The following is a 41,304-nucleotide window of genomic DNA, read 5'->3' on the forward strand; positions in this document are numbered from 1 at the left end:
CCCTGCCGACGTTAAGTATCATGTTTTCATTGCTTACGATTTTCTGTGTGCTAACTTTTGCGAGAAAAATGGATCGATCGATGAAAGTAGAAACAATCATTTTAACCGGAATCATTTTCAGCTCGTTTTTAAGTGCCTTCATCTCATTAATGATTGCGTTGACGGGCGAGGAATTAAGACAAATCATTGGATGGCTGATGGGAAGCGTTTCAATGCGGGGCTGGAATTATATCGCGATTATTTTGCCGTTTTTTATCATTGGTTCGTTGATCTTGGTTATGAATACCCAAGAATTAAATGCGATGACGTTTGGGGAAGATCGTGCAAAGCATTTGGGTGTGAATGTTCAGCGGCGAAAAATGTGGATTCTAATAGCAGGTTCGATATTAACTGGGGCAGCCGTTGCCGTTTCGGGAACGATTGGCTTTGTAGGATTGGTTATTCCTCATTTGGTCCGTAGGATTTGGGGGCCAGATCATAAGCATTTGTTGCCGTTATCTTTGCTCGTAGGAAGCGGATTTTTAATTTTGGCTGACCTTGTAGCAAGGACAATCATTGCACCTTCGGAACTGCCGATTGGTGTAATTACCTCACTTATCGGGGCCCCGGCATTTGCCCTGATTTTATTAAAGAGACGGAGAGAGGGGTAGAATTCATGCTTGAAGTTAAAGAGCTAACAGGTGGATATGGCAATAAAGCTGTTTTGGACTCTGTCTCTTTTGACGTACATAAAGGGGAATTATTTGGGATTCTCGGTCCAAATGGCAGTGGAAAAACGACACTATTAAGTATGCTTAGCGGGGTTCTCGATTATAAGGCAGGAAGTGTACGAATAAGGGGAAGAGACTTGAAGGAGTATTCGGCTAAACAACTTGCACAAGTTATAGCCGTGTTGCCTCAACATTCCTCATTAGCCTTTTCCTATACGGTAAAAGAGACTGTTTCTCTTGGCCGTTATGCTCACCAAACAGGCTGGTTTCATAGTTGGAATTCCGAAGATGAAGTGATTGTCCAACGTGTGATGAAGCAAACAGGAGTCGCAGATTTTCAGGATCTTCATTTTGAACGGTTATCAGGCGGTGAGAGACAGCGGGTCTTACTGGCACAAGCACTTGCCCAAGAACCGGAAATTCTTTTTTTAGATGAACCAACGAACCACTTGGATCTTTCCTATCAAAAGGAGCTTCTTGATTTAATGAGTAAAATGGCCAAGGAGCTGGAGCTAACAGTTATCTCAATCTTCCATGACTTGAATTTGGCCGGCTTGTACTGTGATCGGCTGATGTTGCTTGAAAAGGGACAAATTCAAGTCATTGATGTGCCGAATGAAGTGCTCCAACAGGAACGGATTCAGGAGGTATACCGGACGACGATAGAAAAACATCCGCATCCTGCACTTCCGAAGCCGCAAATGTTCATTGTACCGGAAAAGCATATATGTGATTTCACACCTTTGGAAATTGATGAAACCTATTTAACGGTGGGCACCGAAATAATTCAATTGAATTCGCCAATTCCGCTTAGAACGATGTCTTCAGGTGTGACCGGTTCCGGTACGGGGTGGCATCAACATTTCGTGAATAGGCATGTTCATCGTGATTATAATTGCGAGGATCACTTTGCTGAAATGGCTGGCTTTTTAAAAACACACGGGTTTGAACCGCAAGAAACTGTCGGAATGATGACAGCTGTCTTTCTCGATACAGTGACCTTCAAGTTATTAAGAGATGATGATTTCTCGGTTTTTATCATCGTGACGGCTGGAGTGGGGAATGCCATCGACGCCTCTTTAGCTGAAATGCATTCTTGGATTTCCACTCCAGGAACCATAAATACATGGATCTTTGTAAATGGGCACTTGGCAGAAGAGGCCTTTATCCACAGCATTGTCACCGCGACCGAGGCAAAAGTAAAAGCGCTTCATGATTTGCGCGTTTTGGATAAGGTGACAAATACATTGGCGACAGGAACATCGACAGACAGTATTTTGATTGCAGCGTCCCAAAGAGGGAAGGCGCTTCAATATGCAGGCACCATTACTCCGCTAGGGAAATTGATCAGTCGCGGTGTATATGATTGTACCGTAGAAGCAATAAAGAAAAATCGGAAACGGATTGAGGAACTATGATTTACCATCACCTTTTTGCTGTTACACTAGCTTTTTTCTTTGATCTATTAATAGGTGATCCACCAAATTGGCCACATCCCGTTAAATGGATAGGAACGTTGATAAGCAAGTTTGATCATGCATTCAATAGAGGTACACATAAAAAACGAAATGGCCTCTTCATGCTGGGAATTGTTTTAACATTGGTGTTATTGACAACAGGTCTAACCGTCTATTTAGCTTATCTTATACATCCGCTTGCGGGAATCTTATGGGAAGCTGTTGTTATTTCTACGACGATTGCTCAGAAGGGCTTAAAGCAGGCAGGAATGGATGTGTGTCATCCACTGAATGAACAAGCTTTTCCTGAAGCGAGGTTAAAGCTTTCCTATATTGTCGGTCGTGATACTGCTGATCTTGATGAATCTGAAATAGTCAGGGGCACTGTAGAAACCGTGGCTGAAAATACTAGTGATGGAGTTACGGCTCCACTGTTTTGGGCAGCAATTGGCGGTGCTCCGCTCGCGATGATGTACAGGGCAATTAATACGTGCGATTCAATGGTTGGTTACAAAAATGATAAATATGGACAATTTGGCTGGGCTTCAGCTAAGCTCGATGATATTGTGAACTGGGTTCCCAGTCGCCTTACTGGTTACTTGATGCTACTAAGCTCTAAATCTAGCTATCATAGCTTGGGAGTTAGATGGAAGATCTTGTTCAATGATGCGAAAAAACACCCAAGCCCGAATAGTGGGTGGTGTGAAGCGGGCGTTGCTGCAATTTTGGGAGTACAGCTTGGCGGCCGGAATATGTACAAAGGAGTAGTTTCTGACCGTGCCAGGATGGGCGTTCCGCTTGTGCCGTTAGAAGCAATACATATACAAAAAACGATTACCATCATGCATCGGACATCTTTTATATTTTTACTGATGCTTTGGTTAGGGGGGCTTACTCTTGGCATTACCTTCTCATGGCTCTAATCCGCATTATCTTTACGAAGCGCTGGAAATCGAGATGCCTGAATCAGTTCTCGATTTTAGTGCTAATATCAACCCATTGGGTCCTCCTTTACGTATAAAGGAGCGGTGGTCCGAATTCTTCGAAGGAATCTTAGATTACCCAGATCCGCATGCCATTGAACTGACAAAATTAATTGCAAAAAAAGAAGCGCTTCCTGAGCAATCCGTTTTGGTAGGTAACGGTGGTGCGGAAATAATAATGTTGGTAGCGAACAGGTTAGCCAATAAAAAGGTCTTAATCATTCAGCCTGCATTTGCGGAATATGCAGAAGCTTGTTTAGCAGCCGAATGCGAGGTAGACTTTCTTCAGCTCGAAGCACCGGAGTGGGAACTCAATCTTGATCGATTGCTCCCTCTTTTACCTGAATATAATGCAGTCTTTTTATGTACGCCTAATAATCCGACAGGGATTTCTTTTAAGCAAGAAGCAGTAAGGGAATTAATCAAAGAATGCGGTAAAGCAAATTGTCTGGTTGTTTTGGATGAGGCTTTTTATGATTTTACGGAAAACGCCTTTACTTATGCTTCTTTAATTATGCAATTCCCCCATTTACTGATTCTACGATCAATGACGAAAATTTTTGCAATTCCAGGCTTGAGGTTAGGCTATTTACTGGCGGCACCAGACATCATAAATCAGGCAAAAACCTACAAACCGCATTGGAGCGTCAATCATGTGGCATTAGAAGTAGGGAAAATCTGCCTTTATGAAGAAGAATATACAGAAAAAACGAGAGCGTATATTCAATTGCAAAAGCAGAAACTTTTCCGGTTTTATGAAGAGCAGGAGTTGATTGTTTCCAATAGCGCGGTCAATTTTTATTTAGTGAGAGATGAATCCTTATCCCTTTTGCCTTTTTTATTAAAAAGGGGCATCGTACCACGTCATACTTATAATTTTCCAGGGCTAGACGGAAAGTGGCTCCGGTTCGCAGTGAAGAGTGAACGTGATAATGCCACGCTGATGGAGGGGGTAAGACAGTGGAGAAATCTAGGCTCTGTTTTATAACCGGTGGTGTCCGGAGCGGTAAAAGCCGTTTTGCAGAAAAAAAGGCAATAGAATATGCAATCCAATTGAGTGGGAACTTGCATTACCTCGCTTGTGGCCGGGTCAGTGATGCAGAAATGGAAGAACGTATCCGCCGGCACCAAAGGGATCGTAAAAGTAGTCCAATTGTTTGGAAGACTTGGGAATACTCGACGAATATTACACGGATAGGGGCAGACCTAAATCAAGATTCAATAATCCTACTCGATTGCCTGACAACCCTACTGGATAATGAATTATTCAGCTCCAATATACCGCTTGAAAAGGAGTTTTTACATAGCGTTTTCACAAAAATAATCAGCGGAATTAATGAGATAAGAAAACAAGTCAGCTGTTTGATAATCGTAAGCAACGAAGTGGTACAGGAGCCGATTTTTCAAAATGAGTTCCTCCATATATACGGAAAAATGCTGGGCCTGCTTCATCAAGCAGTCGTCGAGCAGGCAGATGAGGCCTATCTTGTTGAATCAGGGATTCCATTATTGATGAAAGGGTGCATGCAGGAATGAACGGATGGATTGGATTTTTGATTAACCTGCAGTTCTTTACCGTGTTCCCAATAAAGAAACAGCTCCCGATGGATAAGAAATATATCCACCGTGCCATTCAAACTTTTCCTTTAGTCGGGCTTTTCCTAGGTCTGATATTGGGAGGTGTTTTATACGCGTTAGTAGAGTGGACCCCATTGTCATCCCTTTCGATTGCGTTTGTGGTTTGGTTTTTAACGATGGCATTAACAGGCGGTTTGCACCTCGATGGTTGGATTGATGCAAGTGATGCCTTCTTTTCCTATCAGGATAAAGAGAGGCGTCTAGAAATCATGAAGGATTCCAGGACAGGCGCATTCGGTGTCATCTCCGTCATCGTACTTTTGGCCGCCCGGTTTATATTTATCTATGAAATCGTCGATAGAGTCAATGAGTGGACATACTTTTTAATTATCAGTCTTCCACTTTTAAGTAAATGTGTGATGGGCTATTTACTTAGCCGGATGCCATTGGCAAAAAAAGAGGGACTTGGTGCTTTCTTTCAAAGTGCAGTAAGGAAAAACAGTTTATATATTTATTGGTTGTATTTTATTGTGAGTTTTGCGGTTGCATGGAGCATCGATTTCAAGCTTGTCACTTTATTTTTTATCATGTGTCTGGCTGCTCTGCTCTTCCTGTTGTATATAAAGCGGAAAATCGTCAGTTGGTTCGGTGGGATAACAGGGGATGTATTGGGTGCATCCGTGGAAGGAGTTGAGCTCTGGTTATGGCTGATTCTGTGGCTATTACACTACTTCGCCATGGGCTGACAGAAGCAAATGAGCGAAAATCTTATTTAGGCTGGACAGATTCTCCATTAAGTATCAAAGGAGAAAAGGAAATTCTAGGCTTAAGGGGTTCTTACCCACAGTATGAAAAAATTCACACAAGTGATTTGCCTCGTTGTATTGAAACCGCAAGACTGTTGTTTCCAGATGTTGTTCCGATAAAACACACTGCGTTCCGTGAAATGAACTTCGGCAGTTGGGAAGGGCGAACTTATGAAGAGTTGAAGACTGATGGCGATTATCAAAAATGGCTAGAACGTCCTATGGAGGCAATGGTGCCTGGGGGCGAAAGTTATCTAGAATTTTCCGGACGTGTTCAAAAAGGCTGGAACCAATTGATTTCCGGTGAGGAAAGCCAATATGTTCTAATGACTCATGGGGGAGTAGTACGTGAATTACTTGTCCGCTATGCGCCGGTGGAAAAGTCTTTTTTTGATTGGGGAATTTCCCACGGTATGGGGTATGAGCTGATTTGGGAGGACCGGAACAGCTTAAGGAGGGGTGAACGTTGCACTTTGTTACAGGTGGCGCCTATAATGGGAAAACAAAATGGGTAAAGCATTTTTATGGGTTGGAAAGTGAGATTCTTTGGCTTTCCGGTTATCAAAAAGAACAGCCGACTATGAGGGATTTTCAAGGCAATACCGTGGTATTGCATGGGTTGGATGCATGGATCCAACAAGATGCAGAAAAGATGGATGCAGAGTCGATTCGAAAACGGTGGAAGGAAATCATGGCTGACTGGCGAATATGGGAGAAAGAAAAGGATGCTCACAACTGCATTGTAATTGGATCGGATATTTCCAAAGGAATTGTTCCGATGGAAGCACTTGATCGCAAATGGCGCGATGCCTGCGGCTGGGTCTTTCAAGATGTAGCCTCCTTATCAAACCGTGTGGATATCATTTGGTACGGTATCAATCAGCAAATAAAATAGAGGAGGAAATAGAGATGAAAATTTATACACGTACTGGGGATAAGGGACAAACTAGCGTAATCGGAGGACGTCTGGACAAGGATGACATCCGTGTTGAATCTTACGGAACAGTGGATGAAGTGAACAGCTATATCGGCCTTGCAGTAACTGAATTGGACTCAGCGATTTTTGCGGACGTACTAACGGACTTGGAAAAAATTCAGCATGAGTTATTTGACTGTGGCGGTGATTTGGCGACAGTTTCTGAGAAAGCTCCGCAAAAGCTAACGGATGAAGCAATTACCTATTTAGAAGAACGAATTGATGCCTTTATCGTCGAAGCACCGGAATTAGAAAAGTTTATCCTTCCAGGAGGCTCAAAAGCGTCTGCAACCATTCATATTGCACGGACAGTTACACGCAGGGCGGAGCGGTTGGTTGTTTCTTTGATTAAGTCGGGTGCGGCAGTTTCACCATTATCTCTACAATATTTAAATCGTTTGTCTGATTACTTCTTTGCTGTAGCACGCGTTATTAATTTCCGCCTTGGCGTGAAAGATGTGGAATATATCCGAAGCGCAAATGTATTCCGTGGAGGAAAAAGAAAGGAAAAAGAGTAAATATGAACGTAAGAAAAATTAGTGCAATTGCTATTTTTATTGCTTTATCGGCGGTTGGGGCAATGATTAAAGTCCCTTCCCCAATAGGCAGTATTGCTTTAGACAGTTTTCCGGCCCTTTTGGCGGCTGTCGTACTTGGCCCGGTGTCCGGAGCTATAGTAGCTGGACTTGGTCATATTATTTCAGCTTTCATAGGTGGCATGATACTAGGACCTTTCCATTTTTTGATCATGGTAGAAATGGCAGTCCTCGTTTGGATGTTTGGCGTTTTATATGTACACGGAAAGAAAATAGGCGCGTTTTTCCTCTTCTTTATCGGTAATGCCTTCATCTTAGCCCTACCTTTCGCATTTCTGGTTAGCCCTGAATTCTACACGATGCTGGTTCCGGGGTTAACAGGGGCTACAGCAATAAATGTAGTGTTGGCGGCCCTTTTACTTCCACGTCTAGAACCAGTTTTGAAAAAAGTGATTTTAAAAGATGGATTCGTAGAATGAATGATTCATTGATCTTACCGTTTACGGAGTCACAGTCATTAGTCGTTTCAAGTGATAATAGTGGCGGAATTGGGTTGAAGGAAAAAGATCTCGTTCTAGTCCCATATGAAGTTGTTGGATATTTTTCATTTCGGGTTGCCGTTATGGAGTGCCTGGCTGCCAGCGGAAGTCCTATGACCGTTGTCCTTCATAATTTCTGTGGCGATGAAGCCTGGGATGCCTTGAAAATAGGCGTCATGAAGGGAATGGATGAAATGGGTCTGGACCTCTCTATTACAGGAAGCACCGAAAGTAACATGCCGCTTCTTCAATCCGCACTTGGTCTTATGGTGATTGGAAAACGTAGGAATGAACGTGTAATGAGGCCAATTCTTCAAAGGAAAATGGCCCTTATTGGCAGGCCGCTTGTTGGGGAAGAAGTTATGAAACATCAAGAGTGGATCGCGCCGTTATCTTTATATAAAAGCCTTTGTGAGCTTGAAGAAGTTCAGGTACTTCCTGTCGGCTCAAAAGGAATAGCATATGAATGGAAGCATCTGGACCCAAGCGGGGAAGGTGTTTCTGTACATATAAGTAGTAAAGTGGATACCGAAAAATCCTCAGGACCATCTACTTGCTTTCTTATTATTTATCCTGAAAACATGGAGGATGAAATCAAGCTCCAATCCGGTTCTCTTTTTCTGGGTGAATGATTATTTTATGAATTATTTAGGTATCGAGTTTAGTTCATAATGAACTGGTTCGGTGCAGTTTTTTCCAATGAGTCTACAGTCCTTGGAAAGCCAATTATCGCTCTATTGGTCTCTGTTGTGGCTTCATTCTTTACTCTAGGCTACGCTAGAAGTTTTAATAAAGAAGAACTTAACCAATTTATGTCTGCTTGTCTTGCGCCAACTGATTATCAGAGCTGGTGGTGCATATAAAAATGTATTAATCACGAGTAAAGTGGGGGAAGCTATTGCAAGTTTAGCCACAAAATTTAATTCTCTTAAGCGAGTTAGTTGCGGCTATGATTCGTATAACAACGGGTTCAGCAACTGTCGCTATGACGACAGCTGTAGGTATTGTGCTACCTTCATCGGTACCGGGTGTTAATATTGAATTACTGGTACTTGCAATCATCAATCCTTTCCCACGTGAATGATGCTGGATTTTGGATGATTAAAGAATTCTTTAATTTAACAGTCGCACAAACGTTAAAATCTTGGACCGTTATGGAAACGATAAATTCAGTCGTTTCACTTATCCTAATCTTACTATTGAATTCAATTGTTTAAGAGAAAGGAGTACGATGTAAAAATATGGAATATTTAGGTTATATGATGGGGATCGATATTGGTACGACGAGCACGAAAGTTGTTCTTTTTTCAAAGCGGGGCGAGGTCGTCCATTCATGTTCTAAAGGATATCCGCTTCACAGTCCAACTCCGTCTGTTGCAGAACAAGATCCAGAAGAAATCTATAAAGCGGTTATTATTGCAATCGGTGAAGTGATGATTGCAAGCGGAATAGAAAAGGATGAACTAAGTTTAATTTCGTTTAGTTCAGCGATGCATAGTTTGATTGCCATGGGTAAAGGCGGAAAGCCGCTAACAAATAGTATTACATGGGCAGATAACCGAAGTGTAGCCTATGCGGAGCAATTGAAGGCATCGGAACAGGGGACGCAATTGTATCACAGAACGGGAACACCAATTCACCCTATGTCTCCAATCACGAAAGTTATGTGGCTTAGAAAAGAGCATCCAGAAATCTTTAACAAAACAGATAAATTTTTAGGGATTAAAGAATATATTATCTATAAATTTTTCAAAGAGTTTGTAATGGATTATTCGCTTGCATCTGCAACAGGTATGTTCAACTTGAAAAAATTGGCCTGGGATGAAGAGGCATTGACCATTGCTGGAATTGAATCGGACAAGCTTCCTATGCCCGTGCCAACGACCCATATCCTTTCTGGATTAAGCCAGGAATTGGCAGCAAAAATGAACATTGGTGCTGGTACTCCATTTGTCATTGGTGCAAGTGATGGGGTGCTTGCCAACTTAGGGCAAAATGCTATTAAGCCGGGTGTGATGGCGGTAACAATAGGAACAAGCGGTGCAGTGCGAACCGTCAGTGACCGTCCGCTTACTGATCCGAAGGGGAGGACGTTCTGTTATGCCCTCACTGAGAATCATTGGGTAATTGGCGGGCCAGTCAACAATGGGGGAATCACCTTCCGATGGGCTCGGGATCAATTTGGTCGGGTGGAAATCGAGAGAGCTAAGGCCTCGGGTCAGGATCCATATGAGATACTTACCGAAATGGCCTCAAATATTGCACCTGGCTCGGACGGGTTAATATTCCACCCGTATATGGCAGGGGAACGGGCGCCATTATGGAGTGCCGATGCAAGAGGTTCCTTCTTTGGACTAGCTCTACATCACACTCGCGATCATATGGTCCGGGCTGTTCTTGAAGGCGTGATGTATAACTTAAACAGTGTCCTCCTTGCTGTAAGGGAACTGACCGGCGCTCCGGAGAAAATCCATGCAAGTGGCGGATTTGTCCGCTCAAAGCTATGGCGGCAAATTATGGCTGATGTATTTAATCAGAATGTGACAATCCCAGAAAGCTTTGAAAGCTCGAGTTTAGGTGCAGCCGTTCTAGGATTATATGCTTTAGGTGAAATTGAAAGCCTGGATGCTGTTGAAAGCATGATTGGGCACACAAATGAACTTGTTCCAATCGAGGAGAACGTTAAAGTGTATGAAGAACTAATGTCGATTTATTTATCTGTAAGCCGGCAATTAGAAGGCGACTACAAGCGTATTGCTGATTATCAAAGACGTTATTTAGAATGAATTTGAGTGAAAGCACAGATGCAGAAGCACTGTGCTTTTCTTTTTTTCTACATAAAATGGTAGAATGGTCGAAAAGGATAAGGGGACTTTTGAGATGGGAGCCAGTAAAACAAATGCAATGCGAATTCTTGATAACAAACATATAAAGTATGACATGATGAGCTATGATGTCCACGATGGCAAAATAGACGGTGTTACCGTTGCCAGTAAAATTGGTAAAGCGCCAGAAACCGTTTTTAAAACACTCGTTACCTACAGCGGACCTCAGCAGCTTTATGTATTTGTCATTCCTGTAGACACCGAGTTGGATATGAAAAAAGCCGCGAAAGCAGCAGGTGCAAAAAAAATTGAAATGCTAGCTGTTAAAGACTTGCAAAAATACACAGGGTATATTCGGGGGGGCTGCTCACCAATCGGCATGAAAAAGCAGTATCCGACTTTTATCGATGAAAGTGCAACCAATCTGTGTGAAATCATCGTAAGCGGTGGAAAAATCGGGACACAAATTATCTTGAAACCGTCAGAGTTCCTTGTGGCCGCACAAGCGAAACCTAGAGCCCTTATCAAATAGATAAAGAATACTATTAAACTTTAATCTTTAGGCATTCACCTACCTGGGTTTTCCTGCATAAGCTGTCTTGAAGATTCACATCTGTATGGGTGAAGGAGAGTGTGAAAGTGGCAGGAAAAGAGATGCATTATTTCGCTGGAGGCAATACGGCTAAAGGTTTTTATAGTTTATATGATTCCAATCTAGCTGGTTTGGAGAAATTATTTATTTTAAAAGGCGGACCTGGTTCAGGTAAATCGACTATTATGAAAAAAATTGGCCAGGAATGGCTAGATAAAGACTTTGATATCGAGTTTTTGCATTGTTCGTCGGATAATGGTTCAATTGATGGGGTAATTATTCCCGCCTTGAAAATTGGTCTCGTTGATGGGACTGCTCCACATGTGATTGAACCGAAAGCACCGGGAGCCATTGAGGAATACGTCAACCTAGGGTCTGCCTGGAACTCTCAACAGCTTGCAGCTGAAAGAACGACAATCATACGATTAACTAATGCCAGAAGTAAGAGTTTTGAGAAGGCATATGCTCTTTTCGCTGAAGCATTGGAGATACATGATGAATGGGAAGATATTTATAAGGCAAACATTGATTTCGTTAAATTAAATGGGTTAACCAATAAATTGATAGAAAGCTTTTATAGGGATATTGTTCTCAACAAAAAATCAGATGTTCGTCACCGGTTTTTAGGTGCAGCAACGCCAGAGGGAGCGGTTGATTACATCCCGAGTATTACTAAAGGAGTGCAAAAACGCTACTTTTTAAAGGGCCGACCTGGCTCAGGAAAATCGACGATGCTGAAAAAGATTGCAAAGGCTGCGGAGAAACGGGGCTTCGATGTGGAAGTGTATCATTGCGGTTTTGATCCTGAAAGCTTGGATATGGTAATCGTCCGGGAGGCGGGAATTGCCATTTTTGACAGCACCTCTCCGCATGAATATTTCCCGAGTTGCGAAGGTGATGAAATCATTGATATTTATAAAACAGCCATCCATTCTGGAACAGATGAAATTTATGCCAATCAGATCAAGGATGTTTCCTCAAGGTACCGGGCGAAAATGAATGAAGCAACAGCATGTCTTGTAAAAGCGAAAGAACAGCATGACGAACTTGAAGCCATTTATGTAAAAGCAATGGACTTTACTGCAATTGATGACATTCAAAAGGACATTCAAGAACAAATTACAGAACGATCAAAGACTGTAAATAGTCATACGATATTACATTAAGAAAATAAGCTGCACCTATTCCAAATAGGTGCAGTTTATTTATATACATAGAAGAGACAACTGAAAGATAATCCTATTTTAGATTGGCGTTGAAAAGCTTTCCCGTTTGTTAAAAGTGTTTATCAACTCTCTTTCGGTTAGAATAAGGGTTAATTGAAGAAAAAGGAGCGGGTTGAATTTGATTAAAACGATTGCGATTGATATGGACGGAACATTATTAAACAAGATGCAAAAGGTGAGCGATGAAAATAAAGCCGCTATCCAGAGGGCGCAAAGAGAAGGAGTTGAGGTGATCATTGCTACAGGAAGATCGTACGAGGAAGCAAAGTTTGCTTTAGATGAAACGGGCATTGTGTGTCCGATTATCAGTGTAAATGGGGCTGCCATTTATACGCAGGACGGAAAAATTGCTGCTTCCAATCCGATGTCACCTTCTACTGTACAGCGTATTGCCGAATACCTTGAAGAACAGGATATTTATTTTGAAATTTATACAAGTCAAGGAATCTATTCTAAAGACTATGAAAACGCAATATCTGCCTTGGTTGATGTATTTGTAACTGCTAATCCGGACATTGACCCAGTGGGAATCAGGAAATATGCAGAGGACCGTTTACAGCTTGGACAGGTAAAGTCCGTTTCCAATTACTCTGATATATTCATACACTCTGATCTAGAATATTATAAAATTCTAAGCTTCTCCAAAAATTTAAGTAAATTAGACCAAATTGCTTCACAATTGAAAACTCAGGATGGGGTGACCGTCACCTCTTCAGGACGTGAAAATGTGGAAATCATGAGTGGGCAGGCACAAAAAGGTACTGCACTTGAAAAATATGTGAATAAAAAGTCTGCTTCGATGCAGGAAACTATGGCTATCGGAGATAATTATAATGACGTATCAATGTTTGAAAGGGTAGGTTTATCTGTCGCCATGGGAAATGCTCCGCTTGATATTCAAAAGCTTTGTGATGAAGTAACAGGTATTAATGATGATCACGGTGTTGCTACAGCTATTTTAAAGGTGCTTAAGCAGTCAGCATACTAAACTCGAAGGGAGAAAAGCCTTTGAAAAGATGGTGCTTATATTTTCTCATGGCCACATTAACTTTAACTGGTTGTAACGTTAATAAAGAAGAGAACAGCAAAACACAGCCGAGCTCTGATAAAAAAGTGGCGGAAACTCTAGGAGATGGTCCTGATGTGCTGTTAACGAACCTAAATGCTCCATGGTCGATTCAGAAGAATGGGGATACAATGTATGTGTCAGAGCGGACAGGCACAATCGTTCAATGGGAAAGAAACACGATGACGAGACAAAAGGTTAAGCTTAAAAAGACATTGTCTATCAAAGCCGAAGCTGGATTACTTGGATTTTTGTTAACTCCTGACTTCTCGAATAATAGGCGTGCAATTGCCTATTACACGTATGAAGAAGGCGGGAATTCTATTAATCGAATCGTTACCTTACAAAAGGATAATGATACGTGGCAGGAGTTGGAAACATTAATCGACGGAATACCAAGCGGTGACTTCCATCATGGAGGTCGAATCAAGATTGGTCCGGATGATAAGTTATATGCAACAACAGGTGATGCAAGGAATCCAACAATAGCACAGGATCTTGATTCTTTAGGTGGAAAGGTCCTACGCATGAACCTTGATGGTACCATACCGAAAGATAATCCTATCGAGAGTTCATACGTCTATTCATACGGACACCGCAATCCACAAGGTCTAGCCTGGGATGAGGCGGGACAGATGTATGAAAGTGAACACGGTGAATCTGCTCACGATGAATTAAATAAAATTGCCCCCGGCATGAACTATGGATGGCCAGAAATAGAGGGGGATGAACAAAAGCCGAATATGGTAAATCCATTTGTACATTCCGGTGAAAAAACATGGGCCCCTTCTGGAATTGCTTATTTTGAAGGAAAGCTCTACATTGCAGCCTTAAGGGGAGAATCGCTCAAGAGCTATGATGTACAGAGTGGAAAAATGACTGATATTATCACAGATTCCGGGCGGATACGTGATGTGTTTGTGGATGAAGATTTTCTCTATTTTATTAGCAACAACACGGATGGACGGGGAAACCCTGATGAAAAAGATGATAAGCTGTATCGTGTGCCACTATCCCGGTTAAAAGGAAATATGCCCTGAAGTTATCAATGCACATGAGGTAAAAGTCGGGGACGAGGTGTTTGTGATTCATAATAATCCCCATGTACCAACCGTTTCGAATGATATTGTCCAGCATCGCAAAGATCCAATGCAGTCGCGCTGTTCCTGAAACCATAAAAAATGACATTGTTCTCTTCGGAAGCCTCGCTTTTAATAGCGGGGTCTCTTTTTGTGTATGGCCTTGAAGCATTGACAATTACTAGCATGGCATCAATTTGGCCCATAAAAAGCCCCTTTCGCCCACAATCACGAGTAAGCAGCGCGAAATCATGAGTGTAACGGAATTCACGAGTAAACGTGGGAAATTCACGGGTAAACAGTAAAACTCACGAGTAAACGTGGGAAATTCACGAGTAAAACAGTAAAACTCACGAGTAAACAGCGCGAAATCATGAGTATAGCGGAATTCACGAGTAAACAGCGCGAAATCATGAGTAGCGCCGAAACTCCTGAATAGCGCATTTTTTTATTGTGTCAAAGCAATGGAGATAAAGGAGAAACAGGTTGCATACAAGTGTTTTTCTTCATCCGAAGGCTAGACATTTCTAATAAATAAGCGTATAGTTACCTAGGTAACTATCCAATAGGGGGAATACCTTTGTCCTTTCATAATGGTTTTTTTCATCATAACCTGCAATTTTCAAGATCATTTACTAAAAAGTTAAATGAACAATTGGCTAAGGTTGATCTTTTTCATTCTCAATGGTTGATTGTCTATTATTTGAATCAGTATGGTCGTTCTACGCTAGTCGAAATTAGTAATTATCTAGATGTGGAGAAACCGACAGTAACTCGGACGGTCAATCGATTAGAAGAACGTAAGTTGATTGAACAAATACCTGGAAAAGATAAGCGGGAACGGAGAATACAGTTAACTGAATTAGGCGAAAGAACCTATCAAGAAGCCAAAAAAGTAGTTGATGAATTTGAACTTCAATTAATGAGTGGTTTGGCTGAAGAGGATCGAGAGGTAACTTTGCGAACTTTGCTTTTCTTAAAGGAAAAATTAAAACAATAGGAAGGAAGAAGGATTGAAATGAATCAGAAACCGAAATTGTGGACGAAGGACTTTTTGATTGTTTCGTCTGCGAACTTTTTTCTATTTTTGACTTTTTATGTCTTAATGGTGACATTGACCATTTACACGATGGATAACTTTCATGCATCCCAAGCACAAGCAGGTCTTGCTTCAAGTATTTTCGTCCTAGGAGCTGTACTTGTAAGGCCGATTGCAGGGAAAAAGATTGACCAGATAGGCCGCAGAAAAATGTTACTTGGATCATTGATCTTATTTCTATTATCATCCATCTTCTATTTTTTAGTAGATAGTTTATCTCTTTTGTTAATTGATCGATTAGTTCACGGTATCTCTTTTGGCCTTGCTACTACAGCAACCGGAACGATTGCAGCAGATATCATTCCGAATGAACGACGTGGTGAAGGAACAGGTTACTTTGCCATGAGTACAAACTTGGCAATGGCATTTGGGCCGTTTGTTGGATTATTGATTACACAGCATTTTAGCTATTCCATTATTTTTTATGCTGCATCTTTATTTGCTGCATTCTCTTTAATAGCTTCAACATTTATGCATGTACCAGAAGGGGAAAAAGAACGAGTAGCTCAACAAAAAGGGTTTAAAATTGGCGATTACTTTGAAAAAAGAGCTTTACCTATTTCTATTTTTATTGGATTTGCTGGTTTTACGTATTCGAGCATCTTGTCTTATTTAACATCCTTTGCTAAGGAATTAAATTTAATGGACGCGGCGAGCTTTTTCTTTGTAGTGTTTGCTATATTCCTTTTGGTGTCACGTCCGTTTACAGGGCGCATGTTTGATGTGAAAGGTGAAAATGCAGTTATCTATCCATCGCTCCTACTATTTGCGGTGGGAATGGTCATTCTCAGCCAATCCCATCATGGAATCACCCTCCTAATAGCTGGCGCGTTAATCGGAGTGGGATATGGTACGTTCCAATCAAGCTGTCAGGCGATTTCAATTAAGGAGGCCCCGGCAAACCGAATGGGGTTAGCAACTTCTACGTACTTTACAATGTATGATTTTGGTATTGGTGTAGGTCCATTCCTACTTGGATTCCTTATTCCTTTTACCGGGTTCCAAGGGTTATTTATAGGCATGTCCATTTTGTCATTTGTTCTCATAGCCATTTACTATTTAGCACATGGTAAAAAGGCTTCTGCAAGAAAGAAAATGCAAATTGAAGAGCGGTTTCCTGCTTAATTTCCTGTATTTTTCTGTTTAAAAACAAAAAAAATGGGGATGCTTATATTATGATTGATTTTCCAAGTTATCCCCCTTTTCTCCGCCTGTTATATACAGGCGTTTTTTTATGTTATAACAAAAAAAACCGCCGAATTGGCGGGTTATTAAAATTTATAGGTCCATAATCGTTCTTTGCGGATCCAGTTAAGAAAGTCAGCATCTTGGTTTTCGAATTTTTCTTTCCAGTCGACAACCATCGCCTCCGTTTGCGAACGGTGTGCTGTAAATGTATCTACCTTTTTGTTTTCGACGGCAGAGATATCATGGACGATGTCAGGCTGTCCTAAATCGTCGATGCAGTTATTGGAGAAAGCGACACAGTGAAGTTTAGGTCTTTCTTTTTCTTCGATTCTTTCCACAGCTCGGACCACAGCTCGTGCAGTTGCTTCATGATCCGGGTGAACGCTGTATCCTGGATAAAACGTAATGATTAATGAAGGATTAAGTTCATTAATGGCATCTGTAAATAAAGATGTCAGCTTTTCATCATCTTCAAATTCGATGGTTTTATCACGCAAACCGAGCATGCGTAAATCTTGGATACCGATCGCGTTTGCTGCATCGATTAATTCCTTTTTACGAATTTTAGGAAGCGATTCTCTTGTTGCAAATGGAGGATTTCCTAAATTCCGTCCCATCTCTCCTAGTGTTAAGCATAGGTAGGTAACAGGGGTGCCCGCTTCTCTATGTAAAGCAAGCGTTCCAGAAACCGAGAAGGCTTCATCATCAGGGTGTGGGAAAATAACTAATACATGGCGTTCTTTTTCCAAGGTATATTTCTCCTTCCGTTCTACTTACAGTGAGTATAGTTATCGGCCAATTGGAGCTTACATGGCGGATTTTTGACACCCTGCAGCATGTTGTAATTATTCAAAGGGAGTAGAACTAATTTGCATGGAAACAGCAAGTTTTCCGGTAAAATCAAGCCCTGCCAGTAGCAATCTCCCATGTTCATCAATTTCGAAGTGGTTTACTCCTTCAGCATATACCCAGCCAATATTGAGCTTTAAGCCGATGCGATAGGGTCCGTCCCCAACTATCTTCCCATGTTCATACTGTATAAAAGCATTACGGATATAAGCGCCTGCCGAAAAAAAAGCTTCATCTACATGAGTGGCATAGGCGCCGTTGGTTGTTTCAAGGTGAAGATATACATCTTGTCCTGCAAAAGAATCGATAGCATTCTGCACCTCTGTACGGTCTATAGGTTTCATTCTACAATTTCCTCCTTAACTAGGCGGCTAGATAAGCATTTCCTTCTTTCTATTTTACTAAATATAAACAAAAAAAGCGAAAAAGGCCGCTCAATGATTTTGAGCGGGCCCTTATTTTTAATTAATTATTTTGTTTTTTCAGCAACCCCGTATTTATGGTATGCACCATGATTGACAGGACCTACATAGTCATTCATCTTCCAAGAATGCCGAACAGCTTCGGTTATGAAGTCTTTTGAAACATAAATAGCCTCGCGCGGACTTTTACCTTCAGCCAATTGAGCAGCAATAGCTGCTGAAGATGAACAGCCGGCACCATGTGTATTGGTTGTTTCAATTTTTTCAGATTCAAGAATCTCAAATTCTTTTCCATCATATAAAAGGTCGATAGCTTTGTCATGATCCAGCTTATTTCCACCTTTGATCAAGACATATTTCGCACCAAGTGCATGAATTTTTTCAGCTGCACTCTTCATATCATCAATCGTCTTGATTGGCGCTGTGCCAGCTAATTGAGCAGCTTCGAAAAGGTTCGGTGTAACTACTGTTGCACGTGGAACAAGTAGGTCACGAAGTGCTACAGCTGTTTCTGGATGCAATACTTCGTCTTCACCTTTACAAACCATTACTGGATCAATTACGACTTTGTCTAGTTTCAACTCGTCTATTTTACGAGCAACAAGTTCAATGATTTCGACTGATCCAAGCATTCCCGTTTTCATAGCATCGATACCGATTGATAAAATCGTCTCGATTTGGGCTTCTAAAATCTCAACAGGTGTAGGGAATACGTTATGAGACCAGCCGTTTTTAGGATCCATCGTAACGATAGTCGTTAAAGCGGACATTCCGTAAACACCGAATTCTTGAAATGTCTTTAAATCAGCTTGAAGACCTGCGCCGCCGCTGGAATCTGAACCAGCAACTGTCATAGCTCTTTTCATAGTCATTATGTGACCTCCTCAGGAGAATTGTATCGATATTATCAGCATACCAGGTAATATCCTGTTTTTAGAATATACCAAAATTTCAATTATGTAAAACTTAGTTGTCACCCTAAATGAGTTCCTTTTTGTAAGACATAGAGAGGCTTCGAATAAACCCGTTTTTTTTGAAAAAATATGATAGGAAATTAAGAATCCATGAACGTAATTTAAGAGATTGGATAGTGGGGATTCCTAGTATTAGGGTTTGGTTGTGATAAAAAATATGCTCTATTTTATTTTTTAATAAACAAGCAAAGTTTGTGAGTGTCATTATTTTCAAAGTTGATTTAAAATATGGATACATTGAAAACTTCTTTAAAGGATCCATTCCTTATAGCGTTACCATTAGTTGCAAGGTTAATTCCGATTAGGAAGGGTGAATCAGATGGAATGCACAATGCTGCTTTTAGCAGGTGGGAAATCTAGCCGTATGGGTGTGAATAAAGCTCTGTTGAAGATAGGTGAGGACGTGAACATCTCAAGAGTAGCATCCGAGCTGAAAAAGGTTTCGGAAAACATTTTAGTCATTACGAATACAGCTGAAGATTATCGATTTCTTCACCTTCCGCTAATTCCCGATTTACATAAAGATCAAGGCCCTCTTGGCGGATTGCATGCAGGGATGACCACCTCTAAAACAGAGCTGCAATTCCTTACAGCCTGCGATATGCCCTTTGTGAGTGCAGATGCCATAAATGAAATCATTTCCTTTTATGAACTTGATTTCGATGCCGTCATTCCAGAAATAAATGGAAGGATTCAGCCGCTTTTTGCTGTTTATCATAAAAGGTGTCTCCCTGTACTGACTGATTGTTTATTGAAACAGGAATTGAAAATGAGGCTCTTTTTAGAAAAGATTTCGGTGAAAATTATTAAAGAAACTGACTTTAAGTTATATCACGAGAATCCTGAACATTTTCAGCATCTTTTTTTCAATATGAATACGAGGGAAGATTATCAAGAGGCAGGGTATATTAATCAAACTGAATTATATAGAAAGGATGGTAGACATGAATTATAACATTTCAAAAGAGCCGATTGTCATCCAGAACGTGATTGATAAAGTAGTCAAGCGGAATGCAGGCGCCGTCACGACCTTTATTGGTACAGTGAGAGAAATGACCAAGGGAAAAAAGACACTATTCTTAATTTACGAAGCCTATGAACCGATGGCAATTAAGAAACTAGAGCAAATCGGGTCAGAAATTAAGGAACGTTGGCCTGATGCAGAAACGGCAATAACCCATCGTGTAGGTAAACTTGAAATTACGGATATCGCAGTCGTAATAGCTGTAAGTACGCCGCATCGGAATGATGCATATGAGGCAAATAGGTATGCGATTGAAAGAATTAAAGAAATTGTCCCGATTTGGAAAAAAGAACATTGGGAGGATGGGGAAACATGGGTTGGTAATCAATTGGAAACCGTTCCTTATCCGACAGGGAAACCAGAAGAGGTGGATATAGATGATTAATGTACTCTTATTTGCTCAATTAAAAGATGAGTTAGGAAAAGAAACTCTTTCTATAGAAGGAAATGGAATGAGTGTGGCTCAGCTAAAAGGAAAGATGAAGATGGAATTTCAATTGGAAGGTCTTGAAACCGTGATGACAGCGGTCAATGAGGAATTTGCCGATGATGATACGATTTTATCTGATGGAGATACGGTAGCCTTTATTCCACCTGTTAGTGGAGGCTGAATAGATCAGATAGGAGGGAATCATAGTGAACGAGCGATATTCAAGACAGACCTTATTTTCACCCATTGGTGAAGAAGGACAGATGAAAATTCAACAAAAGCATGTATTACTTCTCGGGGCTGGAGCACTGGGATCTGCTAACGCTGAAGCTTTGACTCGAGCTGGTGTAGGTAAGCTGACTATTGTGGACAGGGATTATGTCGAGACCAGTAATTTACAACGACAACAGCTGTATACTGAACGGGACGTTGAAGAAAAGCTGCCAAAAGCTGAAGCGGCAAAACGCCATTTGCATGCTATCAATCATGAAGTAGAAGTAAAGGCAGTCATTATGGATGCAACTGCGCAGACTCTAGAACCACTGCTTGGTCATGTTGATTTGATAATGGATGCTACTGACAACTTTGAAACACGGATGATTATCAATGATCTGTCTCAAAAGCTTCAAATTCCGTGGATTTATGGGGCCTGTGTAGGCAGTGTTGGAATGACAATGACAATCCTGGCTGGAGAGACTCCTTGTTTGCACTGTTTACTAAAAACCATTCCGATTCAAGGAATGACCTGTGATACTGGTGGGATTATTTCACCAGCTGTAACGATGGTGGTGGCTCATCAAACAGCTGAAGCATTAAAAATTCTCGTTGAAGATTGGGAATCAGTTCGTCCTTCGCTCGTTACTTTTGATTTGTGGCGGAATCAATACCAAACTGTTAAATTAACAAAAGCGAAAAAGAAAGATTGTCTTTCTTGCGGAGATCAGCGGACATACCCTTTTTTAACATTGGAAAACGCGACGAAAACAGCGGTTCTTTGCGGAAGAGATACAGTACAAGTCAGGCCGCCAAAACCATTGAATCTTCAGCTAGAGAAGTTGGCCAAAGACTTGAACGGAAGTGGTTATTTGGTAAAAGTTAATCCATTTCTTCTCTCTTGTGAAAAGAATGGTGAACGGATGGTTGTTTTCCAAGATGGTCGGGCGTTAGTTCACGGTACGAAGGATATGGTCCATGCAAAGGTTATGTACCAAAGTATTTTGGGATAACAAATGTAAAAAGCGAGGCTGCCGGTAGAGGCGCCTCGCTTTTCTATAGAATGCTATATAGGGTAATGTTTAATGATTGATTGAGAATTAGTGAGTAATACCGTCCTTATTATCTTGTTTGGATGCAACGATGACGACTTTTCCTTCATCAAGTACTTCCTCATAACGTTCTGCTTCCATATCACTAAGTCCAAGATTGCTCATTCGATTACGAAGTTCGTCTCCACGTGATTTAAAGAGATTTCCAACTGTATCGAGGAAGCCTTGTTCTTTCATGCTAACATCTTCTGTATTCGTGTTCTCAGTAAGGTGCTTTGAACGATTTTTGTCATGGGCAAACAAATATACATCATCCTTTGTATACCCGAATGTAACTAATTCATCAATTTTTTCCTTTGCTTGCAATCCATTTTCTACAACATGCACTTGATACATATAGACTCCTCCTTGAATTTTAGTGTAAGACTTTCTTAAATTAGGTAAATAGTATCTTGCTTATCTTAGTTGTCGACTAGCTATAGTAGTATATAACCTTATTTGGACATAGATAAACATTTTGCAATGGAATAATGACAATAATATTTAGTATGTGGTGAAGCGGAACACCTTTTGTAATCGGTAGGTTAAATATTTGAAAGCAGGTAGTTTATCCTGATATTCACTATAATCTGCAGTGTACATTCCATCTTGATTTTTCCAAAGTCTTTGAAAATAGTTGTCCACATCCTGGGTGACTTCGGCATCATTCGGAGCGTGGATTTCAACATTGGCTTCGAGGTTATAGTCATCTAGATTGCGTGCAGTGTAATTAGCCGATCCTCCAAGAATAATCGTTTCATCTGCTTTTGAATCATCATCAACTTTGTATGAAACTGTTCTTTATCTGTTTTGTACCAGCGAATCGAGATGTTTTCATCACCCAGCTTTTCGAATTCAGCAGCAACTGGAAGATTAGGGAGCCCGATTTTTTCACTTCCAAATGCATTTTGATTCGGATCTAATATCATTTGAACTTTTACGTTTCGTTTAGCTGCATCTGTTAAGGCCTCGACAACATGGTGATCAGCAATATAAAACATGGCAAGCTGGATTTGGTCGCCTTTCTCCGTTTCCTTAATTGCTTTAAGAACATGTTTATTGATTTTTCCCTCTGTTAGTAACTGTACAGAAATTGGCCCTTTATCGGAAGAGGTCTCTTTGAATTCTGGGAATGTCTTCGGACCTCCTGAGAATTTCGAAGCAGCTCTTTCTGCTTTAACAAAATCGCCGACGATATTTCCATCCATCTGGAAGGCGATATTGGAGTGGAATCCGCTCGCGTCATGAGGGTTTGCCGATGAAATAATAGCCGTTTTTTCCGTAGCGTTCACTTTCCTGTGATTGGCTTTGATATTCATCAATCTTAGATAAGAGCGTACGGTGACCTTTGGAGCGCTTTTGGCCATGGGGTTCACAATCCACCTTTTCCGCTTTCGCCGAACCATTGGAAAAAGGTCCTGTACACACCTGAATAGAGCGGGTTTGGATCCCGCAGCCGATCTAAATTGGTTACAATAACATCAATGTCATTTTGCTTCAGGATTTCCAGTTCCTCTAATTGGTAGGCATTATATGAAGTATTTACTTCATCAGTAATGAACATAACCTGGAGCTTAGGTTTCTTTTTCTTCTGGGCAACGAGTTTATTCGTTAGAGTCTCAGTTAACTTTAGAAAGTTTATCTTTTCATCATAAAAATTATTAAATAAAAACATATCGATTACGATAAAAGAATTAGCCTCTTCGATAGCTTGATTGATGGTTTGGAAGATTCGCTGTTCATGTTGCTGTTTCCCCTGTTTATCGTGATAAGAAAGGTCATAAATAAAATCAATATCCTCGACATGATGAATCTTTCCTTCATAAGAAATGCCATCAGGCAGGGGTTTGTAGCTGTTATAGATAATCACAACAGTAATGACGATCAAAATACTAACAAGCAGATAAAATCGTTTTCTTTTGTACCATTTTTTCATAGGGAATCCTCCAACATGGTTAAATTGCATGCTAACACCTATTTCCCCAATTTGGGGGTATATAGAAACATAAATCGTAATCTATGTGAAAAAGGGTAAGAAAATGAGTTTGGTATAATAGTAAAAAAGAAGAAAGGGGCTATGGCAGATGGAAAAGCAGATATTAACAAATGATTGGTGGCCTCTGTTGGAAGAGGAATTCAAAAAAAATTATTACCAAGAGCTAAGGGAGTTTATAAAACAAGAGTATAGTCAGCATGTCATTCATCCGAATCAGGATGATATTTTCAAGGCACTTCAATTTACTTCATATAAAAAGGTAAAGGTTGTCATTCTTGGTCAGGACCCTTATCATGGACCGGGCCAAGCACATGGCCTTAGTTTTTCCGTGCAGCCTGGGGTACGCATTCCGCCTTCTCTAAGAAATATTTTTAAAGAATTACAAAGTGATCTAGGTTGTGAGGTTCCTGATAATGGTTCCCTTGTTGAATGGGCAGACCAGGGTATACTTCTATTGAATACCGTTTTGACTGTTCGTGAGGGAGAGGCCCATTCACACCGAGGAAAGGGGTGGGAAATCTTTACGAATCAAGTTATCCGCTTGCTAAGTGACCGACAAAAACCGGTTGTTTTTATCTTGTGGGGGAGGCCGGCTCAAACTAAAATCCCTTTAATTGATGAAAGCCGTCATAAGATCATTACGTCCGTCCATCCGAGCCCGTTGTCTGCAACACGTGGTTTCTTTGGTAGCAAGCCGTTTTCTAAAACAAATCAATTGCTGAAGGAAATGGGGGAAGCCCCAATTGATTGGAAAATCTCGAATAGCTGATGTGGAGAAGAAAACTGAGCGGGTAAATTGTATGGCGTGCAGGCACTTTTATGTAACTTGGGATCTTAATTTCCAAAAAGGTTGCCGTGCTTTTCAATTTAAAACGTCAAACCAACCATCTTTTGATGTTTTTCGTTCTTCCGGACAGCTTTGCATGAAATTTGAATCAAAGCCGGTAAAAAAGTAGAGCAGTATGCAAGGATGTTTTCTTCATCTCAAATTTTTGCTATGCTAGGTATGAAAGTTTTGACATGTATGTAGACGAGGTGGTAAAGGTGGATATTTCATCAAAACGAATGTTAGATAAAATGGAAGAGCTTGTCTTGAAAGCGAAACAGGCAAATTCAGAGGATAAGTTGCAGGGGTATGTAATTGCCATTCAGTCTCTATGTGAAGTTATGGTGGATGATAAAGCTGGAAGCATTAGCACTCCAAAGCCAATCACATTGACCCAGCCTGTTATGTCATCTGTATCCAATGTAGAGCCGGTTAAAATGGATGAAGCAAATGGGGCATCCTTATTCGATTTTTAAATTAAAAAAGAGGGGCGAAGAAAAAGTGAAACTGTTTATCATTTTAGGAGCATTGAATGGTTTTATTGCCGTAGCGCTAGGTGCATTCGGTGCGCACGGGCTGGAAGGGAAAATTCCTGATAAATATTTAGCAACATGGCAGACGGCTGTCGATTATCAAATGTTTCATGCAGCGGGTTTATTAGTGCTTGGTTTGTTGGCTGGAAAGATCTCAGGCCCGCTAATTAATTGGTCAGGCTGGCTTATGCTGATAGGAATTATCCTGTTTTCCGGAAGTTTATTCGTTCTTAGTGTTACTCAAATCAAAGTTCTAGGAGCCATTACACCACTTGGTGGAGTGTCATTCTTGGTTGCTTGGGTTCTAATGATTATTGCTGCATATAAATACTTATAAAAAAAAGCTGACCTTTTTCTAGGTCAGCTTTTTTTGCATCACTGATGAAAAATGAATGTTCCAGGTTATTTTCATTTAACATTAAAGCTTTCTTCACCTTGGCGAATACGTGGCAAGCCCAGCGCCTCCAAATGGATATTCATATTCAATCTCTTCGTCAAAAGAAATGTAATCTAAGTATACCATCGGGATTAAGTAACGTTTTCCTGTTTGCGGGTCGCTTATGATTAAATGGTCGCGTCCCGCAGCCTCGATGATTCCTTTGAAGATCTTTGCATTCCACTCCTTGTTGTTTTCAAACGTCGTATAAACGGTCGCCAATTTCCCTTTATTTAGACGTAGGATGTTCTCGATATAAGATGCCTCGACTGGAAGCATGCCAGGTACCTGTGGTCCGGATGTGGCCGTATTCATTGGCATAGGTATTTGCTGAGGCGTGCCTGCTTTAGTGGGCTGCTGTGGCTGGTATGATGGTTGTTGGTATGCCTGCTGCTGGAATCCTTGTTGCTGGTAAGGAGCCTGTTGTCGCGGGTCAGACTCATTATTCTCATAGGGGTAATATGGGCTTCCTCCGTACGGATAATTACCATAAGGATTATTTTGTGACATTACATTCCCTCCTAAATTCAAGGTTTATTTGATTTTGTGGAATTTGGACAATCCGAGTGCGTGGGCTGGAAGAAACAGTGCGATTTATAGCGGCCGGTATTGTCTTGGTAATACCACTGTTCTTGACAATCCCCGGGTGGCTTAAAAAACCACAATGAATTTTAAGCGATACATAACGGTTGCCTTAAATGATTTACGGGTAAAGTCAAATCCTCTTGACGGGCTAGTAAATAGAAGTAAAGTTCCTTCACCTCGCTGGAGTTAGGCGTTACCTTGGTTAATATTCCTGAAGTTGAATAAACTTGTGAAAAAATAAATTCATCACTATTGAAAATGTATGGGATGTGTCATTGATTTATTCCACAGCGGGGGAAATAAAAGGAGGTTTCAAAAAGAAAAAAGCTTCCGGAAGATCCCGGAAGCTCATGTCTTATACGTATAAGAAAGAGGGTACGTTTTCTTCCGGAAGGATATTCCCTACAAAGAAAGAACCGAAAGCAGCGTAGCGTGCGCTTACTTCATCAAAACGCATTTCATAGATTAATTTTTTAAATTGAAGGACATCATCTGCAAATAGCGTAACGCCCCATTCATAATCGTCAAAACCGACAGAACCGGAAATGATTTGTTTTACTTTACCGGCATAACTGCGGCCAATCAAGCCATGTGAACGCATTAGGCCCTTGCGTTCTTCCATAGAAAGCATGTACCAGTTATCATCACCTTCACGACGCTTGTCCATTGGATAGAAGCATACATGCTTTGCTTGTGGAAGGATCGGATAAAGTCTTGAACGTACATGAGGATTTTGGTAAGGATCCTCATCATCTCCACCTGCAAGGTAATTACTTAATTCCACAACAGAAACGTAGGAATAAGCAGGGATTGTATATTCGGCAAGTTTGGTTTTATTGAATTCGTTTTCAATTGCATTCAATTCTTCCATTGTTGGGCGGGCAAACATAAGCATGAAGTCCGCTTTTTGGCCAACGATGGAATAGAGGGCATGACTGCCTTCATTATTGCTTTGAGTCGTATTCCATTTATCCAGTAAACCTTGGAATTCTGAGATAGCTAATTGGCGTTCGTCACTTGATAACGTTTTCCAAGAAGCCCAATCAATCAGACGGAAGTCATGTAAACAATACCAACCGTCAAGTGTTTGTGCTGCTTCACTCATTGCGATCACTCCTAAGTCTTAGTATAACTTTAATATAACATAGATTAAGTATAAGGAAATTTATATCAATCCGCAAACACAGTCAATGTTCTTCGGTGTTCAAACAAATTTCATATTTACGGATCATGATGGTGACCAAAGTGGCTGGAATTTACCTAGCTGCTAGAGTATTCTTATAGAAGACGAAAATGGAAGTTTTGCTGAATGGTTAATATAGAAATAACAAGAGCAGCGTGCATAAAAGGAGGAAGCGGTAGTGAGTGATTTATTTGAGATATTAGAATCGAAAATTACAGGGCATAATTTAAAAATTGTCTTTCCAGAAGGATTGGATGACCGTATTTTGGGAGCTGCAGGAAGGCTTGCCAAAGCTAAACTAGTAACGCCTGTATTGATTGGCGATATCGAGTTGATCCAAGAGAAAGCTAGGGATTTAAAAATTTCTCTTGAATCAATTGAAATATATGACCCGAAGAATTATATCATGATGGATGAAATGATCGAAGCATTTGTAAAGGTACGTAATGGTAGATCATCTGAAGAACAAGCCCGTGAAACCCTTTTGGATGAGAATTATTTTGGAACAATGCTTGTTCATATTAAACAGGCACATGGCATGGTGAGTGGCGCAACTCATTCAACAGCTGATACGGTCCGTCCTGCTCTACGAATCATTAAAACAAAGCCAGGTATTCAAAAAACATCAGGTGCCTTTATTATGGTCCGTGGAGAGGAAAAGTACGTGTTTGCCGATTGTGCAATTAATATTAACCCTGATTCCCAAGACCTGGCAGAAATTGCTGTGGAAAGTGCAAAGACGGCCCTTATGTTCGATATCGAACCGCGTGTGGGGATGCTGAGCTTTTCGACAAAAGGATCGGCAAAATCTTTGGAGACTCAGAAAGTCGTTGATGCTGTCAAATTGGCAAAAGAAATGGACCCTCAAATTATTTTAGATGGAGAATTTCAATTTGATGCGGCCTTTGTTCCGTCGGTCGCTAAACAAAAAGCACCGGATTCTCTTATTCAAGGAGATGCTAATGTTTTTATTTTTCCAAGTCTTGAGGCAGGAAACATTAGCTATAAAATGGTACAGCGCCTGGGTGGCTTCGAAGCGGTCGGCCCGATCCTGCAGGGACTTAACCGCCCTGTAAATGATCTTTCAAGGGGATGCAGTGAAGAGGATGTATATAAATTAGCTGTTATCACAGCTGCACAGGGCTTAGTAGCCCAATATCAATCATGAAGGATAAAAAGTAGAGGGAGATTTATATGTGTAAAACAGATTCATTGTTAAAGCAGCAAGAATGGCGGGTTATTGATCAATCATCCGTCGGTCCTCAGTTTCCTGCACTAGAGTCCTTTGCGATGGATGATACGTTTTGTGCTTCCGTTGGGTCTGGTCAATCAATGGCCGTAGCAAGAGCGTGGGTACACCATCAAACAGTTGTGCTTGGCATTCAGGATACTAAGCTGCCTTTTCTTAAAAAGGGTATGGATTATTTAAAAGAACACGATTTCCAGGCTATTGTACGGAATTCTGGAGGGCTTGCAGTTGTGCTGGATGAGGGAGTTCTTAATTTATCGCTCATTTTCCCCGAAAATGAGCGGAAAATTGAAATCAATCGTGGGTATGATGCGATGTGGGAGCTTGTTCAATTGATGTTTGCTGATTTCCAAGTCGAAATGGAAGCAAGGGAAATCACCGGTTCATATTGCCCTGGAAGCTATGATTTAAGTATAAATGGGAGAAAGTTTGCCGGTATATCTCAGCGTCGGATTCGCAATGGTGTAGCGGTGCAAATTTACTTGTGCGTCAATGGAAGCGGTTCAGAGCGGGCCAGTCTCGTGAAGGGTTTTTACGAAGCCGCTAAAGGAGATGCAGAAACAAAATTTACTTATCCTGATATCATGCCATCTGTAATGGCTTCCCTTTCAGAACTATTAGACGTGCGATTGAGCGTGCAGGACGTGATGCTCAGGTTTCTGCATGTATTGAAGGAACATAGCGGTAGGATCTTCTCCGATTCTCTTTCAGTGGAAGAATGGCCGTTATACGAAGCTTACTTAACAAGAGTGGAAGAACGTAATGATAAGGTATTTGATTCATTAAAAGAAGACTGAAATGTGAAAAGGCTGTTTCTGTAAGTTGGAAACAGCTTTTTCACATTTCAATATGATGTTATTATTCACTGAAACTGTAAAAGAAACAGATTGATTGGAAAACAAAGTAAAATCAGATAAGCCGCGTCTTTAGTCCTTTCAACTATTCTCACTTGAAGCCATGAAAAAAAGAGCCTTTTTTAGACTCTCCTTTTCGATCTGAGATAACCTATGGTTGGCCTTTACCATGTGGTTGATCTGTAGGCAGAACCCCACATTATTTTAATCACTCAGCCATTTTTTCTAAGTTGCCATTTCGGTCCATTTTGAACTTTGTTGCTGGCCGTTCCTCTTCCTCTAATAAGACCAGCTTTCTTGCTCGATTCATGATATTCATCAAAGTCTCATAATCTTCCTGCATCAAGCCGCTGTTCTGCTCTAGATGGCTGATCTTATTTTCAAGATCTTCATTTCGTTTTTTCAGACCTTTGATTTCGAGCTTCAATCTTTCATTTTCGGTTTTTAATACTTCGGCCTGAAGCATACGGCCATTCATAGATTCTAAATAGGCTATAACCGTATCAAGGTTCATAGTCTTTTCTAGTGTTACTGGAATGTTCTGTTGCTTTGGAATGAAAGCTTCAGCCACAACGAATTCTTCTGCTGTTTCATAATTAGTAGTTTCTACTTCGGATTCTAATTCTAGTTCCTCTTCTTGTAGGTGAGGAACCATAATATCAGTAATCGTTGGAGACGGCGGTGTGTAAAGAAGCCGTTTTTTTCCTCCTTGATCCTTTCCAAGAATCCTTTGACGCTGCTTGCGCTGCTTTTTAGCAAGGGAAAGAGCTTTATCGTAATTATGGCGGACAACTGCATTCCAGCGGAACCCGCAGGCGGCAGAGGTGCGGTTTAATTTGTCCCCAACCTCTTCAAAAGCATTCAGCTGAGTGCTGCCTTCCCGCACATGGCGTAATACCGTTTCTGCTAAAAGTAAATCATCTTCTTCTGTCCAGGCATCTTGACGAACCTTCATTTCTACATACTCCCTTTCTGGTAACTTTTAAAATAAATAACTATATAAAATATCGTGTGGCAATGATTTATGGGGTGTTCTACTACCATTTTGGACAAAATCTGGATTTTTTATACAAAAAGGTTGAAAGGATACTAGTTTTTTGTAATTTTAGGGAAATTAATGGCTGCACTGCCTCGGAAATCATTAATTACACCTTTTCCTTTTGGCTGGACTTCCCTTTTCACATCCATTTAACCCTCTTGATATTAATAGGTAGAAACGGTAAAATACCCTTTAGTTATGTAAATGGAATGAAAAGTAGTTTGTCATAGAAAGGATGGTGACCGAAGGATGTCCAATGAATTCAGAGTGTGTGATGACTGCTTGGCGGTAAATATAAAAACGTTAATTCCCCGTCTGGAAAAGCTTGATCCCGGTGCGAAAATTGAAATTGGCTGTCAATCCTATTGCGGTCCAGGCAGAAAGAAATCATTTGCCTTTGTCAATAACCGTCCAGTTGCAGCTCCAACGGAAGACGAGTTACTAGATAAAATTAATAAAAAACTAAAGTAGAGTCCATGATAGATAATTAGGGTAGATTGACTACTTTTGATAAATGAAACACGCCATTCGTCACCCAGATTAAACAAACTGCGGTGATTTTTTATTTCCTTATTTTCGATACGCAAATCGATAAAAACTTCCGTTTTCTTACAAAATGGTCCCTCTAGCTATCAAGGGATGAGTTAGGGTTTTTAGTCAAAACACGCTATAATGAAAGCATTGAGAATATGAAAAAGAGGGTAGTTCATGGGATATTCCGGCGAAAAATTACAGGAAGAAAAAGTATTCAAAGACCCGGTTCACCGATATATACATGTTCGAGACCGGGTTATATGGGATTTAATTGGGACAAAGGAGTTCCAACGTCTTCGTAGAATCAAGCAACTGGGGACGACTTATTTAACTTTTCACGGTGCGGAACATAGTCGACTCAGCCATTCGCTTGGGGTATATGAGATTGTTCGGAGAATCGTCGATGATGTTTTCGAAGGCAGACCGGAATGGAAACCGGAGGAACGGCTACTTTCTCTATGTGCGGCACTACTGCATGATTTAGGACATGGTCCATTCTCTCATTCTTTTGAAAAGGTGTTTGACCTAGATCACGAGCAATTCACCCAACAGATAATTGTAGGTGATACAGAAGTGAATAAAATCTTGCTCAAAGTAGGTCGTGATTTTCCTAAAAAAGTGGCAGAGGTCATTGCAAAAACGTATAAAGGCAAATTAGTAGTCAGCCTGATTTCGAGTCAGATTGATGCTGATAGAATGGATTATTTGCAACGGGATGCATACTTTACTGGAGTAAGTTATGGACATTTTGATATGGAACGGCTTTTGAGGGTAATGCGGCCTCGTGAAGAGCATGCCGTCATTAAGCAAAGCGGGATGCATGCGGTGGAAGACTATATTATGAGCCGTTACCAAATGTATTGGCAGGTTTATTTCCATCCAGTGACGAGGAGTGCGGAAGTCATTCTTACCAAAATATTACACAGAGCGAAGCATTTATATGAATCCGGCTATGAGTTTGCTCAGGAACCTCACCATTTTTATTCTCTGTTTAAGGGAGAAGTAACATTAGCGGACTATTTGAAAATGGATGAAGCTGTGATGCTCTATTATTTTGAAGCATGGGAAGAGGAAAATGATGCGATATTAAAGGATTTATGCACGCGCTTCGTTAACCGTAAACTATTTAAATATGTAGAATTTCATCCATCGAATAATCAGATGAACAGATTAATGGAGTTAAGAACATTATTTAAGAAAGCAGGAATCGATCCGGATTATTATCTTGTCGTCGATTCCTCATCCGATTTGCCGTATGATTTTTACCGGCCAGGTGAGGAAGAGGAGAGACTGCCGATTCACTTGTTGAAAAATAATGGGGAAATCCGTGAATTGTCACGTGAATCTGAAATAGTCGATGCAATTTCGGGGAAAAGAAGAACGGATCATAAATTGTATTATCCATCCGATTTATTGCACGATGAATCAACGAAGAAAAATATTAAAAAACAAATTCGTAAGCTTTTGGAGCTGTCGGATTAAAGTGGTACATTTTTGGTGAGGAGTGACGAGCCTTGTTTAAGGATCATGCAAACATTATCAATGCGATTTCTACTGCCGGTGAAGTTTCAGGTCGGAAAAAACTACAAAAAATCGTGTATATCGCGAAGAAGCTGTCCTTTCCGTTTCATGAAAAGTTTCAGTTTCACTTTTACGGACCGTATTCGGAGGAGTTGACCTTACGAATTGAAGAGCTTTGCGATATGGGTTACTTGAATGAAGTAAGAGAAAAAAAAGCAGGTTATTACCAATACTGTTATTCTATAACGGAGGCCGGACAGGATTTCTTATCCATACAGGAAGTGGAGATGCCCACTCTTGAAGCTTGCTTACTGGATATGAACGAACAAAATGCCCGTTTTTTGGAACTTGTTTCGACAGTGCTTTATTTCGATACATTGGAAAAAGAAGAAGTTATCGAAAAAATCTTTACGTTAAAAAGTAAGCAAAAATATACGCTTGAAGAAATTGATGAAGCATATGTATATATTGAGCAATTAAAAACAAAAGCTAAGCCAAATTGACGGCTTAGCTTTTCCTAATTATGTAAATCTATTGATCGCTTTTGCGGACGCCTGCTACGGCTAAATGATTTTTTGTCATTTCTTCAATGAAAATCGTTACAGCTTCAGCTGGTGCTCCAGTCGTTTCCGTAACCGCTGCAGTTACTTTTTCAACTAAAGCCTTTTTTTGCTCATCCGTACGGCCTTCAAGCATTTTGACTGTTACATATGGCATTTCTTCCACCCCTTTCCTCTTATATTGTAGTGTTTCATATTGGAAATGGAATTGCAAGATACTGAAATCAGAGTTTTTTCACTTCTTGCTCTTTTGTTGTATACTAACGGTAATATATATTGGGGGAGAAGCTATTGGAGCAATTAGAACGATTTTTATTTTATAGATTGGAAGAACTTCCATATGTCATTGTGTCACTGTTAATCGCATTTACGGTTCATGAATTTTCCCATGCTTATGTGGCCTATAAGTTCGGTGACCCGACTGCAAAGAATGAAGGAAGAGTCACATTGAATCCGATTTCTCATTTGGATCCGATCGGAACATTGCTGATATTAATAGCTGGATTTGGTTGGGCGAGGCCTGTACCGGTTAATCGTTTTCATTTCAAGAATCCAAAATTGGCAGGAGTGCTCGTCTCTTTTGCCGGCCCGTTCAGTAATTTGATTGTTGCAATTTTGGGGTTTTTAATTTTTTACGGATTGCTTGCAGCAGGCGTTGGACCTGATTTACCATTTTTCGTCGAGCCCTTCTTAAATATACTCATAAATTTAAATGTCCTTTTATTTGTATTTAATCTGATACCGCTGCCGCCTCTCGATGGCTATAGGATCGTACAGGATCTTGTTTCAGCAGACTTGCGGGCAAAAATGACCCAGTATGAACAATATGGCTCCCTGATTTTTTTGATTCTGATCATCACACCGCTGAGCGATTATACAATTAGACCGGTTTTGGATACTGGTATTCAATTTGTAGGGGGCATCTTGAGTCAATTTTTTTCACTTTTGTTTTTTTAACCAATAATAAGGAATGACAAACGATAAAGGGGGATACAAACATGGAAGAACAACCAAAGAAAAAGGTAGGCTTTAATATTATTAAAAACGATCCCATGAAAGGACATAGCGGATATGGGGCTGGGGTTTTGACGCTCGATAATATTTCTCCGGTCATCATTGATGTTGACGCGGGCGAAGCCGAGGTCGATATTGGGGCGATGCATGCGAGAAGTGTAGTGGAAAAAGGGATCAAATTTCTAAAGACTAAAGAAGAGGTTCCGAATGCAAAACCTTATTGGCTTGTTTGGGTGACTATTGAAGCCACTCAAAATGGTCCGCATTATGCAGGTGTGACTGCATGTGAAATGATGGTCGACCGTTCAATTAGACGAGGGTATAAGTCGCTTCCGGAGCATGTTAACCGGATGGATAAATCGCTAAAACGACATATCATCGTCGACGACATGGATGACAAATCAAAGCAGATACTTGCAGACTTTCTGAAAAACCATGATGCAGGTATGTGGGAACGCTCATCAGCCCAGCTCAAGCAGTCATTGACGGTTTGAATGTGATTTAATGTATGAAATTTGAAGTTTAATGAAAAATGCACTTGTACGAAACAGATAAAATCAGTAAACTTAAAGACAGCAGTTTAGACACTGTGGAACTAGGACAGAAAAACCCCGAAGCCGCTACAGGCTTCGGGGTTTTTCGTTATCCCCATGGCTTTAAGACTTTTTTGTACCATGGAGTCTTTTGTTCTTCTTCCTTCGGGGTCCGTTTTGAATTCTTGCCCTTAAAGTGCTCTGCACAGTATTCGACTGGTTCAGTTCCTTTAACATAGTAGGTCAACCTCGAGGCAGGACAGGCCTTCGTTGCCAATTTACCGCTTTCAGGATTCACATAAACTCCGATTACATTTTCCGTTTCCTTAAACGATTTTGCGGGTTGTCCTTGAAGGCCTTTTTCCATATAGGAAGCCCAAATCTTCTTCGCATAGCTTTTTTCAGCCGGAACTTCGATTTTCTTTCCTTGATCATAACCCGTCCAAACTCCAGCAACGAGTTGCGGTGTGTAGCCAATCATCCAACTATCTGTAGAGGTGGAGCCGGACTTTCCAGCGTATGGACGTGTCAACTGGGAACTGATTGTGCTGCCAGTCACTTTCGTATAGCCATTTAAAGTTTCATCAAAAACCCCTGTAAGCATCTCGGTCATTACAAATGCTTTATCCGCATCCAGAATCTGTTTCGCTTTCTTAGTTTGGTCAAAAATCACTTCGCCTTTTTGATTTTCAACTTTTTTGATAAAGATAGGTTCAACTTTTTTACCACCGTTAGCAAGAATGCTGTAGGCATTAACCATTTCAATGGCTCGAACACCTGACGTGCCAAGTGCTAGAGATGGAACAGCATCCATTTTCGCCGTGATGCCGAACCTATGCGCCGTATCAACCAAAGATTGTTCACCAAGGAACAAATGCGTTTTTACGGCAAAGATATTGTCCGATAGAGCAATGGCCTGGGCCAGTGTGATTTCACCTTCCGCATATTGATGATTGTAATTATGCGGCGTATAAGAAGAGTGACCATCATCAAAAGAAAACGTAGTTGTCTCACTTTTTAAGGTGGTAGACGGTGTAAAACCATTTTCCAGTGCTGAATAGTATAGTAATGGCTTCATCGTAGAACCAGGCTGACGAATGGCCTGTGTGGCACGATTAAACGGTGATTCTGTGTAATCTTTACCGCCGACTAATGCACGGACTTCCCCTGTACCTGGATCCATTGCGACTAAAGAAGCTTGAATGTCTGAGGACTTGGGTATGGTAGTAGAAAGAACCTCTTCGGCAATGTCCTGTTGTTTTTCATCCAGAGTTGTATAAACCTTAAGCCCGCCCAGTTCAATCGTACGGTCATCTATATGAAGCTGAGATTTTAAAGCCTGCTTAACAGCATCCTGGAAATAAGGGGCGGTTTTATGGGTAACAGTCCCGTGCTCACCTTTTAATGTAAGAGCTATTTGCAAGGCTTCATCCATATTTGCTTCTGAAATGTAGTTTTTGTTTTTCATGGCTTGCAGGACAATTTGTTGCCTTGATTTTGCTTTTTCCAAGTTATCCAATGGAGAGTAGTTGGACGGCCCTTTAGGTATCCCGGCTAGCATGCTTGCTTCTGAAAGAGTTAAATCCTTAGCATCTTTGCCAAAGTAATATTGACTAGCAGCCTGAGCTCCATAGGCTCCATGACCATAGTAAATCGTATTTAGATAGCCTTCTAGAATTTCCTTTTTGGAATAGTTCATTTCCAGCCGTATCGTATAAAAGGCTTCATTAAACTTTCGCGTCCACGTTTTGTCATGGCCGAGAAACAGATTCCTGGCATACTGCTGGGTAATCGTGCTAGCACCTTGGACCTTGGACATTGCACGAATATCGGCAAGGATGGCTCCGCCAATTCTTTTTATATCAAAGCCTTTATGAGTGTAAAATTGTCGATCCTCAACCGCGACAGTAGCCTTAATAAGCTGTGGAGAAATCGATTCCATTCCAGCCCAATAACGTTTCTGGCCATTATCGGTTTCACCAATCACATTTCCGCTATCACTATAATAGAGAGTGGACTGCGGCACAACCAAAGGCGGCGGACCTAATATTTTTGCATACATCAGTAAAGAGAGAAGCAATACAAAGAGTAGTGTAAGCCCGATTGTGGCAAGAATAATAAAGGCCCGCACATATTTAGTTGTCCTTTTAAATCGTTCGCTTGGAATTAACTCCAATTGCTTTCACCTCTCTTTTTTTAAAAAGAATCTATTACTATTATGGAAAAAAAAGAAATTTTTAAACATAAGAACTGCATTTGTGAAATTTAACTTGCAATTCTGCTAGATTCGTCTATAATTTTTCTAGCTAATGACAATAACGAAAATGGGAAACCTATTAGGTGACTGACTATATGAATTGGAAAAGGAGCGTTAATAAATGAGCATTTGGTTTACTGAAAAACAAACAGAGAATTTTGGTATTACGATGAAAGTGAATCGTACTTTACATACGGAGCAAACTGAGTTTCAAAAGCTAGATATGATTGAAACAGAAGAGTGGGGCAATATGCTATTGCTAGATGACATGGTAATGACTTCACAACGCGATGAATTCGTTTACCACGAAATGGTAGCCCATGTTCCTTTATTTACTCATCCTAATCCAGAGAACGTTTTGGTTGTAGGCGGAGGAGACGGTGGGGTAATCCGTGAAATCCTAAAACACCCAAGCGTAAAAAAAGCTACATTGGTGGATATCGATGGGAAAGTTATCGAATACTCAAAGAAGTTCTTACCTGAAATTGCAGGCATGCTTGAAGATCCACGTGTAGACGTACAAGTAGGCGATGGCTTCATGCACATTGCCAAAAGTGAAAATGAATATGACGTGATCATGGTTGACTCAACTGAACCAGTTGGACCCGCTGTAAATTTATTTACTAAAGGTTTTTATGCTGGGATATCCAAAGCGTTGAAAGAAGATGGGATTTTTGTAGCCCAATCCGATAATCCTTGGTTTAAAGCAGACTTAATACGTGATGTGCAACGCGATGTGAAAGAAATATTCCCAATCACTAGCCTTTATTTAGCGAATATCCCGACATATCCAAGTGGTCTTTGGGCATTCACAATCGGCTCTAAAAAATATAACCCGCTTGAAGTGACAGAAGACCGTTTCCATGAAATTGATACAAAATATTACACAAAAGAACTTCATAAAGCAGCCTTTGTTCTGCCTAAATTTGTTCAAGATTTAGTGAAATAAGGGGGGCATGAATATGCGATTTGATGAAGCCTATTCTGGTAATGTATTCATTAAAAGCCACCCAAGTTTCGAGGAATCTGAAGCAGTGCTTTACGGAATGCCTATGGACTGGACAGTAAGTTTCCGTCCAGGTTCCCGCTTTGGTCCTACCCGTATTCGTGAAGTTTCTATCGGTTTGGAAGAATACAGCCCGTATTTAGATCGTGAATTAGAAGAAGTAAAATTCTATGATGCTGGGGATATTCCACTGCCATTTGGGAATCCACAACGCAGTATCGATATGATTGAAAAATTTGTTGACGACGTACTTGATGCAGGTAAATTCCCATTGGGTATGGGCGGGGAGCACCTCGTCACATGGCCTGTTATTAAGGCTATGTATAAGAAGTATCCGGACATGGCTATTATCCATATGGATGCCCATACAGATTTACGTGAGGACTATGAGGGTGAGCCGCTTTCACATGCGTCCATCATCCGTAAATCAGCGGAGCTTATCGGTCCGAAAAATGTTTACTCTTTCGGCATTCGTTCCGGCTTAAAAGAGGAATTTCAATGGGCAAAAGAAAACGGCATGCATATCTCAAAATTTGAAGTTCTTGAGCCACTGAAAGAAGTATTGCCTCAGCTAGCAGGTCGTCCGGTATATGTGACGATTGACATTGATGTTCTTGACCCTGCACATGCACCGGGAACAGGTACTGTTGATTGTGGAGGCATTACATCTAAAGAGCTTTTAGCCTCGATTCATGAGATAGCGCGTTCTGAAATTAATGTAGTCGGTTGCGATCTAGTTGAAGTTGCACCGATCTATGATCCATCCGAGCAAACAGCGAACACAGCAAGCAAGCTGATTCGCGAAATGCTCCTGGGTTGGGTTCAAAAAGGTTAATGGATGGAAGACTGTTCCTGTTTTTAAGCAGGAATGGTCTTTTTTTGTATACTGAGAACAAGAAGACGTGTAGATTTCTGTATCTGAAAGATACTTTTTTTAAAATTCCACCACACGAAGCAATTATTGCGTTAAAATCAAATGAATTGGCATCACTATGTTTTTCAGCAGACTAATCCGCGCAATTTTGATTCAAACTTTATTTTACGCTCCAAGTTGAAACTTCCTTGAAGAATATTTATACTTATAAAGTTAAGAACGACATGATGAAGGAAGTGTAGCCTTGTCTCTTCATGATATAGATAAACATAATATTAAAGTTACTTTACAGACAAAGATCAAGCATGGCTCGGAAACGGAAACGTATGAGTTGGTTACATTTGGTACAAAAATGTATAAAGGTTCCGATTTGTATTTGCAATATACAGAAGAAAATGAAGCCGGTAAAACGCAGACAACAATCAAGCACAAAACGAATGATACGATTCTGCTTAGAAACGGTGCCATTAAAATGAGGCAGCTTTTCCGCTTGCAGGAAGCGACAAATGGACATTATGAAAGTATATATGGCAGGCTCGGGTTACTGACGACCACGAAGAAAATTCATCATCAATGGGATGAGCAAAAAAAGGAAGGGAAGCTGGTCCTTCATTATACGTTACATATGCAGGGAAGCGAACCCGGGCAATATGAAATGACGATTTCCTACAAGGAGGAAGCATAGAACATGAACATAGTAAAAGAGGTACAGGAAAAACTAAAACAAGAAATCAAAGCTGCAGTTATTAAGGCTGGTTTAGCAACGGAAGAGCAAATTCCAAACGTAGTATTGGAACTTCCGAGAGATAAAACACATGGAGATTATTCCACAAATATGGCGATGCAATTAACAAAGATTGCAAAAAAAGCACCGAGAATGATTGCGGAAGCAATTATTGAAAACTTTGACAACTCAAAAGCATCAATCGAAAAAATCGAAATTGCTGGACCAGGGTTCATTAACTTCTACATGAATAATTCGTATTTGACAGAACTAATTCCGGTCATTTTGAAAGTGAACGAAGCATATGGAGAAAGTGACTTTGGAAAAGGTGAAAAAATCCAGGTTGAATTTGTTTCTGCGAATCCGACAGGTGACCTTCATCTTGGGCATGCTCGTGGTGCAGCAGTAGGTGATACTTTATGTAATGTATTGTCCAAAGCAGGTTATGATGTTTCACGTGAATACTACATCAATGATGCAGGAAACCAAATTAATAATTTGGCTATTTCCATAGAAGCACGCTATTTCCAAGCGCTAGGCCTTGAAAAAGATATGCCAGAGGGTGGCTATCATGGCGAAGATATTATTGGCATCGGTAAAACACTTGCAAGTGAATATGGCGATAAATTTGTAAATATTGATGAAAAAGAACGTTTTGAATTTTTCCGTGAGTATGGCTTGAAATATGAAATGAAAAAACTTAAAACAGACTTGGAAAACTTCCGTGTCGGTTTTGATGTATGGTACTCTGAAACTTCTCTTTATCAAGACGGTAAAATTGACGAAGCGCTTGAAGTGTTGAAGGAAAGAGGCCATATTTATGAGGAAGATGGGGCGACATGGTTCCGTTCTACAGAACTTGGCGACGATAAAGACCGCGTTCTTATTAAGCAGGATGGGTCTTACACATACTTGACACCGGATATTGCATATCACCGCAATAAATTGGAGCGTGGCTTTGAAACGTTGATTAATATTTGGGGTGCGGACCATCATGGTTATATCCCACGTATGAAGGCGGCAATCGAAGCGCTAGGGTATAAACGCGAGCAGCTTGAAGTAGAAATCATTCAGCTTGTCCATCTCTATAAAGATGGCGAGAAAATGAAAATGAGTAAGCGTACTGGTAAGGCAGTGACAATGCGTGATCTTATTGAAGAAGTGGGTCTTGATGCAACTCGTTATTTCTTTGCGATGAGAAGTGCGGACACACATATGGACTTTGATCTGGATCTTGCGGTATCACAATCCAATGATAACCCAGTTTATTATGCACAGTATGCCCACGCGCGTATTTCAAGCATTTTACGCCAAGGTGTGGAACAAGGAATTAGCTATGAAGGTGCCACTGATTTCTCTCCTCTTTCTACTGAAAAGGAAGTAGAATTATTGAAGAAATTGGGAGAGTTCCCTCAGGCGATTGCAGAAGCTGCCGAAAAAAGAATGCCTCACCGAATGACGAATTATATTTTCGACTTGGCTTCTACATTCCACAGTTTCTATAATGCAGATAAAGTATTGGATGTTGAGAAGATGGATAGAAGTAAGGCGCGTCTGGGTCTTGTCAAATCAGTTCAAATTACGTTAAAAAATGCATTAGCACTGATTGGTGTTTCAGCTCCGGAAAAAATGTAATAAAAAAAAGCGACTGTTTCTTGTGAAACAGTCGCTTTTTATCATTTCCCGCCAGAAGACTCCCTCTTCAAGCGTGTAAAGGGCGAGAGCACAACGGTAAGGGGGAGATGGATGGCGGTTGGCATAAGCCAAAGTAATCTTTTGACAAACGTACGTTCCTTGGTTGATAGTAACTATAAGGGGGTGAAACCAATGGTCGTAAACAAAGCTTATAAATTTCGAATCTATCCAACTAAAGAACAACTAGTTCTAATCAATAAAACGATAGGCTGCTCCCGTTTT

50 protein-coding genes and 1 pseudogene (1 of these 51 cut by a window edge) are annotated in these 41,304 nt (G+C 40.7%); 39 read left to right on the forward strand and 12 right to left on the reverse strand.

All coding sequences use genetic code 11. From position 1 onward, the window contains the following. From ACQKMR_RS09255 to ACQKMR_RS09350, 20 genes and pseudogenes are all read left to right on the forward strand, one after another. A protein-coding gene (locus tag ACQKMR_RS09255; protein WP_427697032.1) for a FecCD family ABC transporter permease crosses the window boundary here: on the forward strand, positions 1-650 show its 3' portion. The gene continues 406 nt to the left of window position 1, outside the view; 650 of the gene's 1,056 nt are visible here — the last part of the coding sequence; the start codon falls outside the window, past its left edge; it ends in the stop codon at positions 648-650. A gap of 5 nt (positions 651-655) precedes the next feature. Continuing rightward, a complete protein-coding gene (locus tag ACQKMR_RS09260) occupies positions 656-2,128 on the forward strand; it encodes a heme ABC transporter ATP-binding protein (protein ID WP_427697033.1) in 1,473 nt (490 codons plus the stop codon). Continuing rightward, positions 2,125-3,090 (forward strand): adenosylcobinamide-phosphate synthase CbiB, encoded by a 966-nt coding sequence (gene cbiB / locus ACQKMR_RS09265; RefSeq protein WP_427697034.1) that lies wholly within the window; start codon positions 2,125-2,127, stop codon positions 3,088-3,090. The genes ACQKMR_RS09260 and cbiB overlap by 4 nt, the downstream gene beginning before the upstream one ends. Continuing rightward, positions 3,065-4,138 carry a threonine-phosphate decarboxylase CobD gene (cobD, locus tag ACQKMR_RS09270; protein WP_427697035.1) on the forward strand — a complete coding sequence of 358 codons (1,074 nt, stop codon included), beginning with the start codon at positions 3,065-3,067 and terminating at the stop codon, positions 4,136-4,138. The genes cbiB and cobD overlap by 26 nt, the downstream gene beginning before the upstream one ends. Beyond that, the gene (locus ACQKMR_RS09275; protein ID WP_427697036.1) at positions 4,111-4,686 is read left to right on the forward strand and encodes a bifunctional adenosylcobinamide kinase/adenosylcobinamide-phosphate guanylyltransferase; all 576 of its coding nucleotides are present in this window, start codon (positions 4,111-4,113) and stop codon (positions 4,684-4,686) included. Before cobD ends, ACQKMR_RS09275 begins: the two co-directional genes overlap by 28 nt. Further along, positions 4,683-5,474, forward strand: coding sequence for an adenosylcobinamide-GDP ribazoletransferase (gene cobS / locus ACQKMR_RS09280; RefSeq protein ID WP_056527433.1), 792 nt, complete (start codon positions 4,683-4,685; stop codon positions 5,472-5,474). The genes ACQKMR_RS09275 and cobS overlap by 4 nt, the downstream gene beginning before the upstream one ends. Further along, positions 5,432-6,049: a histidine phosphatase family protein gene (locus ACQKMR_RS09285; protein ID WP_427697037.1), complete on the forward strand. Its 618-nt coding sequence runs from the start codon at positions 5,432-5,434 to the stop codon at positions 6,047-6,049. The genes cobS and ACQKMR_RS09285 overlap by 43 nt, the downstream gene beginning before the upstream one ends. Continuing rightward, positions 6,001-6,429, forward strand: a complete 429-nt coding sequence (locus ACQKMR_RS09290) for a bifunctional adenosylcobinamide kinase/adenosylcobinamide-phosphate guanylyltransferase (protein ID WP_427697038.1) — start codon at positions 6,001-6,003, stop codon at positions 6,427-6,429. The genes ACQKMR_RS09285 and ACQKMR_RS09290 overlap by 49 nt, the downstream gene beginning before the upstream one ends. Before the next feature lie 14 nt (positions 6,430-6,443). Continuing rightward, positions 6,444-7,028, forward strand: coding sequence for a cob(I)yrinic acid a,c-diamide adenosyltransferase (locus ACQKMR_RS09295; RefSeq protein ID WP_053348407.1), 585 nt, complete (start codon positions 6,444-6,446; stop codon positions 7,026-7,028). A 2-nt stretch (positions 7,029-7,030) separates the two neighbouring features. Beyond that, positions 7,031-7,525: an ECF transporter S component gene (locus tag ACQKMR_RS09300; protein WP_427697039.1), complete on the forward strand. Its 495-nt coding sequence runs from the start codon at positions 7,031-7,033 to the stop codon at positions 7,523-7,525. Beyond that, entirely contained in the window at positions 7,522-8,217 is a 696-nt protein-coding gene (locus ACQKMR_RS09305; RefSeq protein WP_427697040.1) for an ATP-binding protein, read from the forward strand. The genes ACQKMR_RS09300 and ACQKMR_RS09305 overlap by 4 nt, the downstream gene beginning before the upstream one ends. Before the next feature lie 81 nt (positions 8,218-8,298). Further along, positions 8,299-8,802, forward strand: a pseudogene (locus tag ACQKMR_RS09310) (permease DsdX); the annotation flags it as partial. A 24-nt stretch (positions 8,803-8,826) separates the two neighbouring features. Beyond that, positions 8,827-10,371 carry a gluconokinase gene (gntK, locus tag ACQKMR_RS09315; RefSeq protein ID WP_427697041.1) on the forward strand — a complete coding sequence of 515 codons (1,545 nt, stop codon included), beginning with the start codon at positions 8,827-8,829 and terminating at the stop codon, positions 10,369-10,371. Positions 10,372-10,465: 94 nt separating this feature from the next. Continuing rightward, a complete protein-coding gene (ybaK, locus tag ACQKMR_RS09320) occupies positions 10,466-10,942 on the forward strand; it encodes a Cys-tRNA(Pro) deacylase (protein WP_427697042.1) in 477 nt (158 codons plus the stop codon). 107 nt (positions 10,943-11,049) lie between these two features. Beyond that, on the forward strand, positions 11,050-12,168 hold the full coding sequence (locus ACQKMR_RS09325; RefSeq protein ID WP_427697043.1) for a PRK06851 family protein: 1,119 nt from the start codon (positions 11,050-11,052) through the stop codon (positions 12,166-12,168). Between the two features lie 178 nt (positions 12,169-12,346). Further along, positions 12,347-13,216: a Cof-type HAD-IIB family hydrolase gene (locus ACQKMR_RS09330; RefSeq protein ID WP_427697044.1), complete on the forward strand. Its 870-nt coding sequence runs from the start codon at positions 12,347-12,349 to the stop codon at positions 13,214-13,216. 20 nt (positions 13,217-13,236) lie between these two features. Further along, positions 13,237-14,334 carry a PQQ-dependent sugar dehydrogenase gene (locus ACQKMR_RS09335; RefSeq protein WP_427697045.1) on the forward strand — a complete coding sequence of 366 codons (1,098 nt, stop codon included), beginning with the start codon at positions 13,237-13,239 and terminating at the stop codon, positions 14,332-14,334. A gap of 43 nt (positions 14,335-14,377) precedes the next feature. Next, the gene (locus ACQKMR_RS09340; RefSeq protein ID WP_427697080.1) at positions 14,378-14,464 is read left to right on the forward strand and encodes a hypothetical protein; all 87 of its coding nucleotides are present in this window, start codon (positions 14,378-14,380) and stop codon (positions 14,462-14,464) included. Positions 14,465-14,953: 489 nt separating this feature from the next. After that, on the forward strand, positions 14,954-15,373 hold the full coding sequence (locus ACQKMR_RS09345; protein WP_427697046.1) for a MarR family winged helix-turn-helix transcriptional regulator: 420 nt from the start codon (positions 14,954-14,956) through the stop codon (positions 15,371-15,373). 18 nt (positions 15,374-15,391) lie between these two features. After that, positions 15,392-16,597 (forward strand): MFS transporter, encoded by a 1,206-nt coding sequence (locus tag ACQKMR_RS09350; protein ID WP_427697047.1) that lies wholly within the window; start codon positions 15,392-15,394, stop codon positions 16,595-16,597. 146 nt (positions 16,598-16,743) lie between these two features. Here ACQKMR_RS09350 and bshB2 read toward each other — a convergent pair whose 3' ends face one another. The 3 genes from bshB2 to pdxK all read right to left on the reverse strand — a co-directional run bounded on the left by bshB2 (position 16,744) and on the right by pdxK (position 18,803). Next, positions 16,744-17,409 carry a bacillithiol biosynthesis deacetylase BshB2 gene (gene bshB2 / locus ACQKMR_RS09355; protein WP_427697048.1) on the reverse strand — a complete coding sequence of 222 codons (666 nt, stop codon included), beginning with the start codon at positions 17,407-17,409 and terminating at the stop codon, positions 16,744-16,746. 96 nt (positions 17,410-17,505) lie between these two features. Beyond that, entirely contained in the window at positions 17,506-17,853 is a 348-nt protein-coding gene (locus ACQKMR_RS09360) for a YojF family protein (RefSeq protein ID WP_053348417.1), read from the reverse strand. A 125-nt stretch (positions 17,854-17,978) separates the two neighbouring features. Further along, positions 17,979-18,803, reverse strand: a complete 825-nt coding sequence (gene pdxK, locus ACQKMR_RS09365; RefSeq protein ID WP_427697049.1) for a pyridoxine/pyridoxal/pyridoxamine kinase — start codon at positions 18,801-18,803, stop codon at positions 17,979-17,981. Between the two features lie 421 nt (positions 18,804-19,224). On the opposite strand from pdxK, the gene mobA reads away from it, so the two are divergent. From mobA to ACQKMR_RS09385, 4 genes are read left to right on the forward strand one after another with little or no spacing between them, the layout of a single operon-like run. Beyond that, positions 19,225-19,860 carry a molybdenum cofactor guanylyltransferase gene (gene mobA, locus ACQKMR_RS09370; protein ID WP_427697050.1) on the forward strand — a complete coding sequence of 212 codons (636 nt, stop codon included), beginning with the start codon at positions 19,225-19,227 and terminating at the stop codon, positions 19,858-19,860. After that, positions 19,850-20,314 (forward strand): molybdenum cofactor biosynthesis protein MoaE, encoded by a 465-nt coding sequence (locus ACQKMR_RS09375; RefSeq protein ID WP_427697051.1) that lies wholly within the window; start codon positions 19,850-19,852, stop codon positions 20,312-20,314. The genes mobA and ACQKMR_RS09375 overlap by 11 nt, the downstream gene beginning before the upstream one ends. After that, entirely contained in the window at positions 20,307-20,540 is a 234-nt protein-coding gene (moaD, locus tag ACQKMR_RS09380; protein WP_427697052.1) for a molybdopterin converting factor subunit 1, read from the forward strand. Before ACQKMR_RS09375 ends, moaD begins: the two co-directional genes overlap by 8 nt. 25 nt (positions 20,541-20,565) lie before the next feature. After that, entirely contained in the window at positions 20,566-21,585 is a 1,020-nt protein-coding gene (locus ACQKMR_RS09385; RefSeq protein WP_427697053.1) for a MoeB/ThiF family adenylyltransferase, read from the forward strand. Between the two features lie 87 nt (positions 21,586-21,672). Here the strand turns inward: ACQKMR_RS09385 and ACQKMR_RS09390 are convergent, their stop codons facing one another. The 4 genes from ACQKMR_RS09390 to ACQKMR_RS09405 form a co-directional block, all read right to left on the reverse strand. Next, positions 21,673-22,020, reverse strand: a complete 348-nt coding sequence (locus ACQKMR_RS09390; protein ID WP_427697054.1) for a general stress protein — start codon at positions 22,018-22,020, stop codon at positions 21,673-21,675. Positions 22,021-22,167: 147 nt separating this feature from the next. Next, positions 22,168-22,416: a phospholipase D-like domain-containing protein gene (locus ACQKMR_RS09395; RefSeq protein WP_427697081.1), complete on the reverse strand. Its 249-nt coding sequence runs from the start codon at positions 22,414-22,416 to the stop codon at positions 22,168-22,170. After that, complete coding sequence (locus ACQKMR_RS09400; protein WP_427697055.1) at positions 22,374-23,030, reverse strand: phospholipase D-like domain-containing protein; 657 nt, start codon at positions 23,028-23,030, stop codon at positions 22,374-22,376. Before ACQKMR_RS09400 ends, ACQKMR_RS09395 begins: the two co-directional genes overlap by 43 nt. A gap of 5 nt (positions 23,031-23,035) precedes the next feature. Beyond that, positions 23,036-23,599, reverse strand: a complete 564-nt coding sequence (locus ACQKMR_RS09405) for a hypothetical protein (RefSeq protein ID WP_427697056.1) — start codon at positions 23,597-23,599, stop codon at positions 23,036-23,038. A 148-nt stretch (positions 23,600-23,747) separates the two neighbouring features. On the opposite strand from ACQKMR_RS09405, the gene ACQKMR_RS09410 reads away from it, so the two are divergent. The 3 genes from ACQKMR_RS09410 (at position 23,748) to ACQKMR_RS09420 (ending at position 25,355) form a co-directional block, all read left to right on the forward strand. After that, positions 23,748-24,428, forward strand: coding sequence for a uracil-DNA glycosylase (locus ACQKMR_RS09410; protein WP_427697057.1), 681 nt, complete (start codon positions 23,748-23,750; stop codon positions 24,426-24,428). A gap of 275 nt (positions 24,429-24,703) precedes the next feature. Further along, positions 24,704-24,961, forward strand: coding sequence for a YwdI family protein (locus ACQKMR_RS09415; protein WP_427697058.1), 258 nt, complete (start codon positions 24,704-24,706; stop codon positions 24,959-24,961). Positions 24,962-24,986: 25 nt separating this feature from the next. Beyond that, on the forward strand, positions 24,987-25,355 hold the full coding sequence (locus ACQKMR_RS09420; RefSeq protein WP_427697059.1) for a DUF423 domain-containing protein: 369 nt from the start codon (positions 24,987-24,989) through the stop codon (positions 25,353-25,355). 93 nt (positions 25,356-25,448) lie between these two features. Here the strand turns inward: ACQKMR_RS09420 and gerQ are convergent, their stop codons facing one another. Together gerQ and hemQ are read right to left on the reverse strand one after the other, a co-directional pair. Continuing rightward, on the reverse strand, positions 25,449-25,964 hold the full coding sequence (gene gerQ, locus ACQKMR_RS09425; protein ID WP_427697060.1) for a spore coat protein GerQ: 516 nt from the start codon (positions 25,962-25,964) through the stop codon (positions 25,449-25,451). 430 nt (positions 25,965-26,394) lie between these two features. Further along, entirely contained in the window at positions 26,395-27,144 is a 750-nt protein-coding gene (hemQ, locus tag ACQKMR_RS09430; RefSeq protein ID WP_427697061.1) for a hydrogen peroxide-dependent heme synthase, read from the reverse strand. 256 nt (positions 27,145-27,400) lie between these two features. On the opposite strand from hemQ, the gene pta reads away from it, so the two are divergent. Both pta and ACQKMR_RS09440 read left to right on the forward strand, forming a co-directional pair. Next, positions 27,401-28,390, forward strand: coding sequence for a phosphate acetyltransferase (gene pta, locus ACQKMR_RS09435; RefSeq protein ID WP_427697062.1), 990 nt, complete (start codon positions 27,401-27,403; stop codon positions 28,388-28,390). A gap of 26 nt (positions 28,391-28,416) precedes the next feature. Further along, complete coding sequence (locus tag ACQKMR_RS09440; protein WP_427697063.1) at positions 28,417-29,268, forward strand: lipoate--protein ligase family protein; 852 nt, start codon at positions 28,417-28,419, stop codon at positions 29,266-29,268. 265 nt (positions 29,269-29,533) lie between these two features. Here the strand turns inward: ACQKMR_RS09440 and ACQKMR_RS09445 are convergent, their stop codons facing one another. Beyond that, positions 29,534-30,280, reverse strand: coding sequence for an RsfA family transcriptional regulator (locus tag ACQKMR_RS09445; protein WP_427697064.1), 747 nt, complete (start codon positions 30,278-30,280; stop codon positions 29,534-29,536). 333 nt (positions 30,281-30,613) lie between these two features. Here ACQKMR_RS09445 and ACQKMR_RS09450 point away from each other — a divergent pair, with 333 nt between their 5' ends. The 3 genes from ACQKMR_RS09450 to ACQKMR_RS09460 all read left to right on the forward strand — a co-directional run bounded on the left by ACQKMR_RS09450 (position 30,614) and on the right by ACQKMR_RS09460 (position 32,922). After that, on the forward strand, positions 30,614-30,835 hold the full coding sequence (locus ACQKMR_RS09450; protein WP_427697065.1) for a DUF1450 domain-containing protein: 222 nt from the start codon (positions 30,614-30,616) through the stop codon (positions 30,833-30,835). A gap of 237 nt (positions 30,836-31,072) precedes the next feature. Further along, a complete protein-coding gene (locus ACQKMR_RS09455) occupies positions 31,073-32,380 on the forward strand; it encodes an HD domain-containing protein (protein WP_427697066.1) in 1,308 nt (435 codons plus the stop codon). A 32-nt stretch (positions 32,381-32,412) separates the two neighbouring features. Continuing rightward, entirely contained in the window at positions 32,413-32,922 is a 510-nt protein-coding gene (locus tag ACQKMR_RS09460) for a YwgA family protein (protein WP_427697067.1), read from the forward strand. A gap of 28 nt (positions 32,923-32,950) precedes the next feature. Here the strand turns inward: ACQKMR_RS09460 and ACQKMR_RS09465 are convergent, their stop codons facing one another. Continuing rightward, positions 32,951-33,136 carry a 2-hydroxymuconate tautomerase gene (locus tag ACQKMR_RS09465; RefSeq protein WP_053348435.1) on the reverse strand — a complete coding sequence of 62 codons (186 nt, stop codon included), beginning with the start codon at positions 33,134-33,136 and terminating at the stop codon, positions 32,951-32,953. Positions 33,137-33,270: 134 nt separating this feature from the next. Here ACQKMR_RS09465 and ACQKMR_RS09470 point away from each other — a divergent pair, with 134 nt between their 5' ends. After that, complete coding sequence (locus tag ACQKMR_RS09470; protein WP_427697068.1) at positions 33,271-33,936, forward strand: site-2 protease family protein; 666 nt, start codon at positions 33,271-33,273, stop codon at positions 33,934-33,936. A gap of 41 nt (positions 33,937-33,977) precedes the next feature. Further along, positions 33,978-34,487: a YwhD family protein gene (locus tag ACQKMR_RS09475; RefSeq protein ID WP_427697069.1), complete on the forward strand. Its 510-nt coding sequence runs from the start codon at positions 33,978-33,980 to the stop codon at positions 34,485-34,487. Positions 34,488-34,635: 148 nt separating this feature from the next. On the opposite strand, the gene ACQKMR_RS09480 is transcribed toward ACQKMR_RS09475, so the two are convergent. Next, positions 34,636-36,702: a transglycosylase domain-containing protein gene (locus ACQKMR_RS09480; protein ID WP_427697070.1), complete on the reverse strand. Its 2,067-nt coding sequence runs from the start codon at positions 36,700-36,702 to the stop codon at positions 34,636-34,638. Positions 36,703-36,904: 202 nt separating this feature from the next. Between ACQKMR_RS09480 and speE the strand changes: the two genes are divergently transcribed. The 5 genes from speE to ACQKMR_RS09505 form a co-directional block, all read left to right on the forward strand. Continuing rightward, positions 36,905-37,732, forward strand: coding sequence for a spermidine synthase (gene speE, locus ACQKMR_RS09485; RefSeq protein ID WP_427697071.1), 828 nt, complete (start codon positions 36,905-36,907; stop codon positions 37,730-37,732). Between the two features lie 13 nt (positions 37,733-37,745). Further along, complete coding sequence (gene speB / locus ACQKMR_RS09490; RefSeq protein ID WP_427697072.1) at positions 37,746-38,624, forward strand: agmatinase; 879 nt, start codon at positions 37,746-37,748, stop codon at positions 38,622-38,624. A 283-nt stretch (positions 38,625-38,907) separates the two neighbouring features. After that, positions 38,908-39,348 (forward strand): DUF1934 domain-containing protein, encoded by a 441-nt coding sequence (locus ACQKMR_RS09495; protein WP_053348440.1) that lies wholly within the window; start codon positions 38,908-38,910, stop codon positions 39,346-39,348. Positions 39,349-39,351: 3 nt separating this feature from the next. Then, positions 39,352-41,022, forward strand: coding sequence for an arginine--tRNA ligase (gene argS / locus ACQKMR_RS09500; RefSeq protein WP_427697073.1), 1,671 nt, complete (start codon positions 39,352-39,354; stop codon positions 41,020-41,022). 192 nt (positions 41,023-41,214) lie between these two features. Next, positions 41,215-41,304 (forward strand): helix-turn-helix domain-containing protein (locus tag ACQKMR_RS09505; RefSeq protein WP_427697082.1); only part of this gene is annotated, 90 nt, incomplete at its 3' end.

The sequence above is a fragment of the Peribacillus sp. NPDC096540 genome (assembly GCF_050278525.1).
Lineage (GTDB): Bacteria > Bacillota > Bacilli > Bacillales > DSM-1321 > Peribacillus.

Bases quoted from the DNA above. Each gene is read 5' to 3' on its own strand.
- ACQKMR_RS09260 (WP_427697033.1), top strand. From the start codon at position 656: ATGCTTGAAGTTAAAGAGCTAACAGGTGGATATGGCAATAAAGCTGTT.
- cbiB (WP_427697034.1), top strand. From the start codon at position 2,125: ATGATTTACCATCACCTTTTTGCTGTTACACTAGCTTTTTTCTTTGAT.
- cobS (WP_056527433.1), top strand. From the start codon at position 4,683: ATGAACGGATGGATTGGATTTTTGATTAACCTGCAGTTCTTTACCGTG.
- ACQKMR_RS09285 (WP_427697037.1), top strand. From the start codon at position 5,432: ATGGCTGATTCTGTGGCTATTACACTACTTCGCCATGGGCTGACAGAA.
- ACQKMR_RS09295 (WP_053348407.1), top strand. From the start codon at position 6,444: ATGAAAATTTATACACGTACTGGGGATAAGGGACAAACTAGCGTAATC.
- ACQKMR_RS09300 (WP_427697039.1), top strand. From the start codon at position 7,031: ATGAACGTAAGAAAAATTAGTGCAATTGCTATTTTTATTGCTTTATCG.
- ACQKMR_RS09305 (WP_427697040.1), top strand. From the start codon at position 7,522: ATGAATGATTCATTGATCTTACCGTTTACGGAGTCACAGTCATTAGTC.
- gntK (WP_427697041.1), top strand. From the start codon at position 8,827: ATGGAATATTTAGGTTATATGATGGGGATCGATATTGGTACGACGAGC.
- ybaK (WP_427697042.1), top strand. From the start codon at position 10,466: ATGGGAGCCAGTAAAACAAATGCAATGCGAATTCTTGATAACAAACAT.
- ACQKMR_RS09350 (WP_427697047.1), top strand. From the start codon at position 15,392: ATGAATCAGAAACCGAAATTGTGGACGAAGGACTTTTTGATTGTTTCG.
- ACQKMR_RS09360 (WP_053348417.1), bottom strand. From the start codon at position 17,853: ATGAAACCTATAGACCGTACAGAGGTGCAGAATGCTATCGATTCTTTT.
- pdxK (WP_427697049.1), bottom strand. From the start codon at position 18,803: ATGACTATGAAAAGAGCTATGACAGTTGCTGGTTCAGATTCCAGCGGC.
- mobA (WP_427697050.1), top strand. From the start codon at position 19,225: ATGGAATGCACAATGCTGCTTTTAGCAGGTGGGAAATCTAGCCGTATG.
- ACQKMR_RS09375 (WP_427697051.1), top strand. From the start codon at position 19,850: ATGAATTATAACATTTCAAAAGAGCCGATTGTCATCCAGAACGTGATT.
- moaD (WP_427697052.1), top strand. From the start codon at position 20,307: ATGATTAATGTACTCTTATTTGCTCAATTAAAAGATGAGTTAGGAAAA.
- ACQKMR_RS09390 (WP_427697054.1), bottom strand. From the start codon at position 22,020: ATGTATCAAGTGCATGTTGTAGAAAATGGATTGCAAGCAAAGGAAAAA.
- ACQKMR_RS09400 (WP_427697055.1), bottom strand. From the start codon at position 23,030: ATGGCCAAAAGCGCTCCAAAGGTCACCGTACGCTCTTATCTAAGATTG.
- ACQKMR_RS09405 (WP_427697056.1), bottom strand. From the start codon at position 23,599: ATGAAAAAATGGTACAAAAGAAAACGATTTTATCTGCTTGTTAGTATT.
- ACQKMR_RS09410 (WP_427697057.1), top strand. From the start codon at position 23,748: ATGGAAAAGCAGATATTAACAAATGATTGGTGGCCTCTGTTGGAAGAG.
- gerQ (WP_427697060.1), bottom strand. From the start codon at position 25,964: ATGTCACAAAATAATCCTTATGGTAATTATCCGTACGGAGGAAGCCCA.
- hemQ (WP_427697061.1), bottom strand. From the start codon at position 27,144: ATGAGTGAAGCAGCACAAACACTTGACGGTTGGTATTGTTTACATGAC.
- ACQKMR_RS09440 (WP_427697063.1), top strand. From the start codon at position 28,417: ATGTGTAAAACAGATTCATTGTTAAAGCAGCAAGAATGGCGGGTTATT.
- ACQKMR_RS09445 (WP_427697064.1), bottom strand. From the start codon at position 30,280: ATGAAGGTTCGTCAAGATGCCTGGACAGAAGAAGATGATTTACTTTTA.
- ACQKMR_RS09450 (WP_427697065.1), top strand. From the start codon at position 30,614: ATGTCCAATGAATTCAGAGTGTGTGATGACTGCTTGGCGGTAAATATA.
- ACQKMR_RS09455 (WP_427697066.1), top strand. From the start codon at position 31,073: ATGGGATATTCCGGCGAAAAATTACAGGAAGAAAAAGTATTCAAAGAC.
- ACQKMR_RS09465 (WP_053348435.1), bottom strand. From the start codon at position 33,136: ATGCCATATGTAACAGTCAAAATGCTTGAAGGCCGTACGGATGAGCAA.
- ACQKMR_RS09475 (WP_427697069.1), top strand. From the start codon at position 33,978: ATGGAAGAACAACCAAAGAAAAAGGTAGGCTTTAATATTATTAAAAAC.
- speE (WP_427697071.1), top strand. From the start codon at position 36,905: ATGAGCATTTGGTTTACTGAAAAACAAACAGAGAATTTTGGTATTACG.
- speB (WP_427697072.1), top strand. From the start codon at position 37,746: ATGCGATTTGATGAAGCCTATTCTGGTAATGTATTCATTAAAAGCCAC.
- argS (WP_427697073.1), top strand. From the start codon at position 39,352: ATGAACATAGTAAAAGAGGTACAGGAAAAACTAAAACAAGAAATCAAA.